Here is a 57,671-nt window from a genome sequence, read left to right on the forward strand (position 1 = left end):
TATTTTTTTGGATATCTCGATCGAATAAACAGGGCCGGAAAAATATTTTTGCCCGCTCCACCATTGCCCGTAAAGCCCATCCTGCTCTCCGCCGGAGATAGCGCGGAAGGACCAGGGAATTTCGCTTTTCACCACGCGGCATCCGGCGGAATCGTAATCGATAAGCATCGCTGTGGGTTTCCCGATTGTAATTGCGGTAACGACCGCCTCGTAATCTCCATCTCCATCGATATCGAATAAATCGAGGCGCGCCCCCTTAGCACCATTTTTGAAATTGCAGCTTGCGCTTCTGACGAAGGCACCATCCTTGAAATGTCCGATCTCAAGAAAATCCCTGTAAAGCAGAATTATTTCCTCATCCTTGTCGCCGTCGAGATCGCCGACTTCAAGCCCCCATGGCATTACATCCATGCGATCGGAGACCCAAGCGTAGGAAAGGACCCCAGCATCTGAGGACAGGGCTTTATCAATGGCAAAAAGAGGTCTAAATGACGCGACGAGGGCGATGACGCAAAGAAATATCGTAAACAACGAAATATTTTTTTTCATATTCAGTCCACCTGATTGGTATAACCGAACTTGCGAATTGAACCGGGGTCCTTCGTCCAGTTGTATTCCACTCTAACGAACAGCTGCAAAAAAACCTTTCCTCCGACCAACTCCTCTATCGCCTCGCGTGAACGGGATCCGATCTCCTTTATTCTCGTTCCGCCCTTGCCTATGACCATCCCTTTCTGCGAATCCTTCTCGACGATGATGGCGGCCTTGATGCGAAAGATGGGATCATCTTCGGTGGCATCGGTAAACTCCTCTATCTCGACGGCCGCGGAATACGGAAGCTCCTGGTGCATCTGCAGGAAGAGCTGTTCGCGTATCAATTCGGCGACCAGAAAACGAACGGAGTGATCGGTAAAAATATCGTCTGGAAAATATTTCGGGCCTTCCGGAAGTCGCCCCTTGATAGCCTCGACGAGCTCACCCATCCCTATCTTCTGCAGAGCTGATATAACCATGAGCTCCTTTGCGCCCCACGCATCGCGATATTTCAAAATCTTCGTCTCGAGTTCGGCGTGCGAGACGAGGTCGGCCTTGTTGATGACGATGAGAGCCCTCTCACTCCCTATCCTCTCGAATAACCCCTTCTCGATCCCGTCCTCATCCACATGATTGGCAGGAATGAGAAGACATACGACATCAGCGTCGTTTATGACCGAATCGACTATATCGTTCATCGCCTCATTTAGAGGCTTGTGTGAGCGATGATACCCAGGGGTATCAAAAAAGATGATCTGTGAACCGGCATCGTTTAGAAGTCCTCTTATCCTGTGCCGCGTGGTCTGCGGCTTTTCGGTCACTATCGAAAGTCTCTCTCCCAATATCGCATTGATGAGTGTGGATTTCCCGGCGTTGGGTCTGCCTACGATCGCAACATATCCAGACTTGAAACCCTTTTCCTCGTTCATAATTCTTCCTCTTCCGAAAACTCCAGCTTCTGCAGGGCTTTTCTTGCAGCCTCCTGCTCGGCGGATTTTTTATTGTGACCTTTTCCAACGCCGAATATTTCATCGTTGATGTACAGGTTTATTTCAAAAATTTTGCGGTGATCCGGCCCCGAGGTGCACATCAGACGGTACTTTGGAACCGTCTTGAAACGGGACTGGGAGACCTCCTGCAGCCTGGTCTTGTAATCCTTCACGAACCCGACCCCTCCCGCACGATCGAGAACCGAGTCGTAGAGCTTCGCTATGAGGTCGAAGGCCTTGCCGAATCCACGGTCGAGATAGACCGCACCGAGCACCGCCTCGAGTGCATCGGAAAGAAGAGAGTGCTTCTCCCTGCCGCCGGTCCCATCTTCCCCTTTTCCGAGATACAAAAATTCGCCGAGTCCGATCTCCTTGGAGATCTCGGCGAGCTGCTCTTCATTTACTATCGCGGCGCGAAGCTTCGACAGCTCTCCCTCCGGATGATCGGGGAATCTTCTCATTAAAAGTGTGCTAACGCCAAGCTCCAAAACGGCATCGCCCAGATACTCGTAACGCTCGTTATGTTCAAGGGGGGAAAGCCTCAGCTCGTTCGTATAGGATTTGTGAGTAAGCGCGCGTTTGAGATAATCCCTGTGTCTGAACTTGTAGCCGAGTTTTTTTTCAAAAACTTTGAGTCTCTTTTTTTCCTGAGTGGTCAGATCCATTTTCCGAATATCCTCATTCCATCAACCCTGTTTATTTCGCCCGTTGCGAGCTCTCCATAGGAAGCTCCTGCGGAAGGCATCGTAACGGAAATCGCATTGTCTGAAAAGGCGGAAACGAAAGGCAGCCCTGCGGGGGGGGAGGTAACGATCAAGCCAAGCTTCGCACCAAGAAAACCTTTTAAAAAGTCCCTCCTTTTTTCCGCTGCGGATTTTCTCAAAGCTGCAGCCCTGCCTCGTACTTCATCCTTTGAAAGATGCCCGTCGATATCGCAGGCCTTTGTACCCGATCTGAGGGAGAAAGGAAAGACGTGAAGCCCCGCGAAGGGAAGCGCCTCGATGCTCTCCATCGCAAGAAGATGATCCTCTTCACTTTCTCCCGGAAAACCGACAATGAGATCGCCCGTTATCGCTATGCCCGGAACCGCGCTGCGCAGAAGCTCCACCGCCTTAAAAATATCAGCGCGCCCATACCCCCTCGACATCAACTTCAGCAGCGAATCGGAAAAACTCTGTATCGAGAGATGAATATGCCTGCAAAGCTTTGCGCCCGCAGAAAAGGCATCAGCGAGCCTGTCGTTTATCATCGCAGGATGAAGAGAGCTGAGCCTGAATCTCGCAGCTATATCTGAGGAGATCAGCCTCTCTACAAGATCGTAAAGCCTCGCACCGCTTCGCGGACAGAGGTACTGCCCTATATCAATGCCGGTTATGACTATTTCAGAATGAAATCGAGAGAGAGATCTGGCGTTTTCAACAACTTCGTCCAAAGAAAGGCTGCGGCTCTTCCCACGCGCGGAAGGCACTATGCAATATGAACAGGTGCGGTCGCAGCCATCCTGAATTCTCATGAACGCCCTCGCCCTGGACTGGCGCATCCGCGAATGACTTATCTCCAAAACCGGGCGGTTGATCTCAGCTATCCTGAAAATTTCCTCAAGAAGCCTTTTTCGATCGGATGTCCCGAATATCGCGTCTATCTCGGAGATGGCGCGCATTGACTCCGCCCCCACCTCTCCCGAACAGCCCGTCGCAAAAACCGCTGCATCCGGATTTCTTCTGCGCGCGCGACGAAGCATCTGGCGGGACTGCTGATCGGCGACAGCGGTCACCGTACAGGTGTTGACGACGTATATGTCGGCCTCTTCTTCGAATTCCACGACCTCCAGCCCGGCCTCCCTGCAGGATTGAAGAAGGGCCTCGGTATCGGTCCAGTTCGCCTTGCATCCCAGCGTTGCAAATGCGACCCGCTTCACAGGATCCACCCCCCACCGATCACCTCATCGCCATCGTAGAAAACGGCAGCCTGCCCCGGAGCGACCCCCGAAACGGGCCTTTCAAAGGAGAGCTTCGCCGTTCCATCACCGGATTGAAAAAACCCTGCGCGCTCGCCGGCATGTGTGGAGCGAATTTTAACCAGAAGATCCTTTCCATTCGAAGGCTCCTCCACAACCCATGAGATATCCCTCACTGAAATCTCTTTTGTTTGCAGCTCTTCCTTGGAGCCGAGAACTATCCGATTGGAGGAAGTATCGATTTTTATCACATACTGGCGCTCGCCCACACCGAAGCCCAGACCGCGGCGCTGCCCTATCGTGTAGCGGTGAATTCCGCTGTGCCGCCCCAGAATTTTTCCGCTTGAATCAACAAAATCCCCCGCCCCGGCGCTTCCACCTGAGGGATGAGACTCCACAAAACTCGCGTAATCATCATCCGGAATAAAGCATATCTCCTGACTCTCCGGTTTCTCTCTGGTTATCAGCCCGTGATCGGAAGCGATCGCACGAATCTCCGTCTTTTTCATTTCACCGATAGGAAATAATATCTTTGAAAGCTGTTCCTGTTTGAGCGTGAAAAGAAAATACGACTGATCCTTGACGAGATCCACTCCGCGAAGGAGGTGAAAGAATCCCCCTTCGCTGACTACCCTTGCGTAATGTCCGGTGGCGACGGCCTTAGCACCTATTCGATCCGCCTCCTCCAAAAGAGCGCCGAATTTCATGTGTTCATTGCAGAGTATGCACGGAGATGGAGTTCTCCCTGCGAGATATTCTTTCACAAAAGACGAAACGACCCTCTCTTCGAAAAGTTTTCGGAAATCCACTATATAGTGTTTGATCCCTATCTGTTCGCATATCCTTGCTGCATCCAGACGATCGCTCGATGAACAACAACTGGCTGACCCAGCCTTGCTGCAGGTCATCAGGTTCATCGAAACGCCCACGACCTCGTGACCGCCTATTTTCAAAAGCAGCGCTGCTACGGAGGAATCTACTCCACCGCTCATTGCGGCAAGGACCTTCACTGCGTCTTTCTCTCCACATCGATCAGCCTTCGTTCAAGCTCATCCACGCTCTTTCTAAGCCCCTGTATTGCATCGCCGAACGGGTCAGGGAGTGTGGCATGCTGAAGGTCGAAGTGATAATCCCCCTCTTTCTTGATAATGGGATCCCTCCTGCGGATCACCTTGCCCGGTATGCCTACGACGGTGGAAAATGGCGGAACGTCATTGATCACAACTGAAGAGCTTCCTATTCTGCTGTCATTTCCGATCGTAACTGGGCCGAGCACGATCGCCCCGGCGCCCACTATGACCCGGTCGTGGAGAGTCGGATGGCGCTTCCCCTTGCTCCAGCTCGTACCACCGAGAGTCACACCCTGATAAAGGGTGCAATCGTCGCCTACCTCCACCGTCTCCCCGATTACGATCCCCATCCCGTGATCTATGAAGAAGCGCTTTCCGATCTTGGCACCTGGATGTATCTCTATTCCGGTTATCCATCTGGCAAAGTGCGAAATACATCTGCCAAAAAGTTTCAGATGATTATTCCACATCGCATGCGCTATGCGATATAGAACCAGAGCATGCAGCCCCGGATAACAGAGCACGATCTCAATCCTGGATCTGGCGGCTGGATCCCGGTCGAAGACCATGGCAAAATCGGATTTTATCGCCTGCATAAATTTTATCATTCTCAAAACCCTTCCTGAAAATATGCCCCGCAATGACTCTTGAAGGTCACCCCGGGGCCAGACTGCACTGATGCCTGTGCAGAAGCCAGCATCAGAAATAGTTACATTATGGTCGAAAAAGATGAAATCCAAAATCACAAAAATCTTCAGCCGAAATTCCTGATCGAAACGAAACATCGCTCTCTCAACCAAAAACAGCTTCCCTCGGTCGGGGCGACGAGATTTGAACTCGTGACCCCTTGCACCCCAAGCAAGTACTCTATCCAGGCTGAGCTACGCCCCGACCAAAAGAAGCTTCAATTCAGTTTTTAAAAAACGATATCTCATCTTCGATTCGCAAGCCACTAGTTACGAGTCACGGACTCTAACGGATCTCCGACAAAAATTCAAACCCGGCCGTGATCCTCCCCGCGAACTATCCCGAGAAGAAGCTCAAGATCCTTCCTGATCTTCTTGAGCGTCTTGCCATGGGCCGGGTTCAGTTTTGAAGTCGCCGCTTCCTGCTCCGCACCCTCGCTGCCGGATGAGGAAAAAACTTCAAGCTGCCTGGGCTCACCATCAACCCTCTCGGGGGCCTGCTCTTTGGTCTCGATCCGCGGAGTCTCTTTGAGCCTCTTACGGGCACCGTTTATCGTATATCTTTCATCATAGAGAAGCTCCTTGATCTTGACGAGCATCTCGACATCGCGGCGCTTGTAAAGCCTCTGACCCGATTTCGACTTCGACGGCTTGATCTCGGTAAACTCCGACTCCCAATATCTCAAGACGTACGGCTCGACATTCAGGAGCTTGCTGACTTCGCCTATTCTGAAATAAAGCTTGTTGGGAATGTTGGGCATGCGTTAAAGCCCCCTTCCCTCCGGAATCATCCGGAGACTGGTTAATTAAAGAGATCAGCCCGCCAAATCACCCAGCCGCCGGCTCCTCGCTGTTGAGCGCCGATTTTAAAACCTGGCTCGGCCTGAAGGTGAGAACCTTCCTGGCAGATATCTCTATCTCTTCGCCAGTCTGCGGATTGCGCCCTATTCTGGGTCTCTTCTGGCGGACGACGAAATTGCCGAATCCGGAGATCTTTATCTTCTCACCCTTTTCGAGAGTCTCCTTCATCGTATCGAACACGAGTTCCACGATTTCGGCCGATTCCTTCTTTGAAAAACCAACCTTTTCGTAAATCTGTTCTATTATCTCAGCCTTCGTCATGCCGTCCTCCCTTCTTCCGGCTGTCGCCCTGGCGAAAATCGCCAGACCGGCTCCGGAATAAAGTTATACTATCATGTCCTGAGCGTCGCGCCCAGCTTAGTCTTTAAAGTTTCAACGATTTTTTCCATCGCCATGCCGACCTCTTCGTCGGTAAGCGTCCTGTCATGAGTTGCAAATCGCATGCTAACCGCCAGACTCTTCTGACCCTCCGGGATTCCCTTCCCCTTGTACAAATCGAATATGGAAACTTTGGTTATCAGAGTTTCTCCGCTATCCTGTATGCTCTTTTCCACTTCGACCGCAGGGATTCGGTCGGGAAGCAGCATCGAGATATCACGTTCCACGAAGGGAAACTTTGAGAGCTCGGCAAACCGCGCCGGCTCTCCGAGAGACATCTCCGCCACAAGTCTAAAATTGATCTCGAACAGGTAAACGCCCCGCTGCAGATCCCACTTGGCGGCGACCTCGGGATGAAGTTCTCCCACGAAGCCAACTCTTTTCCCTCTGCACAGTATGTGGGCAAAACGCCCCGGGTGGAGAAAGGAATATCCCTCTCCCCTCTGAAATATCGTATCGGAATGAATTCCAAGGGCGGCCATAACATTTTCAACGACCCCTTTGGCGTCGTAGAAATCGACATTTTCCTTGGCGCGCTCCCAAGCCCCCAGGTTCCTAGCGCCCGATAAAAGACCGGCAAAACACCTCGTCTCCCTGAAGCCGCCGGCTGAATCCGTCTTCGAAAAAACATTCTGAAAGGCGTATATCCGGGAATCATGCCGATGACGGCTTGCATTTAGCTTGTACACATCAAGCAGCCCCGGAAGCAGCATGGTCCTCATGACGCTTTGATCCGCCGAAATAGGATTGGCAAGCGCAACATGGGTCCCACCGGCCTCCGCAAAAGGCGTCAGCGACTCTGCCGATGTGAAGGCATAGAGAACCGTTTCTGTAAGGCCGGAACCCGCGAGCGCCGACCTGACAGCCGCTTCCTGCTCGAAATATTTCGGACGCGTTATCGATTTCATCGCGACTTCCGGCATCCGGCTGGAAATATTATCGTAGCCGTGCAGCCTCGCGACTTCCTCTATCAGATCCACCTCTCGTTCGATATCCGGGCGAAAGGTAGGAACTGAAACATTCAGTTTGCCCGGAGATGCGGGAGAGACTTTCATCCCGATGCTCTTGATCAATTTCGATATGGCAGCAGGCTTCAGATCTATTCCTAAAATCCTTTTGACCTCGGCGGATGATATCGAAATCTTTCTCGGTAAAATTTTCTTCGGAAAGAGATCGATATGATCCGCGCTTGGAGTGCCGCCCGCACTTTCAACTACCAGTTTCGTCAGAAGGTTGAGGGCGTCGAGCAGCCCCAGCGGATCCACGCCGCGCTCAAATCTTCTGGATGATTCAGATGCGAGACCAAGACGCCTTGAGCTTCTACGCACCCCTTTAGGTTCAAAGAAGGCGCTCTCGAGCAGAAGGGAGTGCGTGTCCTCCCGAACCTCGGAGTTTTCCCCTCCCATTATTCCCGCGAGGGCCACGGGTCCTTCGCCGTCGCATATCATCAGATCCTCACGAGAGAGAATCCTCTCCACACCATCGAGAGCCTTGAACTTCATGCCTTCATCGGCCTGTTTGACGACTATCTTGTTTCCGCGGACCCGGGATAAATCGAAGGCGTGCAGAGGCTGCCCCGTAAGAAGCATGACGTAATTCGTCGCATCGACAACGTTGTTGATCGAACGGACGCCGCATTCGGCGAGGCGCTTGACCATCCAGTCGGGAGATGACCCTATCCTTATCCCTTCAATTATCTTGGCGCAATACCTAGGACACCTCTGGCTGCTCCTCACTGAAACTTTTATGCGCCCCGCCATTTTCCCCTTCCCTTTTACGGAAGCGAAGGAGGGCGGCTTCAGCGGCAAACCGAAGGCGGCGGAAATTTCACGCGCAATTCCAATGATGGAAAGACAGTCGCCGCGATTGGGGGTGACGCCTATTTCGAAGATGCACTCCCCTCCAACGCGCTCGATGGATTCCACCTCGAGGCCTGAGATCGTAAGGGCGAGCGCCAGCTTTTCGGGCTTCGCCTTCACATTCACGTATTGCCTGACCCATCCGAGAGGTAATCTCATCTGAACTGCTCCAAAAATCTCAAATCGTTTTCGTAAAAGAGACGAATGTCGTTGATCGCGTACTTGAGCATCGCTATGCGGTCGACGCCCAATCCGAAAGCAAAGCCGCTGTATTTCTTTGAATCTATCTTCACCGCCTTGAAGACCGCGGGGTCAACCATCCCGCATCCCAATATTTCTAGCCACCCATTCTGTTTGCAGACCCTGCACCCCTTCCCGCCGCAGATGACGCACTGTATGTCTATCTCTGCCGAAGGTTCCGTAAAGGGGAAATAGCTGGGACGAAACCTGACGCCGACGCCCTGCCCAAAAATTCTGTGGCAAAATTCTGAAAGCACGCCCTTCAGGTCGCGCATCGTTATGTGACTGTCGACCATCAGCCCCTCGACCTGAAAGAACATCGGCGAATGGGTTACGTCATTGTCGCGCCTGTAAACCGCACCCGGGAAAATCCCCGCTATCGGCGGCTTGTGATTTTCCATCACATGGATCTGAACCGGGGAGGTGTGGGTGCGAAGCAGCCTTCCACCTTCCACGTAAAAGGTGTCCTGCATATCACGCGCAGGGTGATCGGCTTTGACGTTTAAGGCCTCGAAGTTGTAGTACTCCGTCTCGATCTCGGGACCAGCGTAGATGGAAAAACCCATCCCTGTAAAAACCGTGATGACTTCCCGCATCACACCCATCAGAGGGTGTTCGTGCCCCATCGGTGTACGCCTGCCCGCGAGGGTGATATCGATTTTATCGGAGGCTATCCTGCTATCCCGTAGCTGCTGCTGAAACCCTGAGATAAGAGAAGATATCTTCTCGTCTATTTCCGATTTGAGGATATTGACCTCCTTGCCGATCGCAGGGCGATCTTCGGATGAAAGCGAACCCATCGATTTGAGAACCGATGTAATAAGCCCCTTCTTGCCGAGATATTTGATTCGGCAAAACTCTGCCGCAGCTGCGTCCTTGACGGCCGACAGCTCGGAGCCAGCCTCCGCCCTTATCTCGCCTATTGTCCGAAGCAATTCTTCTTTCATCCCAGACTCTCTCGCAAACAGGTTAAGGAAGAACCAATAGCGCCTCTGGCAATGAGGTCTAGTTCGCCTTCGACCACTCGACCATGGCGGCAAAATCCTGCGGATAGCGCACAGCTATCTCAGAGAGAACTTTTCTGTCCAGCAGGGAGCTTTTTTTCTTAAGACCACCCATGAACTTGCTGAACGAAGTCCCGTTGGCCTTTGCAGCCGCCGAAATTCTGGTCTGCCACAGCGCCCTGAAATCCCTCTTCTTGAGTTTGCGGCCTACATATGCGTGCTGAAGCGCCTTGTCGACGGCCTCCATCGCCGTTCTTACAAGACGGTGCCTGGCTGCATAATAGCCCTTCGCCTTTTTAAGCACCTTGTTGCGGCGACGTCTCGCTTTGAAACCTCTTCTTACCCTTGGCATATCAATCCACCTTTCTTGAAGATCAGCTCGCGCAGAGCAGCTTCCTTATGTTCTTAGTATCCGACTTGGACACATGCGCCTTCGAGCGCAGGCGGCGCTTCTGTTTTCTCGTCTTGCCTGTCAGAATATGACGGAGCTTAGCACGCTTCCTTTTCACCTTGCCTGACTTTTTAGCTTTGAAGCGCTTCGCTGCGCCCTTCCTCGTTTTAAGTTTCGGCATCTTTCACTCCTTTTTACCCCCGGCGAAACGCTTCGCGCGGAGAAGTTTGATTCATTTTGAACCGCCTGAAATTTTTTCGGTGCCGGTTACCCTGTGGACCTCCACCTCAAGCTCCCTCGAGCGCCTCTCAACCGAAGGTTCGTTCAGCTGATCCGGCTCCTTCTTCTCATCCTGACGTTTGGCCGAGGATAGCATGATCATGAGCTGCTTGCCCTCCAACTTTGGATGCGATTCGGCCTCTCCAAGATCCTTAACCTCTTCGATTATCCTCCTCATCCGCTCATGACCGAGATCCAAGTGGGCCATCTCCCTTCCCCTGAACCTAATCGTGACCTTCACCTTGTTGCCTTCCTCCAGAAAACGCTTTATGTGTTTGAGCTTCGTCTGGAAATCATGTTCATCAGTCGAAGGCCTCAGTTTTATCTCCTTTATATGAACGACGACCTGCTTCTTCCGCTGCTCGTGTTTCTTCTTCGCCTGTTCATATTTGAACTTGCCATAGTCCATTATCTTGCAGACCGGCGGGCGGGCCATCGGGGAAATCTCCACCAGGTCGAGGCCCGCATCCTCGGCCCTCCTCAGCGCTTCCCTGGTTATGAAAACACCGAGCTGGCCTCCATCCTCATCTATAAGCCTCACCTCCGGCACCCTGATCCTGAAGTTGATGCGATGTTCATCCTTACGCGGCCTGCGTTCCTCAAACGGCATGACTTTCTTAATGGCTACACCTCCTTGTAAAAATTGTGGAAAAAAATCACCCGTTCCTGCGATTGGTGATTTCATTCAGTATCTTCATTTTAAATTCCTCTACCGACATGGTTCCAAGATCCCCTTCCCCCCTCGAGCGCACCGCCACCGTCGAGGAGTCAGACTCCTTGGCGCCGACGACGAGCATATATGGAACCTTGTTCATCTGGGCATCGCGTATTTTGTAGCCCAGCTTTTCGTTTCTAGAATCGACTTCCACGCGAACTTCGGCGGCTCTCAGATCGTCGGCGACCGACTGTGAATACTTCACAAAATCATCTCCGACTGGAAGAAGCCTGACCTGCACCGGCGCAAGCCACGTCGGGAAAGCCCCTGCGTAGTGTTCTATGAGAACCCCGAAAAACCTCTCTATGCTACCGAGCAGCGCCCGGTGCACGACGTAGGGACGATGCTTCGCGCCATCGACGCCGATGTAATTCATATCGAAGCGTTCGGGAAGGTTGAAATCAAATTGTATCGTGGTCATTTGCCATTCGCGCCCTATGGCGTCTTTGATCTTCAGATCTATCTTGGGACCGTAGAATGCACCGCCCCCTTCATCCATCTCATAGGCGATGTTTTCTTTTTCCACCGCACTCTTGAGAGCTGCAAGCGCCTGATCCCATCTTTCAGGATCACCAACCGCGTCTGCGGGGCGCGTAGCGAGATAAGCCTTTATATCCTTGAACCCAAAGATATCCCACATAAACAAAGAGAACTTCAAGACCTCGGAGATCTCGCTCTCTATCTGTTCGGGAGTGCAGACTATATGCGCATCATCCTGTGTGAAACCCCTCACACGCAAAAGGCCGTGGAGCACCCCGCTCTTCTCATAGCGATATACAGTGCCGAGTTCGGCCCACCTCATCGGCAGATCCCTGTATGAGCGAACGTGCTTTTTGTAGATCATGATGTGGAAGGGGCAGTTCATCGGCTTGATGTAGTAATCGAACTCATCGACACTCATCGGGGAATACATCCCCTCTTTATAAAAATCGAGATGCCCCGAAGTTTCCCAAAGAGCAGCGCGCCCCATGTGCGGCGTATAGAGAATTTCGTAACCGTGTTTATAGTGCTCGGACTTCCAGAAGGCCTCGATCGCGTCGCGTATCCTAGCACCCTTGGGATGCCACAGTATCAGCCCCGGACCGTAGTCATCGAGGCTGGAAAAAAGGTCGAGCTCCTTGCCGAGCTTTCTGTGATCGCGCTTGGCGGCCTCTTCCAAAAGCTTCAGGTATTTTTCAAGTTCTTCCTTGGAAGCAAACGCGGTGCCGTAGATCCTCTGAAGTTGGGCGTTCTTTTCATCCCCACGCCAGTATGCACCCGCTACTTTGAGAAGTTTGAAGACACGAACCTGACCCGTGTGTTCCACATGAGGGCCTCGGCAGAGATCGACGAAATCTCCATGCCTGTAAGCCGTTATAGTTTCCTCTTCAGGTAGTTCATCTATTAATTCAATCTTGTATCTATTATCGGCAAAAAGTTTTTTTGCATCCTCGCGCGAAAGCTCTTCGCGAACAAAAGGCCTCGCCTCGCCGACAATCTTATTCATCACCTTTTCGATCTCTTTGATATCCTCTTCGGTGAATGCATGCTTGAACTCGAAATCGTAATAAAAACCATCCTCGACTGAAGGGCCGATAGTAGGTTTGGCATCCGGAAAAAGGCGAAGCACCGCGTCGGCCATTATGTGCGCAGCCGAGTGACGAAGCATATCCAGATCTATTTGGGGCTTCTCCCTCTTGGAAGACATCGAAATACCTCTTGAAAAAATCCGCCGTTGCCGGCGGAACAGCGCTAAAATCGAGGATGTCCCTGGTGGGCGTAACAGGACTCGAACCTGTGACCCCTACCATGTCAAGGTAGTGCTCTAGCCAACTGAGCTATACGCCCATCAGAAGCACCCTGATTTGTTATTCTTTCCGGGGTCCATCCCCCGGAAAGCCGCGCCTTATTGTCAAAACCCTCAAAAATAATCAAGAATTTTGATATTGAAGGGGGCAAAAAAAGTCAAGGGAATTGATTTTAAAGAAAAAACAATCCACCCCATAAAGGGGTGGATTGATTAACCCACGTAACCCCATGTTTTAAAAACGAATCAACCCTTTGATACCAGTGCGTCAATAGCACCCTTCGGAACATTGCCTATTAGCTGCCCTACGTTCTCACCGTTTTTGAATAAAAGCAGAGTCGGGATACTCCTGATGGCATATCTACCGGCTACATTGGGGCTGCTATCGATGTCTATCTTACAAACCTTGAGCGATCCGATTCTCTCCGAAGCGACCGCCTCGATAGTAGGCGCAAGGGCGCGGCAAGGACCACACCATGAAGCCCAGAAATCTACGAGCACGGGCTTGTCAGACTCGATTACCTCCTGTTGAAAATTACCATCTGTAACCTCAATAACGTGTCCGGCCATATAACCTCCCTGTCAGTTGATATCGGCGAAAGGCCTTCGTATAGGATGAAGAAAAAAATGGCAAGAATTTTGGCTATTGATGTTGGCTATTAGCCTCAATCAAAACATGAACCTCTTCCTGTTTATGCTCAGAAGAATGCCGATGGATGCAAGGATCGCTATCATCGATGAACCGCCGTAGCTCATGAGGGGAAGGGTAACACCGGTCAGGGGCATCAACCCCAAGACCCCACCGAGGTTGATCGCCAGTTGCCAAAATAGAAGCGAGACTACCCCGATAGCTGTGAAGGCGCCAAACCTGTCTCGGGCATGGGCGCCTATATCAACTCCTATCATCAGCAGGGATGCGTAGAGGATCAAAAGCACCAACGAACCGGCGAACCCCCACTCCTCAGCAAAAACTGGAAAAATGAAATCAGTATGTCTTTCAGGTAGATATCTTAATTTATTAATATTACCCTTTAAATATCCCTTCCCGAATATCTGCCCGGAACCGACCGCTATTTTTGACTGCATCAGGTGATAGCCGCTCCCCCTCAAATCCGCCTCGGGGTTCATAAAGGTAAAGATCCTGTCGCGCTGATACTCCTTGAGGCCGAAGTTAAAAACGGCCCAGCCCGCCAATGCAGCTATCAATACGCATATGACGAGGGTTTTAGTTTTCACCTTCGCAAATAGCGCCATGGACACGAATATGCACAGGATAAAAATGGAGGAGCCCATATCCCCCTGAAGAACGATTAACGCAACGACGAGGCTCATCATCAAACCCGGCTGCCAGAGCTCGCGCAGATTGTATCCTTCGGGATTGGGATTGTTCGCAAAAAAGCGGGCAGCTACCAGAATGTAGGCGATCTTTGCAAATTCAGCGGGCTGAATCGAGAAAGATCCTATCTTTATCCATCCGTGCGTCCCCCTCACCGCATCACCGGTAAAGAGCGAGAGCAAAAGCATCGCACAGGCAACTCCGAAGAAGAGGAAAGCGAATCTATAAAAAAACCGGTAGTCCATCATCGCGATGAATATCACCGTCGCAATGCCTATGAGCGTCCAGGCAAGCTGCGACCAGAAGAGGGCCATCGAAACCCCTTCTCCCCAGAAGTAGATGGCGCTGTAAAGATTGACAATGCCGATCAGGACGATCGCCGAAGAGACCCATATGAGGGGCCAGCTCAATGTGGAGGTCTTTTTATACATCAAAAAACCTGTCTTTTCTCCGGACTCTTCTCATTTTTCTTATCCGGTTTTTCCTGTCCGCCGTGTTCGATATCGTAGTATCTCTCGAATAGAGCACCCACAATCGGAGCCGCAGCCGAGGCTCCGAAACCGCCGTGTTCGACGATGACCGCTGCCGCTATCTCCGGTTTGTCAGTCGGAGCGAATCCTATGAACCAACCATGGTCGCGGCACTTCTCTCCGCTGCATTTAGCGGCAGCTTCCATGCTCATGGTTTGCGCTGTACCGGTCTTTCCGCCTATTGAAATCTTGAGTCTCGAAAGTCGGTGCCCCGTTCCCCCTTCTGAAACAACTCCTGTCATCGCATCCTTGACTATTTTCAAAATCGACGGATCGACATCCACGCGCTGTTCATCCTTTGGGGCTTCCCATCTATAGGGCTCTCCCCCCGAGGCGTCGAATGCAGCGTCAACGAGATGAAGTTGGGGAATTTTTCCTCCACCCGCCACTATCGATGTAAAGTAGGCATTTTGAATCGGCGTTACTACATCATAACCCTGACCGATGGAGATCGATATGGTCTCACCCTGCTGCCAGGGAATTCCGAATCTCTTCAGTTTCCATTCGGAAGTTGGAATAAGCCCGGAGGACTCCCCTTCAAGCGGAACTCCGGTCTTTCTGCCAAAGTTGAACATCTTTGCGTATTTCGCAAGGTTGTCGACCCCTGCGCGGAGCCCGGCCACATAGAAATAGACGTCACAGGATGAAACTATCGCCCTATGGACGCTTATGGGACCGTGCCCCCCCTTCGCCCAGCACTTATAAGGCCTACCTCCGAAAAGGAAGGCCCCTCTGCATGTTATATTCTCCTCGGGCTTCACGACCTTTTCACTGAGAGCCGCAATAGCCGTTAGAATTTTATAAGTCGAGGCCGGTGGATATCCGCCTTGTATGGCGCGGTTGAGAAGATATTTATCCGGATGAGAGGATATCTCCTGCCAGTACTGCCCTCCGATGGCAGAAGCCAGTTTATTGAGGTCATAAGAGGGGGAGCTGTACATGGCGAGGATACCGCCCGTTCTCACATCAATCGCAACAGCTCCACCCTTTCTATCGCCGTACATATCGCGCAGAACTTCCTGAAGATCCTTGTCTATCGTAAGTCTGAGATTCGTGCCGGGGATGGCAGGGCGCTTCTCGAGCCCCGATGCGATACCCTGATAATCGACCTCACGACCGACAGCGTTTACGATCCTCTGTTCGTATCCGTCTTCGCCGCGAAGAAGTAAATCCCACCTCTCCTCTATCCCCCTTATGCCGGCGAGATCCCCCGACTTGTATTTTTGAGGATGAAGTTTGGAGAGCTTTTCCAACCTGTCCTTATCTATCTCCCTGACATATCCCAGGACGTGAGTTGCAATATTGGAGTCGGGATAGCTTCTCTGATAACCCACGATGACGTCAACCCCCCTCAAGTCATACGGATCGTCTCCGTCATACCATGGATTCTTTCTTGAGCGTATGAGGGCGACGTCGTCCGGCGTCGCATCACGCTTAACTACCAATGGCTGATATTTAGGCTGCGAATGGCGTTTCGCCCAGATGTTATCGAGCTCCTCTCGAGGTATATTGAGCAACGCACTCAACGACGCGAACATATGCTCCGGATCGGCGACATACTGAGGGATGACGACGACGTCGAATGAGGGCCTGTTATCGACAAGAACCTGCCCCCGCCTGTCGAATATCATCCCACGTGCAGCCGGAATCGTAATCTCCTTGATACTGTTTTGTGTGGAAAAGAAATGGTAATAGGCCCCTTTTATCACTTGGAGATAATAGAGCCGCACGATTACGATAGCTATCAACGCGACTACGAAGATAGTTCCGTATTTGAATCTTCCTTCTATATCTACGGCATATTCCTGGGTCAGCTTCATTTAAGCACCAACCCTTTCGGCTTGGTGATCTTCTCCCAAGAGAGCTCCCAGTACCACCTGAGAAATGGAATCATCACCAAGGCAAGCGCCGCATCCAAGACGGCCTGCGCCGGCATGGAAGTTATCATCACTGACGGATAATCGGCCGTTCCTGTCAGGGCCATGAGAAGAAGCATGGATACCAACTTATCCTCAATGCTTATGATTCCCATCCAAAAAACCAGCGCCATCCCACCCTGAAACGATATCTTGGATATAAGAAGGCGTATTCCCCCGTAAATTACGAGATAGGATATCGTCGACACAGCGAATGGGGCTCCACTTACTATGTCCGACATGATGCCAAAAAATATTATGAGTGAAACGGCCCTGAGAGGTTCCTGATAGAAAGAGAGTGCGGCAACCGCCACCAGGACGAAATCGAATCTGATCGTTTCGACAGGAAGCCCCGCAAGCCAAGTGCTCTCAAGCACGAGAGCCAACAGTCCGTAGAAGGCCATGAGGATAAAATACGTCATCTAAAAACCTCACTGAACGGAATCCGGAGAGGAGAGGTTCTGGGTAACGAGCAGAACCAACACTTCCTGAAGCTCCGCCATATTCTCGAACGGAACGACGTTGGCCTCTAGGAATATTCCATATCTCTCTTTTTTGACGTCGGTGACGCTGCCGACTGGAATTCCCGATGGGAAAACCCTGTCAAAACCCGACGTGACCACAACATCTCCGTCCGCCACATCGCTTATCCTGCGCAGGTATTCTATCCTAGTCAGGTAGTAGCTCGGGCGAAGAGCAGTTTTGACAGCCATTCCAACAACGACCCCTCTTGCCCTGGACCTCTGGACAAGGACATCGACTGCGCTGTTAGGATCGGTTACGAGCAGAACGCGAGAGGCTTTGGATCCAACCGTCGCGACTCTGCCGACAAGCCCTTTGGGACCTACCACCGGCATAAGCGGTCTTACACCATGATCGTGTCCCTTGTTTATGGTGATATTCTTGAATTCTGCCCTTGGATCGTTGGCGATGACCTTTGCGGTAAGCGATTTATGGGAAAAGCTCTTCTCATATGAAAGAAGTTCATGAAGCCTCTCATTCTCTTTCTCAACCTCGGAGAGCTTTATGATCTCCCCCTCCAACAATGCGACCTTCATGCGCAGAGCTTCATTTTCCTTTTCCGCTCCGACGAGTGCAAAATAATGATTCCATACGGAGGAGATGGCACAGCCTATCGAAGTTAGGATTTTTTGGGGTGGGGTGACTACATTCCAGAGAATCTGCTGATACCACGGCGCCCGCCTGTAACCACCCGCCGTGAGGGAAAGAAACGCTATTAGGAGCAGAAACGGGACGAGAAAAGAAAGAAGCCTGGCTTTTCTCCTGAATAAGGCCATGGTCAGGTAACTGTTATCCCTCTGAAGAGATCCAGCCTGTCGAGCGCACGACCTGAGCCGAGCACTACGCAGCTAAGCGGATCGTCGGCGACTATCACCGGCAGCCCTGTCTCTTCACGAAGCAATATATCGAGATTTCTCAGAAGGGCGCCACCTCCGGTAAGAACTATGCCGCGGTCGACTATGTCGGCGGAGAGCTCCGGCGGAGTCCTCTCGAGGGTGATCTTCACCGCATCTACTATGGCATTTACAGGCTCGACGATAGCCTCCCTGATCTCCTCTGAATTGACTTCGAGAGTTTTCGGAACACCTGCGACGAGATCGCGCCCCTTGATCTCCATTGTACGCGCATCACCATCCGGATATGCGGTGCCTATCGCTATTTTAACGGCCTCAGCAGTTCTTTCGCCGATGAGCATATTGTACTTTCTCTTTATGTACTGGATTATCGACTCATCCATCTTATCGCCCGCTATGCGGATCGATTTGGAAAAAACTATTCCACCGAGGGAGATCACGGCGACTTCGGTAGTGCCGCCTCCGACGTCGACGACCATGTTACCGGAGGGCTCGGTGATTGGAAGACCGGCCCCCACCGCAGCAGACATCGGCTCTTCGATGAGGTACACCTCGCGCGCCCCCGCGGACTCCGCGGATTCACGCACCGCCCTCTTCTCAACTTCAGTGACTCCAAAGGGAATACATACGATTATGCGCGGACGTATGAGAGTCTTGCGATTGTGCGCCTTGCGAATGAAGTAACGAAGCATCGCCTCAGTCACTTCAAAATCGGCAATGACGCCATCCTTCATGGGGCGGATCGCTTCGACGCTTCCGGCGGTTCTGCCGAGCATCTCCTTGGCCTCCTTGCCTACGGCAAGAACGCGTTTTATACCGCGGGTATCGCGCTGAACGGCCACCACCGAAGGTTCTGCCGCCACTATCCCCTTGCCCTTCACATATATCAGAGTGTTTGCGGTTCCGAGGTCGATCGCCAAGTCGTTGGAGAAAAACCCAAGTATCGGGTCAAGAATCATATTTTCAAACCCCCTGGTGATAAAGTTGCGTCCGTCTAACAAAGCCCCCTGTAAAGATCAACAAAATTGTTGATTTATAAGGGGCCATCCGCTAGCTTGCCGCGCCATGCTAGACATAATCAGAAAACATTCGAGGTCCTGGGCGATAAAACTGCCGATCATCGCCATAATCATCGTCTTCGCGCTATTTTTCGGCTACAGCGCCATGCGGAACAGCGGGAGATCCGGATCGGACAAACCGGTCGGGACCGTGAACGGGCGCCCCCTTATGGCCTCCCAGTTCAGATACTTCTCTGAAAGCAACATCGGTCAGATAAAGCAGTCCTTGCAGGGCGGCGAAATCCCCGATTTTCTGATGGATATGGCAAAACAAAACACCATGCGCCAGCTCGTTTCCCGCGAAGTGGCGCTCTCCGAGGCCGATGCCCTTGGGGTAGTCATCACGGATTCCCAGCTGGCAAATGAGATAAGGAGCTCTCAAGCTGCTTTTCAAGGCGGAGAATTCGATCCGGCCTTTTATACGGAACGCTTTCTTCCACACTTCAAATCGAGATATGGCCTCTCCTACGAGGATTTCGTGAGGGATGATATGAGAATCTCCTCCTTCGCAAGCATCTTCAAGGGGGTTGGCGAAAAGATAGAACCAGCCAGGTCGCCATCCGACCAGTGGACGTTTTCAGTGGTCGAGCTGCCAGCCGAAGATGGAAATCTCGCATCAGAGCTGCTGGCGCCGTCGGCCAACTGGAAGGATATCCTCTCCAAGAAGGAGCTCTCTGAAAACAAGGTCGGTCCAATATCGGTCGCCCAGAGGGGGAGGATCGCAGGCGGAAATCTCACCGCAAGCGAATACGGTGAGATATTCTCGCTGGAAAAGAAAAACTCCACGACCGGTAAGAGCTACACCAGCGGGGATAAAACCTATGTGATCCGCCTCGTCGAAAAAAAGGTCGGCAAGGAAGATGACAAGGCGGATGCCCCTGACAAACTCGACTTTTTTAGGACTTGGATGTCAAAGCTTCTGGCAAGCGCGAAAGTCGAGTCCTATCTGGAATAAAGCGAGGAATGATCCTTTCCCGCTTCGCCCTGTGCAATAATCGTTCGAGGTAAAATTTTTCAATGAACTCCAGCCTTTCAATTTGCGTCGAAGCCCTCGCCAAGGCGGGCGGCGATCTATACGAAGTAGGCGGACCCGTCCGTGATGCGCTCTTGGGGCGCGATGTCAAAGACCATGACCTGCTTTGCCGCAAACTCACAGCTAGAGAGATTTCCAAAACTCTTTCCAGACTTGGGAAGGTTTCAGCCGTCGGCAAGTCATTCGGCATCGTGAAGTTTTCTGCGCGGGGAAGTGAAAATGAAATCATAGACATCGCCCTCCCCAGAAAAGAAATCTCCACCGGGGCAGGACATAGAGATTTTGAAGTCAACTTCGACCCCGATCTTCCTGTCGAAATAGATCTGGCAAGGCGTGACTTCACTATAAATGCGATGGCCAAGTCTCTATCTGACGGAAAAATAATAGACCCATTCAACGGCAGAGATGACCTTGAAAAACGGTTGATACGGATGGTCTTCCCCAGGGCGTTCGAGGAGGATCCCCTTCGGCTGATACGGGCCGTGCAGTTCGCCGCAAGGTTTGGCTTCAAAATAGAGCATGAAACACTCGAGGCGATGAAAAAATCTTCATCGCTGATCGAAACGGTCTCAGGCGAACGAATAAGCATGGAGCTCGTAAAACTCATGAGTGCGGAAAGACCCTCATACGGATTCGATCTCATGAATGAATGTGGAATCCTGAAGCACGTGCTCCCGGAACTCTACGCGCTGAAAGGAATCAAGCAGGACAAACAGCCGGGCGACGACGTCTACAAACACACCATGCGCGCGCTGGACGCCGCGCGCAGCGATTCCCATATAGAAAATACGGGTTCGCTCGAACTCCTTTTCGCCGCCCTCCTCCACGACATCGGAAAAGCAAAAACGGCATCCTTCAACCAAGAGGCAAATCGAGTCGTATTCTTCGGACACCAGATAGTCTCGGCACGCATGGCCAAAAGATGGATGAACAGGATGAAGCTGGCAAGCTCGGGAGTTGACGAATCCGCAGTCCTGCGCCTGATCGAACACCACATGTTCGAGACAAAGGCATATTTCACCGACCGGGCAATACGCAGGTTCATCTCGAAGATCGGTCCTGATTTGATCTTCAGGCTACTGGACATGCGCCTCTCCGACAACCGCGGCGGAAAGCATCCAAACGGGATCAAAGGGGTCCTCAGGCTTCGCAAGAGGATACGCGAGGAGATGGAAAAAAAGCCCCCGTTCGGACCGCAGGACCTCGCCATCAACGGCCACGACATAATGTCGATGGGAATACCTGAAGGAAAGATGGTCGGCACAATTCTCTCCGCGCTGGTGGAAATCGTGCTGGATAACCCCGAAGAAAACACCCGCGACAAGCTCCTTGCGCTCACGAAAGAAATGGTGGAAAATCCCGAAAAGCTAAACGGGGGGGACGGGCGAGATGAAAGAAAAAAAACTGAATCCTGAAAAATCCGCAAAGCTCGAGGCCAAGGGTGACAAGCTCCTTGCCAAGGGCAAATTCAAAAAGGCGCTAAAAAAATTCAAGGAAGCGATGGAGTTTAACCCCAACCGGGTCGAACTCTACGACAAACTGGTCCAAACGCGCGACGGGCTCGATGAAGACTGGAAGATGGACGACTTCGTAGAATCGGTCAACTGGATGATGAAAAAACAGGAGATCGAAACCCCTCAGATCAAGCACGTCTATGCACAGCTCTCTCCGGAATGGAATGAGGCGCGCATGGTCGCAATAAGCCTTCTCGAGGCTACTGAAGATGAGATCCCGAGGATAATTGAAAAGATGGTCTCGCTCGGCGAAATCGGCACGCGCGCCGCAGCGAGCGTACTGACGGATTTTCGAAAGATAGCAAAGTCAAACTCCGAAGAAAGCACCGAAGAAAAGCAGCAAACTCCGGAATGAAAAATGATCGAACAATCGTGGTCGCGATAACCGGGGGAATAGGCTCCGGAAAATCCTCCGTCCTCTCGATGATGGCGGATCTCGGCGCCAGAGTCATCGATGCGGACAAACTCGCCCGCGAGGCACTTTCGAAAGGGGCGCCAGCATATCTCAAGATGGTTGAAAGATATGGGCCATCAATCCTCGATCAAAATAAGGAAATTGATAGATCCGCTTTGGCATCCATCGCATTTGACTCCGATGATGACCGCACCTTCATCGAGAAAGCGATTCATCCCTTCGTGAAAAATGAGATAAATCGCCTCGCCTCCGAATTTTCAAAGACGGGCACAAGGGTCGTGGCGGCCGAGATCCCCCTTCTCTTCGAGGTCGGATGGGAGAAGGAATTCGGCGCGGTCATCACCGTGGTCACGAATGAGGATGAGGGACTACGCAGGTTCTGTAAAAAGAGAAATATGCCATTAGAAGAGGCCAAAAAACGGTCAAAAGCTCAGATTCCCATCGAAATTAAGGCAAAAAAATCAAACTTCGTCATAAACAATGATGGAACGCCGGAAGAAACCCGTTCCCAGCTCGCCTCGATATTCAAAAAATTGGTATAGTTTTTATATATACCCCACCTCCTATTTTCAACTTACATCCCAAGTTCCCACAACTGTGGAAATCAGGAAAATGATTTCCTGTTTCAAAATCCACCCGAGGATCTGCTCACTATATAAAACATGGCCTACAAAAAAGGCCCCGTCATTTGACGGAGCCTTTTTGAAAATAATTTCAATTCAGCATCACACCTCTTCAACTTCGCTCTCATGACCGAAGGCATCCTTACGCGAAAGCCTTATCTTGCCGCTTTCGGCATCGATCTCGAGAACCTTGACCACGACCTCGTCTCCGACCTTGAGGACATCGGATACCTGTTTGATCCTGGAATTGTCGATCTGGGATATGTGAAGCAGGCCGTCGACCTTCGGAAAAATTTCGACGAAGGCACCGAAATCGGCTATGCGAACGACCTTACCTCTGTAGTACTTGCCAGCATCGGGGGATGCGGTGGCACGCTTGATAAGCTTCAAAGCGAGATTGCCGGATGCCTGGTCCGTCGCACCGACCACGACCGTTCCGTCGTCCTCGATGTCGATCGTGACGCCGGTCTCTTCGACTATCTTGCGGACGTTCTTTCCGCCAGGGCCGATGAGGTCTCCGATCCTGTCGACCGCTACCTTTATTATCGTAAGCTGAGGCGCATACGGCGAAAGGGCCTTGCGCGGAAGCGCGAGGGTTTCTTCCATCTTCGAAAGTATGTGCAACCTCGCATCGCGAGCCTGACGAAGCGCCTTATTGAGGATCTCTTTATCGATACCGCTTACCTTTATATCCATCTGAATGGCGGTAACTCCCTCGGCGGTTCCAGTGACCTTGAAGTCCATGTCGCCGAGATGATCCTCGTCGCCGAGGATATCCGTGAGTACCGCGGTAGTGTTTCCTTCCTGAATGAGCCCCATCGCAACGCCGGCAACCGGCGCCTTGATAGGAACTCCGGCATCCATCAGCGCAAGCGTCCCGCCACAGACGGTGGCCATCGAAGATGAACCATTGGACTCAAGGACTTCGGAGACTATTCGTATCGTGTACGGAAACACGCTTTCGTCCGGCAGAACCTTCCTAAGCGATCTCTCAGCAAGTGCGCCGTGACCTATCTCTCGCCTGCCCGCACCGCGCAAAAACTTCACTTCGCCAACCGAAAACGGCGGGAAGTTATAATGAAGCATGAACTTCTTGTAGTAATCCTCAGTAATATTTTCTATCAGCTGCTGATCCTTTTTTGTTCCAAGGGTTATCGTCGCAAGTGCCTGCGTCTCACCTCTCGTGAAGATCGCCGAACCGTGAGCCCTTGGCAGATAGCCTACATCGCATGATATCGGACGGACATCGGTCAACCCTCTGCCATCGATCCTCTTGCCATCCTTCACTATCATATTCCTTACCAAGTCGCGTTTGATCTCGCCGAACATCTCTTTGACTTCGTCCGTGAGCTTTCCATCGTCATCCGGCGGAACGAGTTCGGCAACGATCGCGGCCTTTAATTCATCCAACGCCGCGTACCTCTCCTGTTTTGTCGGGATCGTAACTGCTTTGAGCAGCCTATCGCTCAGGGCGGCCTCGAGCTTTTTTCTGATATCGGACAGATCGGGCAAAACAGGATCCTCCCACTTCTGTTTACCAACCTCTTTTTGAAGATCGAGCTGCACATCGATTGCAGGCTGCATCTCCGCATGAGCGAAGAGCAGCGCATCAACGAGATCACCTTCGGAGACCACGTTTGCGCCACCTTCAACCATCACGATCGCATCGCGGCTTCCGGCGACTATCATGTCGATATCGCTCTCCTGCCTCTGCGCGTAGGTCGGATTGATGATGAACTTTCCATCTATTCTTCCAACCCGGACGCCGGCAATCGGACCTTTGAACGGGTAAGGAGAAAGAGTCAGCGCCGCGGAAGCGCCGATGATGCCGAGGATGTCAGGATCTAGCTCGGGATCGGCGGAGAGCACGGTCGCTATCACCTGCGTCTCATTATAATATCCTTCCGGGAAAAGCGGCCTGACCGGACGATCTATGAGGCGGCTGATGAGGGTCTCCCTTTCGGTCGGCCTTCCCTCCCTCTTAAAAAATCCCCCCGGAAATTTGCCCGCCGCGAAGGTCTTCTCGACGTAATCCACCGAGAGCGGAAGGAAGGAGCGATTTTCGGAAGGCTCCTTTCTAGCCTGCGCGGTGACAAGCACCAAGTTGTCACCATATCTGACGGTTACAGAGCCTTCGGCCTGTTTGGCTATGCGCCCCGTTTCGATAGTCAGGGCCTTACCGCCCAACTGTATTTCGACTTTCTTAACCATAACTTTCTCCTTTTGAATCGCCGATAACAGTTCCCATCAGTTAACATCGCCCTGCGATGCACCCAGTCCACAAACCGCTGGAATGGAGCTTCGCAAGCCGGTGTTAACAGACGTTAACCGTTATCGGATATGTTGATAACAAATCGTAATCTCCGGAAATAATCATTCGGCGAGACTCAGGAGGGTGATAACTGATAACTTAAAAAAAAGCTCGCCTCTTATCCAGGCGAGCTGTTGTTAAAATTATCAGCACCCTCCTCGTTCAAAAGCCGACCCTTACTTCCTTATGCCGAGCCTAGCGATGAGATCCCTGTAGCGGCTGTCATCGACCTTCTTGAGATAGCTCAAAAGCTTACGTCGGCGCCCAACCATCATCAGCAGACCGCGGCGGCTGGCATGATCTTTCTTATGAGCGTCGAAGTGCCCGGCAAGCTTGTCAATCCTCTTCGTGAGGATGGCGACCTGCACCTCAGGCGAACCGGTGTCACCTTCGTGCGTGCGGTAGCTGTCGATCAACTCTTTTTTCGTCTGTTGCGTCATTGTCATAGTGGAGGGCTCCCCTATCATGTGCTCTTGGCGCTGTAAAGCTATTTTTAAAGAATTTTTAAAGAAAATGAATAATTTCAAGGAACCTCTGAAAAGCTAGCTGTAACAATAACTTCGACCATGGAGAATTGAGCATCGACCAAAAGATCAAGAAGCTAGAATCTAGAAGTGAGAAGCGAGATTTCTACAGGCGAGATTTTTCTAGCTTCTAGCCTCTCGCTTCTAGCTTCTGTTTTTCCCCGGTCACGGCTGTTACTGGATCCCCGATTACACCACTCGGGGATGACAACCTTTTCGCCATTCGGGGATGACAAGCGCATAGCTTTTAGAGACCCCCTGAATTTGCTGATTTTTCGGAGGTTACTCAACATCAAATCGCTATCAGGACCCTTTTCCAAAGCCCCGCATCCAATTTTAAGTCATCCAATGTAACCGCTTGAGAAATATCAAATTTTCCGCTTTTAAGGCGCCTTATTCTTGAGGCATGGCCGCAGGAGCCAATACGCTCCCCAAGATCCCTGCAAAGACTCCTGACGTAGGTGCCGGCCATACATTCAAGCTTCATATGAATATCATCGTCACAACTATTTATTATAGATATACTTTTTATTTCAACTGCGCGAGGCTCCAGCTCTATCTTTTCCCCAGCATATGCGGCATGATATGCACGCTGTCCGGCCACCTGAATCGCAGAGTAAATGGGTGGAACCTGCATTATCTTCCCTATAAAATCGGGGATAGAGGCCTTGAGGCGTTCCAACGCATCAGATGAAACCGCCGAGGTGGAAAGCACCTCGCCCTGATCATCATCGGTGGAGGTCTTGACTCCGAGCTTCAACACGAATTCATATACCCTTTCCCCGCCTGAAAGGCTCGAGGCAAGTTTGGTCGCCCCATTTATCACCAAGGGAAGGACGCCGGTCGCGGCGGGATCGAGCGTGCCAAGATGTCCTACCTTCCTGGCCCCTGTGATACGCCTCACTATCGCGACTATATCATGCGAAGTAAAACCGGCGGGTTTATCGACTACCAATACTCCATCGATCATGGCTAAAACCTATTCTCCAAGCTCTTTCTTTACGATCTCCTCGAGCGAACGCTTGGCCTCGCCAAGTGGAAGCTTTATCCTGGCGCCCGCCGCCCTGGCATGACCGCCACCTCCGAAAAATCTGGCGACCTTCGCCACATCGACGATATCCTTGGATCTCAAACTCACCTTAGTCAGCTCAGGTTCCACCTCACGGAAGAGCGCGGAAACTTCAACTCCCGCGATTGAACGCGGGTAGGTCGCGAACTCCTCCGAATGTTCCATCGATGCCCCGCTATCTAACAGCATCTTCTGCGAAATTTCCATGCTGCAGTATTTCCCGTTCATCCCTACGGAGATCGTCGAAAGCGACAGCGCAAGAAGGCGAATTGTTTCGATCGGGCGGGACTCTTCGAGATTTTTCGCTGAAGCCCAGGGATCGGCGCCGAGTTTCACCAGCCTGGAAGCCATCTCGAGCGAATGGGCCGAAGTATTGGAATATTTGAAAAAACCGGTATCAACTACGAGAGTCGTGTATATACACTGCGCTATATCCGGCGTAATCTCGAATCCTGCCTCCTCGAGAAGGTGCATGACGACCTCGCCCGTCGAGGCAGCCGCCTTGTCGATGAGCAGCAGATCGGCCTCGGCCTTCTCGAGCAGATGGTGGTCTATGCAGATGAAGATGTCAGCATCCTTCAAGGCCGCAAACTCTTCAGATATCCGGCTGCGCTGGGCACAATCGAGCATTATCGCCATATCGAAGTGACGGTCCGCAGGAAATTCCCTCCGAATCTTTTCGGCTTCCGGTAAAAAGACAAGGTTGAAGGGAACTCCGTCCTTGCTGTACATAAGGACGTCCTTCCCCATCCTGCGGAGCGCTATACCCAGAGCGAGGATGGACCCTATTCCGTCACCGTCCGGATTGAGATGGGAAGCTATGATGAACGAACGGGCTTTTTTTATCTCATTCGCCAGCGCTCCATAACCTAGATCCTTTGACATTTCAGCGCCCTCCGGAAAGCGCATCTATTTTTTCGCAAAGCTCGATGGATTCATCGAAGAAGAATTTCAGATCGGGAACGAACTTCAAGGCAAGCGCACTGCCGATTTCCCTCTTTAAAAATCCCTTTGCGCTCTCGAGGCCGGAAGCTGCGCTCAACTTCAATTCGTCGTTCGTGTCGTACATATGGAAATAGACGTAAGCAATTCGCAGGTCCTTGGTCATCCTGACCCTGGTGATGCGCACATTCACAAGCCTCGGGTCGGCAATACGCATGACGAGGGACTCATTGATCATCATGTATATCTCATCGGCTATTCTGTCGCCTCTGCTATACGGTAAATTCTTTGACATCGCTTTAAACCTCTACCTCCCACAAGCGCCTGAAAAAAAACCTCACTGCAAAATAGTATTTTTACAGAACGGCTGCGGTTTTTTCTATGATATAGGCCTCGATCACATCGCCTATCTTTATGTCGTTGAAGTTTTCGAGTCCGATTCCACATTCGTAACCTTCGGCAACCTCTTTTGCATCATCCTTGAACCTCTTCAGAGATGAAAGCTTACCTTCGAATACGACGACCTGGTCGCGAACCAGCCTGCCGAAAGCATTACGCTGTATTTTACCCTGAATGACATAACATCCGGCGATAGCGCCGACCTTGGATATCCTGAATACGTTTCTGACCTCGGCAGCGCCGATTTCGACCACCTTCTCGTCAGGAGAAAGAAGGCCTGCCATGGCCTTTTTTACATCATCGATCATCTCATAGATTATTCTGTAGGTCCTTATCTCGACGCCGTCGGCAGCAGCTGCAGACCTGGCTTTTCCGTCCGGCTGAACGTTGAAACCAAGTATGACAGCCTCGGAAGCCGCAGCGAGCATGACATCGCTCTCTACAATTCCACCAACTGCGGAATGCAGGACTTTTAATTTCACTTTGTCGGTGGAGAGTTTTTCCAGAGCGTCCTTAACCGCCTCAGCGGAACCATGGACATCCGACTTGATTATCACTCCAAGTTCCTTGCTCTCGCCCTCGGAAAGTCGCGCCGACAGATCTTCCAAAGAGATATGTATGTCGCTAGATAGACCCCTCTTGCGCATCTTCTCCCTTCTCTGGTCCACCACCATTTTTGCGCTGCGATCGTCGGCAACGCCTACCATATCATCGCCCGCGGTGGGAGTGCCGGAAAGACCCAGGATCTCTACCGGCTGCGAGATATGTGCCTCCTTGACCGGCTTGCCTTCATGGTCGAACATAGCCCTGACTTTTCCATCTACGCTTCCGCAAACGATATAGGATCCGACCTTGAGCGTACCTTCCTGGATAAGTACGGTAGCCACAGGCCCCCTGCCCTTATCAAGTCTGGCTTCTATGACGACTCCCTTGGCGCGGATGGTGGGATCGGCTTTGAGGTCGAGCATCTCCGCCTGAAGAAGGACCATCTCCAAAAGCCTGTCGATCCCTTCGCCGGTTTTTGCGGAGGTATGTACGCATATGACATCCCCGCCCCACTCTTCAGGGACAAGTCCGTGTTCCGTAAGCGCTTGGCGAATCCTGTCGGGCTGAGCCTCATGCTTGTCCATCTTGTTGATCGCCACGATGATCGGAACACCGGCCGCCTTGGAGTGATCTATAGCCTCGATTGTCTGAGGCATTATTCCATCGTCGGCAGCGATCACCAGAATAACTATATCCGTCAATTGGGCGCCGCGGGCTCGCATCATCGTGAAAGCTTCATGGCCAGGGGTGTCCAAAAATGTAATATTCCCCTTACTGTGTTTCACCTCGTATGCGCCTATGTGCTGGGTGATTCCGCCAGCCTCACGATCTGCTACGCTGCTCTTCCTTATGTAGTCCAACACTGAGGTTTTGCCATGATCGACGTGACCCATGACAGTAACTACAGGCGCCCTCGGTACAAAATTTCCTGCCGAAGCGCGAGCTTCGGGTTCGGCGAGTATTTCCTCTTCCCTGAACGCGGTGTTTTCAACCGTGAACCCGTTTTCCTCTGCGATCAGCTGTGCCGTATCAACATCTATGTGCTGGTTGATCGTAGCCATGACTCCAAGGGAGATCAGCCTTTTGATGATATCCGCAGCTTTCACGCCAAGGGTCTGGGATAACGCCGAGACGCTTATCTCGCCCTCTATCCGAATGATCTTCTTGATCGCCTTTCTTTCAGTGATCTGAGTTTTCTTGAAATCCTTGCGTACGGTTTTTTTCTTTCGCCCGGAGATAGCTGGTTGAAAAACCCTATCCCCCACAGCGGCAGCCGAAGGCTCCATGTCATCTTCGGTATATTTTTTGAGACCTCCCGCGCGCTGTATGGCCTCCATCTCCAGCTCGTCACGGCTTTTCTTTCTGCGAGTCCTTTTGAATTTATCACGCCAATCTTCCTTGAGGCTGATGATCTCGACCGTCCCATCGGCAGCGACTGTCGTTTGCTGAGGAGTCGGAGCCGGGCGCTCCAGAACTATGTGTCCCACAACGCCTATCTTCTTTTCGGCCTCGCTCGGGGCTTTCAGTTTTAAACCTTCATCTGCAGCAACGGATTCACCACCTTCATCTCTTGGCTCTGCTTTTTCGGAGGGAATTTCCTGTGGAGTTGCCTCCTGAACTATCTGTTCCGGCTTCGGCTCGGCAGCCGGCTGCTTTTCGGCAGTCTCTTGCGGTGCAGCTTCGGGTTGAAGGACTTGTTGAGTTGCGGACTCGACCGCAGATTCCTCCTGTGCAGGCTGCACAGGGACTTCCGGCTCGACGACCTTCTTGGCCCTTCGCCTGATTATCGTCGTGGTAACCCTTTTCTCAACGACTTTCGTTGCCGATTCACTATTCTCGTTTTTAAGCTCTTCAGACATGCCTGGTTCCTTCTTTTACTCTGGTTGTTTTAATCTCTCTAAAAAATCAGCTCGCCGAATCTTCCCCTTCGGAGGCCGACTCGGAAGAATCAGCAATATCCTCAGCTGCTGCTGCGGCCATGGCGGCTTCCTCCGCCAACCTGGCTTCCTCCTCAGCGGCCTTGCGAGCCTTCTCCTCTGCCTCCTCCACCTTCAGCATTTCGGATATCATGGCCTCGGTGCTCTTTCCCTCCGCCAAAGCAACTCGCGCCATCTCATGCAGACGTTTCGCGTTATCCTCGCTGATACCGGGAACCTGTTTGAACTCCTCGAAGTCGGAATTGCCTATGTCTTCAAAGCTCCTGAAGGTATGCGAATAGAGGAGCATGGCCATGCTCGCATCGATGTCCAGGACGTCGCACAGAACCTTGCGCGCACGTTCGGCGACCTTCTCGATCTTGGTCTCGCTGAAGACATCGATATTCCATCCGGTCAGCTGGGCAGCAAGGCGCACGTTCTGACCCCGCCTGCCTATAGCCAGCGAAAGCTGGTCATCCGGAACGACGACTTCCATAACATGCTCGCGTTCTCTGATGATTACCTTCACAACCTCTGCGGGAGCAAGGGCGTTGCAGACAAAGCGCGCAGGATCATTTTCCCATTCGACGATATCTATCTTTTCACCTTTCAGCTCGCTGACGACGTTCTGGACTCTCGCCCCCTTGATCCCTACGCATGCGCCGACGGGATCGACATCCTGATCCTTCGAGTAGACTGCTATTTTGGAACGAACGCCGGGCTCTCTCGCCGCACAACGTATCTCGACTATTCCTTCAGCTATTTCCGGAACCTCCATCGTAAAAAGCCCGGTCAAAAGCCCCAAGTGCTTTCTGGAAAGGACTACCGCCGGGCCGCGCCCTTCCCTGTCGATCCTCAGGAAGTACCCCTGCAGGCGCTCTCCGGCACGATAGCTCTCGCTCGGGACCTGTTCGACCTTTGGCAGTACAGCCTCGGTGCGCCCGAGGTCTATGACGATATCGCCTTTTTCAAAGCGGCGTACTACTCCGGTGATGAGCTCGCCGAGCCTGTCCTTGAATTCATCATAGACAACTTGGCGCTCAGCGTCGCGAACCTTCTGGATGACAACCTGCTTGGCGGTCTGCGCGGCAATCCTTCCGAAGACGGAGGGGTCCATCTTGACGCCTATGCTGTCTCCGATCTCGGCCTCCGGATCTAGCTCCCTCGCCTTTGAAAGATCCATCTCGACGTTCTCATCGGCGACCGTTTCAACGGCCGTCTTGAACTGAAAGAGCTCTATTTCGCCGAAATCTTCGTTGAAGTGGGCCTCGAGGTCCCCGAGGTAGCCCCACTTTTTTCGGGCTGCGCTGAGAAACGCCTCCTCAATGGCCGTTATGAGCATCTCGCGCGGTATGCCCTTGTCTTTACTTACCTGATCGAGCACCTTACCTAGATTCTGAAACATTCCCGAACTCATACTATCCTCCGGCATTGCATTTCCATTTTGTTCCCTTCTTTTGTGATTTAAAGGGGTCCTCATCTATCCGGGCCTTGCCAAGCTCGGCGATGGGTACATTATAATTTTTCCCGTCTATCGTCACCACGACGTCATCACCGCTGAGACCGACGAGTTCTCCTTTGAAATTGCTCCTGCCACCTACTGGATTCCTGGTCTTCATCCTAACGATCGAACCGGCATATCTTTCGAAATCCTCTCGCTTCCTCAAGGGACGGTTTATTCCGGGGGAAGAGATTTCCAGGACATATTTTTCGGGTATAAGCTCTTCTACCTCTATCAGATCCTCGACGGCATGTGAGGCTGCCGAACAATCGTCAATCGTAACTCCCCCCGGCCTATCTATATAGATGCGCAGAATCCTCCGCCCCCCCTCCACAGCAAACTCCCTATCCACCAGCTCATATCCGAGATTTGCCAGTACGGGGGAGACCAGGTCCTCGATCTTAGTGAGTATTACGGCACTATCCATTCCCTTAGCGTCTCTTTTCCGTGTTAGACCAAAAAAAATGGGCTCCCGCAGGGCCCAAAGAAGAAAACTCGATGAGGTTTGATACGGGCGGGACTATATATACAAAGCTGAAAGAGGCGCAAGGAAAAAGTTAATTATTTTCATAGGGAAAGCTTCGGAGAGAAGGTCTCGAATATGATGAAACTCCTGTAAAAAATCACAAAATGCCGGGGGTCGGCATGGGAAGCGTCACAAAATCCGAAAGGTTATCATCGCTGTCAGCCCCGCCTACCCGGGAAAGGCTGGAACCAGCCGGAACCCTCGGGGCAGGTTCTCCCTCGAGACAGGGAAGCCCGCTATCAACGAACCGGGAGGTTACATCACCGTAGCCGAGCGCATCCACAACCCTTCCCGAAGCATCGACGAGTATCGCGCAGTCCGGACCATTTTGTGGGTCGAAATTCTCCACATGATTCGCCCCCTCCACAAAGCTCTCCCTGCTCGATCCGGTCTTCGCGTCGGCGATCAGAAAAATCCCGTCATCGGGGATGATGGATTTAGCGGGAAGCCTGATGGTATCCTTTACGGCGCCATCGTCCCCATTTGCAAGGTAGATGGCATATCCGGATATCTCTTTGTTGGGCTCGCCAAACAGCTCTATGAAGACATTTCCATTTGTATCGACCCCTGGCACATCGTACAAAATCTCATTTATCACCAGATATGATGGCCTCTCCGGCGGGGCGGGCTTGTAGCTTCCACCCCCGCTGGGACTCGTTTCTCCGGGGTAGTGCGACCCATCCCAACCTTCCCCTCCCTCCGAAACGATAAATCTGCTCACGAATGGAGAGTGTATGCGCACGGGGTTCTGGGAAAGCGGCACAAGCTTCTCGCTGAAGACGAGCCTTGTAACCACGATCGCATATTCACCGGGATGGTAAGGGTCGAGACTTTCGAACGACACCACCTTGCCGTCATCGCTGACATGGAAACGCCCAGCCCTGCCTATCAAATCCCCCTCTATCGCACTTTCAGATATATCCTCATCGGATTCTTCCCCCTGCGCCTCGACCACCACGACAGATTTGGAGTCTATGCTGTCCGGATACACAGGCTCGGAAAATTCGATCTCTATCCTCTCATAGGGCGACGCAAAGGACATCCGTTCCGGAAAAACTGAGACGACCCTGGGCTGCGAATCGGAGAGCATGGAGATATCGGGAACCGAAACGCCGCCGCATCCTGAAAATAAAAATATCAAAAGTATGACAGCTCCAGTATAGATTGATCTTTTCATACCTTCTCCCTTCCCGATTTAAACCCTCGATATTCAATCGATCTGTTTTCCGAACCAGCCGCCCGTCATCGCATCGAGCGCCGCCGTAGCCTCCCGCATAGCCACCTCCTTCATGAAAAGCTCCCGTTTCAGCGTCCCCCTGTCGGCATTTTCGGAACGGAGTTCTTTCTTTATGAAGTCTATTTCACCAGCAAAGCGCTCGCGGTCGTAGTAGCTTTTACTCACCTCTGAGAGAAGGGTCTGTCTCTCCCTCGCGAGATTTCTTGCCTCCGCCGAGATCGCTAATGAATCGCGGCTGAAGAGAGCCTCCCCCAAATGCCAGGTAGCCCTGACCTCCACGTTCTGACCCAGATCGTTGTTGTAGCCGTATTTGCCCTCGTCGGGGCCGACCATAACGCCGGCGCTTCCGACATAAACATTATCATTGACGTCGACGGCGACTACGTCCCTCGCGCGGCGCTGATACCCGACCTCCAGCTTCGGAAGCAGCGCCTGAAGCTTCACCCTCTTGCGCCATGAGGATATCTCCTCAGGCTCGAGGCGGGCGTGCGCGATCGCCCTCGCCTGCACCTCGGATATGGAGGGAATTGGGGGTTCGCCCGTTGTACTTTCGTACGTGGATTTGGCTGGCGCAATGGCAAGAATGAGGAGGGCGATCGCACAAATTTTCATAACCGAAGGACAAAGCAATCGCTGTGCCATAAAAACTTTTTATTTTTCGCCGCCCAGCATGAATGAAGGTGCAGCAAAATCATCCAACCTGCTCGTTATCAGTCAGGAGGTCATGCGCCTCCACTCCGGGCATCAGCTGGCAAAGCCCTTCTGATCGCAATCCGAAGGGGATTCAAAACGGGCCTGGATATTGCAAAGCCACGCGCACGATGAAGAGAATAGCAGCAATATTCGCATCATTTATTTTTTCAGCTGCCGCATGCGGGCCGGCGCTGGGGCCCGAGGATTTCTTCGAAGACCGGAACAAAAGGGACGAGTCAGAGGAATCACACCACGAAAGCAGAATGGAGATAATCTTTTTCGACGTCGGACAGGGGGAGGCCGCACTGATAAAAACTCCGTCCGGCAGGGGGATATTGATAGACGCAGGCCCAGCGGGCGCAGGAAAGGATAAAATACTCCCCTACCTTATATCTTCGGGGCCGAGAAGGATAGAACACATATTCATCTCACACTATCACGCCGACCATATTGGATCTCTTTCAGAATTGTTAGGACAAGGCTCGATACATCTTGCGGGAAAAATCATGGATCGCGGAAACTACCCATTGGATGACGACCTGGAGGAATTCGCACCATATTGCGAGGCCTTCGATCAGCTTAGAAGCAGCACCTCGGCCGGAGAAAAATTCTCGATAGACGAAGTGGAAATTGAGGTGGCGGCATCCGGCGGAATGCTTTCGGATGGCAGGATAATCGAAACGGGAAATCCGCCGGACGAAAACGCGCTAAGTCTCGCTTTAATCGTTCGTTTCGGGGAATTTTCAGCCTACTTCGGCGGAGACCTTACCGCTGGCGGAGGAGATCCCCCGAACAGATCCCCCGACGTGGAAGGTCCACTCGCCGAGGTAATCGGCGAGATCGATCTGATCAAGGTATCGCATCACGGCAGCAAAAGCAGCACCTCAGCAAAATTTCTAGACGCCACATCCCCGTCCGCAGCCATAATATCGGTCGGCGACGGGAACGGATTCGGACATCCGGACCAATCCGTCATAAGCGCGATGCTGGACCGCGGGATCGAGGTTCATCAAACCGAGCGCGGCGCAACGCTGGATCCCGGGGTAAATATCTCCAACGGCGACATCCTGATAACGGCATCCAAGGATGGCAGCTTCGAAATCTTCCATTTCTGAAGGAAATTCGTTTTTTATCAAAAAATTCTTGAGATGAGATCAAAGCTAACCTATGACTTTTATGCCGCACACAAAAACCGGAGGAACTCATATGTTCATCAATCAAGGACGCCACTCAGGCTGGATCGAGGTAATATGCGGCCCGATGTTCTCGGGGAAGACAGAGGAACTGATAAGACGGCTCAAACTCTCCATGATCGCCAAACAGAAAGTTCAGATATTCAAACCGACGACCGATGACAGATATAGCGAAGAGCATATAGTTTCCCACAACGAACAGAAATTTCTTTGCACCCCTGTTACCTCCCCCGAAATGATACTCGACAGGGTGCGAGAGCATACGCACGTCGTAGGAATAGACGAAGCACAGTTCTTCGACATCGGAATCGTCGAACTCTGCCAGACGCTGGCCAACAGGGGGAGAAGAGTTATCATAGCAGGTCTCGACCAGGATTATCTCGGCGTCCCCTTCGGGCCGATGCCGGAGCTGATGGCGATCGCCGAATCGGTGCTGAAGCTCAAGTCGATATGCATGGTCTGCGGCGGACTCGCCTCAAGAACTCAGCGCCTGGTACAAAATTCGAATCAGGTTCTAGTCGGGGCAAAGGAACACTACGAGGCCAGATGCAGGGCCTGCTTCGACCCTGAGCTCGCCTCCGCAGAGGACGCCCCAAAAACCGCGGTTTCAAACACCGCGAATTCCACTCCAAGTCACACCTCAGGTTAATTCTCATCCTTCAACGACGGGGGAAAGATGAAAAATTGGTTAAGGGGAATATTCGATCTTGAAAGCAACCAGACCGACTTGAGGACTGAGCTGATAGCCGGACTCACTACATTTCTCACGATGGCTTACATCTGCTTCGTCAACCCGAACATACTCAAAGCGGCGGGGATGCCATTTGGCGCGGTCATGACTGCGACCTGCCTCTCAGCAGCCGTCGGCTCCATACTGATGGGGATATATGCAAATCTTCCGATAGCCCTGGCACCGGCTATGGGAACGAATGCCTACTTCGCATTCTATGTATGCGGAGTGATGGGAATAAACTGGCAGACGGCCTTGGGCGCCGTATTTCTCTCCGGCGTTGGCTTTTTACTCCTTACGCTGACAAATCTTCGGGTCAAGATAATGGATGCGATACCGGATTCCATGAAACATGCGGTAGCCGCCGGCATAGGAATATTCATAGCCTTCGTCGGACTCCAGCAGGCCGGAGTGATAGTCAAGAATGAACAGGTGCTGGTCGGCCTCGGCAACGTTTCCAGCAAGGAAGTCCTGGTGACGCTGGCCGGGTTTATCATCACCGGTTTTTTTCTCGCTCGAAAAATAAAAGGTGCACTGATGTGGGGAATCCTTACAACTACTGCACTGGCGATAGCGGTCGGGGTGTCGAAAATGCCGGAGGCGATTCTGTCGATGCCGCCATCGATGTCGGAGACATTCGGAGCGATGGATATAAAAGCGGCATTCAAAATAGGACTTTTTCAGATAATCTTCGCCTTCCTGTTCGTGGATCTCTTCGACACGCTGGCGACGCTGATCGCGGTCTCTGATCAGGGCGGCCTGATGAAAACCGGAAGCGATGGCCGTCTCCATCTCCCGCGCGTCGGCAGAGCTCTTACATCCGATGCCATAGCGACGATAGCAGGAGCGGTCTTTGGAACCTCCACAACGACGAGCTACATCGAAAGCACTGCAGGAATAGCGGCCGGAGGAAAAACCGGTCTCACTTCCGTCGTAGTGGGGGTCTTATTTCTTCTCATGTTATTCATATCCCCAGTAATCGGGATCGTGCCGGCACAGGCCACGACTCCGGCTCTCGTCATAGTATGCATCTTCATGATGAAAAGCCTGTCCAAGATCGACTGGAACGATTACACTGAAGCGATACCCGCCGTAGTTACCTGCCTCGCGATTCCGCTGACATTTTCCATATCCAACGGGCTCGCCTTGGGATTCCTGCTCTACCCAGTCCTCAAGCTCATCACCGGCAGGTGGAGGGAAGTAAACTGGATGGTCTATCTGCTTGGCGCACTATTCATGTTCAAATTCATATTTCTCGGAAGCTCGGGAGAATAGCTTACGAAACTTTTTAGAAATTAGCGAATTTGCCATCCCCGAGCGACGAAAAGGTCGTCATCTTAATCTTAATCCTAATCTTAACCTTAATAACGATATTTTCGAATATAAGCTAATCTTACAAAATGCTGATCAAAGATCAGCGATCAGGATTCGACCCCCTCCCGCAACGACCGTGACTTGTGACTCGTAACTGGTGAACGGTCGGAACGGGATTCCCGTCTGCCCCGCGCGGTAGCGGTGGTTTGCCCCGCGTTAGCGGCGGCTTACAGCATGCGGGAATGACGGCGTGATTGTCATCCCCGAGTGCTTTAATCGGGGATCCCGTAACAGCCGTGACTGGGAAAAACAGAAGCTAGAAGCGAAAGGCTAGAAGCTAGAAAAACCTCGCCTGTAAAAATCTCGCTTCTCACTTCTAGATTCTAGTTTCTTGATTTTTCCGCTTTCCGATTAGATATCTTTGCAAGTCATAAATACTGTGTTAATTTGCGGCTTCGAAAAGGGGAAACGATGAACGTCTATCTTCTCGCAGTAATAGCATATCTGGCTTTGATGATCGCGATAAGTGCCTACAAGAGCAGATCTATCAAGGGTCAGGATGATTTCATGGTTAGTAACAGGAACGTCTCGACATTCATGCTGGTAACGACGCTCATCGCAACATGGACCGGGGCCGGCAGCCTGATAGGAGGCGCAGGGCTCGCCTACAGACAGGGGTTTTCCGAGCTCTGGATGTCAGTAGGGGCGTGGTTCGGCATACTGCTGGTATATTGGTTCGCAGGGAGGGTAAGGCACATATCACAGTTCACCCTCCCCGACATACTTGAAAAGAGATATAACGGATTCGCCAGGGCAATCGGATCCCTCGCCATTATTATCGCCTACCTAACCATAGTGGGCTATCAGTTAAAGGGCGGTGCCTTCGTACTGGAGCTCACCACCGGAATACCGTGGCAAAGCGGGGTCACCGTAATAGCGGTCTTTGTAATACTTCTTACGGCGCTGGCCGGAATGAAATCCATCGTCACTATAGATCTCATAAACGGCATACTTATAATAGCCGCAATAGTCGTGGCGGTTCCCATACTCTTCTTCGACCTCGGAGGATTCGAGGCAGTCGTAGCCGCCCTTCCGCCAGAACACTTCTCCATCATGGGCGGGCATAACATCATCTGGGCGATGGCTGTATTTTTTCCGGTATTTCTGCTGCTGATAGGCGAACCCTCGATGTACCAGAAGTTCGCCTCAGCAAAAGATGAAAAAAGCGCACGCAGATCGGTAATAGGATGGATCATCGGAATCATTATCGTCGATACCCTCATCTGCACGCTCGCAATCCTGGGACGTGTAAAATTCCCTCACCTGGGAGCAGACGGCAACGCTGAAAGGGTGATACTCGATATCGCCCGATTCGGCCTACCGACGTGGGCGGGATTCCTGCTCCTGGCTGGCGCCCTCGCCATAGTCTTTTCGACAGCTAATTCCTTCCTGATGGCACCGGCGACAAACGCGACACGCGACATAATACAGAGGTTCATCGCTAAAGGAATGAGCGAAAAAACGGTCGTCATCGTAAACAGGATAGTGCTCATAGTTTTCGGCCTTCTCTCCTACCTTCTCATAACCAGATTCAGCAATGTTCTCACCATGGCGCTAACGGCCTACACAATGATAGGGGCGGCAATAACTCCGGCGGTATTCGCCGCATTCTTCTGGAAGAGGGTCACCACCGCCGGAGGAGTATCGGCGATAGTCGGCGGAATGACGGGAACGATAGCGGCAAAAATCCTCTCGGATAAACCGTCGGTACAAGCTTACTTTGAAGGTGCATTCGGCATCCCTGGCGGAGAGCTCGGAGAATACATAATGATTCCAGCCTTCGCAATTTCAGTCACGCTGCTCATCGCCGTTTCGCTTCTGGGCAAGAAACCTCCAGAGGAAAAATGGGCGGTTTTCTTTGAAAAAAATAACGGAGGGAAATAGACATGGCTGCGAAGAATAAGGACTTGAGGTCCGCACTGACAGATGCCCACGCCTACTTCTACATACTGAAAGGCGACGAAATCGAGCGCCTCAAGATGTGGGACATAACCGAAGACTCCATAGTCATCGACCTCCCCCTGAACTCGCCCCTGCGCAAGACGGTGCTCGGCTTCATCCCAACCCTTATGGGCACAGCTATCTACGAAGTTGAGGGAGAGGTCTCGATGGAACCACTCCCCGACCAGATGGAAAAAACGGTCCGGGTGATCGTCAAACCCAGCGACGTCAAAAAAATCAATCGCCGCCTCTTCCCAAGATACAACTTCACTCCGCCCATAGGGATAATCGTAAGCTCTGAACAGGAAATTGACGGAACGGAGGGGAAGATAGTCAACATAAGCGCCGGCGGAGCCAGAATAGAGATGCCAGAACAGCTTAGGCCGGAGATGGACTACATCTTCGAATTCGATATCGAGCTTGACGATGAGATGCATTCATTCATCATATCAGGGAAAATAGTATACGAGATCCCGATGGCTTCGGGATACTCCTACGGAGTGCGATTCGGGGCATCGGAAGATGACAGATGCAGCCCAACCGACGAAGTCCCAATAAGATCTATAGACAGAACCGTCGATCTGATGGCTCTGGTAAACAAGCTGACTGTTCGAGGAAACTAGCGAACACGCGAAGCTGAAAGTGAGGCATTAAAAACAAAAGGCCCCGTATCCCTACGGGGCCTTTCTCTTTTCCTTTTTACCGCGCCAACTATTTGTTGGAGAGGTTGTACTTCTTCACATACGCCCAAAGTTTCTTCGTCATGAGTGACGGAGCGATCGGGGTCGTGCCAAATACGTTCTCAAGCGTGTGCTCTGAGCCCTTGAAGCAGATGCTGTAGCCGCCGAACGCGCCCTTCTTGGATGCGCTCTTCGTGCTCTTTTTCGTCGTTCTCTTCGGGGCCTTCTTCGTGTTCTTGCTTACCATATTTCCTCCTTAAGGAATGTTGTGGATTGCAGACTTGCGGCATTCTATACCATAAGCACATTCGGGAAAGAAGCAAAAAGTGCAGATTCTCACTTTTTTCCCCTCGTAAAAACAGACTTTTTACAATGCAAATTTGACTTATGTAACCTCTGAAAAATCAGCAAATTCAGGGTACCCTCTAAAAACTATGCGCTTGTCATCCCCGAGTGACAAGAAGGTCGTCATCCCCGAATGGTTCTATCGGGGATCCCGCAAGAACCGTGACTGGTGACTGGTGAACGGTCGGAACCCCGCGGTAGCGGCGGCTTACAGCGTGCGGGAATGACATTCATGGTGTCATCCCCGAATCTTCGTCTTAACCTTAATAACGATATTTTCGAATATAATCCAGCCTTACAAAGGGCGGATCAAAGATCAGCGACAATGGACCATTGACCATTGAACAGCTGCGATCGGTGGTTTTGGTCGATGGTCAATCGTCCATGGTCGAAGTTATTGTTACAGCTAGCTTTTCAGAGGTTCCTTATTTGAATGCTCCGACATAAGGAAGAGATCTGTAGAGCCCCTCGGAATCCAGGCCGTATCCGATGACATATCTGTTGGGAACCTCGAAACCGATGTAGCTGACCACATCCTTCAGACCAGCCCCGGTTTCCTTGTAGAGCAGAGAGGCGATTTTAAGCTTGGCTACCCTCTTACTTTCCATATGGGCAATCAGGTGTCTCAGCGTTCTTCCGGTATCGACTATATCCTCAACCAAAAGCACCGATTTGCCGAAGACGGGCTGCGTCATGTCGAACTCCATACGCACGGCACCCGTGCTCACATCCCCAGAATAGCTCGACACCCTTAGAAAGTCGCAGGTAAGAGGCATCCTAATCCTCCTTACCAGATCGGCCATGAAGATAAAGGAGCCCTTTAGGACGCCAACCACTACGAGGTCATCGCCGGCGAAATCCCGGTCCACAGCAGCAGCGATCTCCCCTATGCGACGCTTTATCTCTTCCTCCGAAACGAGGATATCCACTTTTCGTTCTTGCATCCAAGCCTCCAGATCATCCCAGGTATGAACAGACCTCTTTCGCCGCCTCATGCATATCAGGCGCATCGTAGATAGCCCTCCCCACTATGGCGTGGAAATGCTCCCCGGCGGCCTCGATGGCGGCGTCCACCCTGCCACCTTGGGTCAGAAATCCCGGCGAATAGAAGACGGGGTTGGAACGCTCCCTGATCAACATCTCGCGTATCTTACGTATCGACTCCGGATTGTTCCCGGGAACTACATAGTCGTTGATACCCAGGTTTGCAGCACACTCGTACATCTCGACTATCGCATCATCGGCGATATATCCGCCCTCGCTGCGCAGGTATTTCTTGTGCGTCATCAAACCACCGACGATAACCTCCAGCTCCTCATTTCTCGCAAAATCTATCCAGGCGCGCTCCGTCTCAGGGCCAGCCTGAGGGAAAAGAATGACAGCGTCTATTCCAGCCCGCTTGCAGACCTTGGCGAACGAACTCCCGGTATGAGGGATATCGGTCGCTGCCTTCTGATGATCGTAGATGATCGGCTTGTCGGTATATTTCCTCGCGATTTCGACGGCCTTCGGCAGCCCGATGGAGAGGGCCAGAACGAAGCCCAGCTTGTAGGCACCTATCTCCTTCAGACCTGCGGTCGCCTTCAAAAGCTCTTCGTATTTTTCGACCCCTACATCGCACGCCGGAATTATGCTATGCTTCTCATGGATCAACATTGCAGCCTCCTCTTTATTTAGATTTTTGGTGCAGCCCTCATCAAACTTTACAACAGCCTGACCGGCGCCACCCCGTATTCACGAAATTCAGATTCTATAGCATGCGCAATCTCTTCCCCCGGCTTCAGCGCCTCGTACGCCTGCGGAAGAAAACTCGTGGCCTCGCTGAGACAGAGATATCTCACTCCCATATCGGCTATCGCCTGCTCGACGCTCTTGCCGTCGTCGGTCTTCTCCATCCTGTTGGTGAGGCTTATCGCCGCGACTACTTCTATCTTCGCCTCGGCAAGCCCCTCGAGGGAAGCGATGAGGGAACCACCCGTAGTCGTGACATCCTCCAAGACTACCGTCCTGCCCCTGGGGGCTCCGACGAAAAAACGATCTTCGGGAACACCGTGTTCCTTAGGCTTTGCCCTTCCCATCGGAAGGGGGAAACGGCCAGGCTTGAAATCTGACGACCCCTTCGCCCAGATGTAACTGGCAAGAACACCCAGCTTGGTTGCACCCTCGGGAACCCCGTAAAAGGAGTCGGGAGAAAGCCCGGCATCCCTCACGAAGGATATGAGATAAGAAATGAGCTGATCCATCAGGAAAGCATCCGATGAAATCGTCCTCCAGTTTACATACCAATGCGATTTGCGCCCTGATTTGAGAGTGACTGCCTTCTCGAAGAAACCGACCACCTTGTTTTGTATTATGAACCTGTTGAACTCGTCGCGGTTGAAGCTTCCCATATAACTCCCGATGAGAGGTTAGTAAAATTTTCACTCCCCTGACCTTTGTGCCCGGGACCGGAATCGAACCGGTACAGGGATCGCTCCCCGAGGGATTTTAAGTCCCTTGCGTCTGCCAGTTCCGCCACCCGGGCTTCGGCCCAAAAGGGGGCCTGAAAACCATCACGGAATTTGAGGGATTTATTGCATAGCGGATCCTTTTGCAACGCATATGTTGAAAATGGCTTTCCCAGGATAGATTCATTTGCTAATTATCCCTAACGAGCGACCGATGAGAACGCCGGAAAAAGAGAGCTTCGCGGGATATACAGTCACGAAGCGGGATATAGCCCGTGGCTGCTCCAGTATGATCCACGAGGGGCTCTCTCACGACGGGAAAATAAGGGTCGCGATAAAAATACTGCGCCCTTCTAAAATTTCAAAAAACAGAATAGAGCGGTTCAAGGCCGAGTATAAAACTCTCACAAAACTGAACCATCCGAACATAGCCAAAGTCCTTGAAGCGGGATTCAAGGAGGGCACCCCCTTCATAATTTCAGAGTTTATTGAGGGAAAGCAGATCCTCTCCGCGCTGGCCGGATATGAGATCGGCCGAATGATTCCGATATTTATAGAGCTGCTAAAGGGGCTGGATTTCATCCATCGAAGCGGAATGCTCCATCTGGATATCAAATCGCAGAACGTATTTGTAAACGCCAACGCAAAGGGAAATAGGTTAAAGATACTGGATTTCGGCCTGGCGATGCCGGAAAAAGAATATCGTGGAGAATTCGTCGGAAGCCCTTCGACGATGGCCCCCGAAATAGCCTTGGGGCTGTCGGAAAAAGTCGGAAAGCGCTCGGACCTGTATTCCGCGGCAGTACTCATGTACCAGTGTTTGTCCAAGGGGAGGCATCCCTTCGACAGAACTCTTCAAAAATCGCGAGCTGAACTCATGAAGATGGTGGAAGCGGAAAAGGAAAAGCTCCCCGCGCCGCTGGATAGAGAGATCCCGGGATGGCTGGAGCTGCTCCTTTCCAGGATGCTCATCTTCGAACCTGAGGAACGGTTCTATGAAAACGCCGCCGGAGTCATACACGCCATCTCTTCAGGAAGGACGTCGGAAGCATCGCGCACATCAAGGGGTTCGCCCGAGTATCTAGTACCCGATCCGACGAAACTGGTAGGGCTTTCAGAAATTTCAAAAATCCTGACCTCCGAAATCGAAAAGAGCACAAGCGGAGATCTGCCGGAAAAGCCGCTGCATATCATATCCGGCGGCCACGGGATGGGAAAAAGCCACATAGTACATTTTCTCAAAACATTCGGAGACACGATCTCCGACAGAATATCGATCCACCGAATCTCCTTCCCCTCAGACGATGAGACGCTCAGCGAAAAGATTGCTGAGCTGCGCATATCGATATCGGACAATAAGTCCCCAATTCTCTTGCTCATCGACAACCTGGATGCTGCCGAAGGCAAAACACCGATAGAAGCTGAGGTCGAAAGGTTGATCTCCGGAATTTTTGCCTTCGCTGCAGCGCGTACCGAAAATCCGGAAATATATTCAGAAATAATCCCCACGATCGTGGCAGCGACAGTTACGGAAATACAGAAGGTCGGATTTCTGAAAGAGATATTGGCTTCAGCGCTAAAACTCCACGAGCTAAAACCATTCACAGCCTCTGATATAACGGAATACCTGGCGGCGACCCCGGCATTTTTCAGGCGACAGATCCCATCCGAAGCGACGCAGCACATACTTAAAATAACGGGCGGCATTCCGCTCGAGGTTAAAGAGCTTCTCTCCAAAAACTTTGAAGGCTTGTTCTCTTTCGATGCCGCAGGAGAAATAATCCTCGATCCCAAGATAATCGCCCCATCCACCTTTAGGCATGGGGCATCTACCGCCTTTGAAAGGCTCTTGCATAAGATCAAAATTCTGGACCGCGACGAAATCAAGTTGCTTGAGTCGATAGCCTGCTGCACGGCCGCACCGTATCTCGAGGCTCCAAAATTCCCGCTTTTAAAAAGGGTGACCGGATTGAAAGATATCGAAGAAATTTCTGAAAGGCTGATGCGCGCCGGCATACTGGAGATGGATCGAAAGGATAGGATTAAATTCTGTGACGAACATATGCCGGGGATGATCCTGATGAGGATGAACCCTGCGGATAGAAAAAAACTACACTCCGAGCTGGTCAAACATGTCAGCTTAAGGTGGAAAAATTTTCACACGGCTCACGGCGAGGATGATAAAAAAGCGATCAAAGCCGCAATCACCCTCGGCAAAAAAATGTTGAAGAACCACGGCGACTGCTCCGCAGCCATCAAGCTTTACACATCAGCTTTGAAAAGAGGATCGGAGGCTCATTGGAAACTCCGCTCGTACATTTCATCCCTAATTGCGGCTGCGGCACTAAACACCGGAGACCTGACAAGAGCTGGCGAAGCCATTTATTCCGGCAGCAGAATGATACCGGAGGGTGAATATCCTGCATACCGAAGGAGGTTCGCGCTCCTCGATATCGCCATGGCCCTGAGAGCCGGCACCCTCAATCACGCGCAGCGCCTCATAGAATCATCTCGCCTTATTGCGGCAAAATCCCGCCTGGAGGACTACGACCTGGCTTTGAAAAATTACAATGGAAATCTTCTCTATGAGATGGCAATCAGAGATCCGTCCAAAGATGCGAAAAAACTGCTTGAGGCCAGAAAGATATTTGAAGGTTCGAAGTCCATGGAATTCCGACTAGCCCCCCATTCAAGAAAAAAAGTCATGAACAACCTCTTATATTCCGTGCTGACTGCGCAGGGCTTGTACGAAGAGGCCGCTCGAACTCTTGAATTTGAGATTTCCGGAAATAAACCCGACATATTTCATCTGATACCCGCGTATATGGCAATAGCAGAGGGGTTGCGAATCTCAGGAAAAACCGGACGCGCCCTTCTTTGGGCCAAAAGGGCGTTGAAGCTGGCCGGCAACGGGAATTCCGGACCGATGCTGGCCTATTCGCATGCAGTTCTTGCCAACATATTTTATGACATGGACGATTTTCAAAGATGTCTCGCCCACTGCTCCAGCGAACTTGCATCGATAGCATGCCGGTCGGCGCACACGACACCAAACTCCATGGCCAGGATATGGTCGATGATGGGACGCTGTCATGGCGAAAGCGGAAATCACAGGAAGGCGATAGTCTATTTCGAGGCGGCCCTGGCATCAGCATCGGAGGGATATTTCGCGATGTCGGCATATCTGGGAATGGGCGAAGCCTACCTGTCGCTGGGAAAAAAGAAAACTGCGATGGAATACATAGGTTGCGCCGAAGCGATGCTAAAGACAATGCCCGTCGATGAGATTTCCAAATCGCACCGGAAACGGGCGAAGCAGGTCAAAAAACTCATCAGGGATCAAATGTGATTTCCCTCAGCATGGGCCACATTTCGAAGGCCGATGTCAGGCGGGATTTGATGCGCGACATGTTGACCGAAGAACAGTCTCTCGCGATGGCGGCCACAAAGCTCGTCCTCTCTCCATCGGCACAGTCGAGCCAAAGATCGCCCATGTGCTTCCTGGCCGTTTCCTTCGCCGATGAAAGACCAAACCCGCTGCCACACTTCTTCCCCGAGCTGAATCCCCTCTCGAAAATTCGCTCGCGAATCTCATCGGAGATTCCAACTCCGTCATCCGAAACCGAAAATCTGATTTCATCAGCACAGGAAGATGCGCAGATTTCCACCAGCCCTCCCCCTTCCGCAGCGGCCTCGATCGCATTTGTAACGAGATTATAAATCAGCGCCGAAATTTCCCCTCGGCGCAGAATTGCAAAAATGGAATCGGGGCCTATATAGTTAAGATGAACCTTTCTCCTCTCCGCGACAGGAGAAAGTTCCTGAATCACCTCGGAAACTATACCGGCAAAGTCGCAGCGAACCGGAACTTCATCCTGATCGAAAACTATACAGTTTCTTATCTTGAGAAGGATATCCTCTATCTTCGAATAGGCGCGCTGCGCTATCGCTCCTATGTCCTCATCCGGAAGAATCTCAGCGCAGCGGTCAGGACCGACGGCGATGTATTCCCTTATGAAGGAAAGCGGGCCTGAGGCATCATGGGCGAACTGCCGCATCTTCGCCAAGATATCGTTAAGCGCTCCGCCGGACTCGCAGCTCCAGGCCGAAAGTGAAGAATCGAAGGTTTTACTCACTGCATCGCGAAAACTTCCCGCCTTGATTTTCAGCTTCAGGCCGGTATCCCTGTGCCTAATTTCATAGATTCTCTGCTTCATAACTTGTACGCTCCCGACCGTCGCCATCCCCATTGGAAAGGACAAACCGGGGAGGAAGTGCAACCATCATGCCACATGCTGTGTAAGTATAAGTAATTGAAAAATCTAGCTAATTTGAAGAGAGAAAAAGGCGCGGCGGATTCGCATGGGAACTCTCCTCCCCCCTTTTCGGACAAAAAAGGGAAGAAGGGGTTTGAGATCGTAATCCTTATGCGGCCGCGCTGCCGTTCCAACAATAACTTCGACCATGGACAATTGACCATCGACTGACATCTCTAGCTTCTGTTTTTCCGCCAGTCACCAGTCACGGCTGTTACGGGATCCCCGATTAAAGCACTCGGGGATGACGACCACACTGTCATTCCCGCATGCTGTAAGCCGCCGCTACCGCGGGGTTCCGACCGTTCACCAGTAACGAGTCACGGTCGTTGCGGGGATGACAAGCGTATAGCTTTTAGAGGTGCCCTGAATTTGCTTATTTTTCAGAGGTTGCTTAAATGAAATAATTGATAAGAGAGGTTTCAAAAGTCCAAAATAAATGTTAGATTTCACCCTCGAAAAAGCGGCATGGCCATCTTTGGGTCAGCGCCAAGGCAGGATCGAAAACGCAGTTGTCGTTGCAAGAGTGGAATGAAGGACGGGAGAATCCTCGCCATGTCTGAAGCGAACGCGTTTGGCGGTTACATAGTAACCCGGCCTGAGATTGCGCACGGGGGATCGGGACTCGTTCATGAAGGATCCGCCCCCGATGGCAAACGCCGAGTCGCAATCAAGGTCCTGGACAAGGAACTCATAGAAAGAAATATACAGCGCGCATTAGCGCGAAAGCATCCTTCACTCGGAAATCGCCCTCTGGAGATAACTCAAGAGACCAGGCGGGCATACGAGATCAACGTAGAACGTTTCAAGATAGAATACAGAACGCTTCTCCAACTCGAGCATCCCAATATAGCGAGGGTCTTTGAAATAGGATTCAAGGAGGGCCACTTTTTCATAGTCTCGGAATTCGTCGACGGAAAACCACTCGCGCAGTACGTAAAGGGGTGGGAACCCTCCGAGATGATTCCACTGTTCGTGCAATTCCTAGAAGGACTCGACTTCATACACAGAAGCGGGCTCATACATCTCGATATCAAATCCGACAACATTCTCGTCGAAGAGGTGGAAGGATCCCCGAGGGTGAAGATAATCGACTTCGGCCTCGCTATGACCCCTTCCGAATATAGAGGAAGCTTCATAGGAACCATTTCTACGATGGCGCCGGAGGTGGCTCTCGGCCTACGCGAAAAGGTGAACTCCAAGTCAGACCTGTATTCGGCAGGGGTGGTCATGTACAACTGCATCACCTGGGGAGCTCATCCGTTCGAAAGGAGCGCAAGGGGATCGCGCGACGCCATACGGAAAATGATCGACGGCGAGGAGTACATATCGCCGGATCCTCCATCGGCGGCACACAAGCAAAAAGGAAGATTCGTCCCTGACTTTCTGGACAAGATAATCCTGAAGCTTCTTTCATTCGAGCCTGAAAATAGGTTCTATCCAAACGCGCGTGCGGTAATAAACGCACTTCGGACTCATATGCCTGAAGCCTTCGGTGCGAAGGGTTCCTCAGAGGCCTCATATCTCCGCCCACCCGGACTTTCTCGCATAGGCCGCGAAAAGATATGTGACGAAATAGAACCCGATATCGATAGGGTGATTTCATCGGAGATCCCTAAGAATTCGCTCTATCACCTGACCGGCCCGGACGGGATCGGCAAATCACATCTCATCTCCTGTCTCAAAAGCACAGCGGAGATGGACGTCGAGAGAATAGCGCTGCATTCAATGACATTTCCGATGTCTGATGATCACATGCTCGAGTCGATAGCTCGCCTCGAGCGAGACATGGCGGAAAATTCCAAGCCTATCATCCTCTTCATGGATGATCTCCATGAACTCATACAAGGATCGGAAGCGGCCGACAGAGCTCTTAAAACGTTAAAGGGATTGGCATCGCTGTTTGTGGAACGCAGAAAAAATCAGAAACTCTATTCCGATCTAGCTCCCGTTCTGATGGTCGCGACATCAAAATCCGGCAGTGCGGTCGCGGATGGTTTGATGCCGGAACAGCTTGAATCGGTAAAATTCGAGATCCCGCCATTTAAAGCCGCCGATCTGAAGAGATATCTCAAGGCCACGCCGGCGCTCTCCGAAAGGGAAATCTCCTCTGCAACAATAGATCTCCTGATAGAACAGACTGCGGGAATACCGCAGGAGATAGTCGAGAGGCTGGAGGAGCTCGACAGCAAAAGTGCGCTTTTCGACGCATGCGGGGAGGTTGTTATTACCTCGCAGGAAATATCGCTCCGTCCGGAAAAACCCGCCAGCGGGTCAACGCGGGAGAGACTGCTTGCAAAATTTCACTCCCTCGAACCGGCTGAACGCGAAGCGGCGGAGATTGCCGCCTGTCTGGCATTCAAGCCCTTTCTTCCCCCTCCATCCGCCTCACTTATCATGAAGCTCTTAGACAGGACCACCTCCGCACAGACCATAAGGATGCTTTGCGACAAGGGAATACTGAGGCCTGCCAAGTCGAAAGCGGGAAGCGTTAAAGATCCTTACACCTTTGTCGATGAAGCCTACATGCCGGGGCTCATCCATTCTGAAATGGAAACCAAACGCCGCGAGATGCTCCACGACGCGATATTTCTTGAACTCGAGAAGCGCGGGAAAAAAAGCGAAGAATTCCAAAATGAACTCCTCCTTCATCTTGCCTTTTCCAGCGACACCCGGAGGGCGGCATCTTCGGCGATCAAGCTCGGCAGGCGGATGCTAAACCACGAGGGCAAAGCCGCACTTGCGGTTGAACTCTTAGAGCTCGCGCTCCAAAAGATAGATGCGGAAAACTGGAAATTCCGATCGTATGTTCTGTCCCTCATATCGGGGGCTCATCTGAATCAGGATAGGTACACTGAGGCGGAACTCACAATAAGAGAGGCGCAGAAAATCACGCGAGAAAAATGCGGTTTTTGGCACGACCAAGTGACGTCCCTCGCGATAATAAAAACTCTGCGTGGCGGCGACCTCACTTCCGCAGGCAAGCTCATCGAAAAAGAAAAGAATTCATGTTCCGAATGCGACACGCTCTTTCGCAAGGCCTTCTTCATGAATTTCGAGGGACAGCTTTTCTACCACAGGGCATATCGCGAACCACAACGTTCGAGGGAGTTGCTCGAAGAGTCAAAAAAACTTTTTGAAAAGAGCGCTGAGCTCGAGCAGCTCCTCCCTAAAAACCGCGTCGAGCTAATATCGAACAATCTGTTATACTCGGTTCTGATGTCGCTCGGAAATTATCGGGCGGCTGCTGCTAATCTTGAAAAACAGATCGAAGAAAAAAAGCTCGGCATATATTCGCTAAACTCGGCATACGTTACGCTCGCTGAAATATACAGGCTCTCCGGAAACTTCGATAAGGCTCTTCTCTGGGCGAGAAAGGCCCTGAGGCTCGCTGAAAGCAAGCTCGCCGGCTTTCCGCTGCTGCAGGTTCATGCGACGCTGGCCAACATATTCTATGATCAGGGCGACTACCCGCGCTGCATGGAGGAATGCAACAAACAGATATCGGCCAGCGCATGCCTGGGCGGTGAAAACTACGCCCTCTTTGCGGCACGCGTATGGTCACTGATGGGAAGATGCTGCAACGAGATGGGGGACTACAATAAGGCGATACTATATTTTGAAGCGGCGCTCGCCGGCGACCGCCGCGACTTCTTCACCATGTCGGCCATGGAAGGGCTTGGCGAAGCCCACTTCGGCAATGGAAATTTCGAAGAGATGGAAAAATGCTTCGAGGAGGCCGATCGCATGCTTTCTGGAATGCCGGAGGACGTCTCATCGAATTCGCACCGCTATCGAATCCTGCTTCTGCGCGCGCGCGCAAAACTCTCATCGGGGGAGACAGACGATCTCGAATCCCTCCTCTCCGGCCTCAAGAAATACTCTCACGGCGACAAGGCGCATGAAGAGGAAATTTCCGAGATCGAAGAACGCATGGCAGAAATACTACGGTAAATAGTGAACGGTGAACGGAAACCCACATCTTCATTGCGAGCGTCAAGCGAAGCAATCCCGTTCCAACCGTTCACCAGTCACGAGTCACCAGTCACGGCAGTTCCTTACTTTTTCGCGCCCTGTTCATATAGTCATCGGCCTCTGCGTCGCGACCGAGGGCTCGGTTCACCCGCGCGAGGGCATCCAAATCTTTGGAGATCCCCGCAGAATATTCGACCAGCTTGTCTTCAGCAAGAGCACGATCATACCCTTGCAGGGCGGCCTCAAAATCCCCCTCTTTTTCAGCGAGCCTCCCCAGCGAATAGTGAGATGTCGCGGAAAGGCGGTGAAGTTTTTTAGGAATCGATATCGCCAGCGATTGGGAGAGTTTGTCGCGAGCAGAGGCAAGCTCTCCCGATTCGATATCGATAAGGGCCTCGTTACTTAGAACGGTCGCGACCCCCTCGCCGTCCTTAGCGTCGCGATATCTCTTCATCGCTTCTAAAAATGAGCTACGAGCAGATACTAAATCATCTTTTGCCATCTGCGCACTGCCGATATTATTCAAGTTCGCCCCTGCCCCCTTCAAATTTCCTATCCTGTCGTTGATCTCCAATGCCTCGCGAAATTTCGTGCAGGCATCGTCGTAACTGCCTGCGACAAGATACAGCTGGCCAAGATTGTTCAGGCTTTCGGCGACCCCTTCCTCATGATCTATCCTCTCGGATATCGAGAGAGCGCGACCGTAGAACCTGGCGGCATCATCGTAGCGCCCCTGATAGTAAAACTCGTTTCCGCGAAGGTTGAGGCGCTTAACATCGACCTTTATCGTATCGACCGTGGAAGCTCTCTTTCCGCCGCCACACCCTGCCATTGCTATCGTCAGCAGCGCAGCAATTATCATTATCAGCTTCACATAACCTCCTTTTTTTCCGGGAACGCGTACCGTTTGTCTCCCCAATTGGATAAGGTTGAGGTTACAGAAGCTAGAGTCTAGAAGTCAGAAGCGAGATTTCTAATCTCCGCTTTTTCTAGCTTCTAGCCTCTGTTTTTCCCAGTCACGGCTGTTGCGGGATCCCCGATTACAGCACTCGGGGATGACACCATGAACGTCATTCCCGCGGTCTTAAGCCGCCGCTACCGCGGGGTTCCAACCGCTCACCAGTCACGAGTCACAAGTCACGGCTTTTACGGCCGGGCTTCAAACTTGAGCGTCGAGTCCTGTTTTATCTGCTGCTTGATATTTCCGCGCAGCAGAAAACTTTTCTGCAGGGCCAGCGTTACCTTGTTAACCTCTTCAAGCCCGCGACGCGCCTCGACTATCGCGTCCCTGATCTCAGGACTCGCTTTATCGACCTCGCCAAGAATATGATTCAGATGCCCCATCGCCGAACTCAATTTATCGTAAAGATCGCGGCGCTCGAGGAGAAGTTTCATGCTGGAGTCATTTTTCGTCATCGCATCAACTATTCCCTTCGTGGCCGTGCTTACGTTGGCAAGGGAAAGCATGAGATCCCCTTTGGGATCGCCGAGGGCCGCTATCAGCGAAGTCGCCTGTTCTATCAGGTCATCAAGGCCTGCTGCCTCCGCCCCTTCGGTCGGAATAAGACTGCCGGGCGCAAGTGCTGGAGCGGCTGGATCGCCGGGGATCAGAGCCATCACAGCAGAGCCTACGATTGGACGCAGAACTCTGACACTACTACCTTCCCTGACTCTGTCGGCATACTGATCGAAAAGCTGAATCTGCATCTCTACACGATTATTCGAATCTAGCACAACGCGCCCTATCCGACCGGCCTCCAGATCGTTGATGACGACGAGCGAGCCTGGCTTCAAACCAGAAGCGCTTTGAAGATTTGCCGTGTAACGAACATACCCCTGAAACCAGCGCTGCCCGCGTGCGACGAGCATCAGGAGCACGACTACCATCAGTGCGGCGATGATGACGAAAAGGCCGACTATCTTTTGAAGATGTTTGAATTTAAAAATCATAATTTCTCCTCATTCCGGGGACGCGTACCCGCTTCGCGTGAACATACCCCCGCTGATAGTCACGGCAGCTAGTGGATCCCCGTCAACATCATGCGGGGACGACAATCACAGCGCCATTCCCGCAGTTGTAGGCGGGAATCCCGTTCCGACCGTTCACCAGTTACGAGTCACAAGTCACGGTTTTATCTCCACCACCCTATCCACCAGCGGTTCAAGAAAAGTGAGATCGCCCGAAGCGATGAGACATAGCGCTCCGGCATCCCTCTTTTTTCTCAAAATCTCGGAAAAAAGTTTTTTGTAGCGCCCGTCCGAGACCTGATTCGGCTCGTCGCAGAAAAATGCGCCCTTGGCGCAAATTTCGGCGCGAAGCAGTGAGACGCGGCGCTTTATGCCATATGAGAGGGCCGCAGGAATCATCATCGAATACTCGCCGAGCCCGCCTCGCACGATGGCATCAGCTGCAAACTTGGCAGCGGCAGATTTATCTCCCATGGAATATTCCACCGGCAGCTGTAAATTCCGCTCGACGCTCATATTTGAAATTAAAGCTGCATCCTGAAAATCGAAGCCTGTCTTTCCCCTTAGAGAGTTCATCTCACGGTTGCCCAGCGACCAAAAATCATCCCCATCGACCCGAATTACACCGCAAATAGGCCGTAGAAGGAGTGAAATAATTTTCAGGAGAGTGCTTTTCCCGCATCCTGAAGATCCCACGATGCCAACGATCTCTCCCGACTGAAAGCGGTCGGAAAAATCCTCTATCAGAAGACGCCCGCCATCGTACCTAAATGAAACATTTTCAAGGGAAATCTCCAAATCAAGACTCCTTCAGATGTAGAAAAAAAGTGTTATCAATATATTGGACAAAAAGCAGAGGTATATCGATGTAACTACGGCCTTGGTAGTCACCTGCGGAATCTCGGTAAAGGAATATCTGACTGTGAAACCAGCGTAACAACATATCGTGGCTACGATCACGCCAAAGACTGCGCATTTGACTCCGCTGACGGCGACGTCCCAGAATCCTATGGCCGCGGAGAGATTGGCGATATAAGTCCCAAAAGGTATATCGACCATGAACCTAGCGAAAAAGTATCCTCCGAAAAGTGCAATTGTGTTGAAATAAAAGGATAGCGCAGCGATAGCGACCGCAACCCCTATAATCCTAGGAAGAGCGATGAAACGCAGCGGGTTTATTCCCATAGATTCTATCGCTTCGACCTCGTGATTTACCGTCATATAACCTATTTCAGTTGAAATTGCGGTGCCGGATCGTCCGATGACGATAAAGGCTGTAAGCAGCGGACCGAGCTCCCGGACAACGACTATAACCAGGATAGTGCCAATCGCCGACTCCCCCCCCAATCCGGGAAGTATGGAAAAAGTTTCAAGGATGACGACTCCACCGATTATAAGAGCTATGGCAGTGATTATTTTCAAAGCCTCCACACCGGTAAAGAGAATCTGCCGCATGATGATGTCTAAAACCATCGCGGGTGCAACTCTCCTCTCGCACCATGCGCTTTTTAGGATTAATACAAAAAAAGCCCCTAGCTCCGAAATTTTGGAGAGAGTGGCGATTGATACAGCGCCTGTTCTGTCGAGAAAAGACATGCGCCGCTTATATCATAGAAGCGAGAAAGTGCAATAAGGAGTAAGGTTGAGGTCAACGGTTAAAGGTGAAAGGTCAAAGGAAATCAGGCGTAGGGCGTAAGGCTCAAGGCGTGAGGGAAAAGCAGAAGTGAGAAGTCAGAAGCGAGGAGCTAGATTTATGCGGGCGAGGTTTTTCTAGCTTCTAGCATCTCACCTCTAGCTTCTGTTTTTACGCCCGTCACCGGTCACGAGTCATGGAAGTTAAATCGGCATCGCTTTGAAGCCCTTCCCCATGACCTCGCTGACCTCCGCTATGGTCATAAACGCATGGGGGTCGGCGGATTGGACATAGAACTTCACCCGGGCGAGCTGACGAATTGAGACGATACAGTAGATGACCTTCTGCTTTCTACCCATATACGCACCCTCGCCATCGAGGAAGGTCACGCCGCGATTCAGCTTCTTCATGATTAGATCGGCGATCCTGTGAGGCTCATCGCTTATTATAAATACCGCCCTTCTTCTATCGAAGCCGAGCATGATTTTATCGAGTGCCATCGAGGAGCAAAATTGAACGACAACCGAATAGAGCGCAACGTGCAGACCATAAATCAGTCCAAGCGAAAGCAAAACAATGGCGTTAAAAACAAAGGCTATCGTGCCTATGCTCATCGACCATCGTTTTCTGATTACCGCCGCTACGATATCGATTCCGCCATGAGAGCTATTGGTCCTAAAGACCAGTCCGGTGCCACCTCCGGATAGCGCCCCCCCTATCACTGCCGACAGAAGGGGCTCCGGCGCCCATCCCATCTTGCTCATCCACACCGTGGAATAAAGACCCAGTGAAAGGGTTATCGTTCCGAAAAGACTTCCTATTATGAAAGAACGGCTGAGGTAGATTATCCCGAAAATAAAGACGGGGATGTTCAGAACAAGAACATAAGTTCCCACTTCATACCCTGTGAGATATGATGCAAACTGTGAAAGCCCGCTGACGCCACCGGAAAGAAATTTGTGCGGTATCAAAAAAACGCTAACCCCTACGGAGGTAATCGCCGAACCAATGATGATGATCAGAATATTTTTAAGGATTCCAACAAATCCTATCTTATCTGCCCCGAATATTTTTTTCATCGCGAGCTCCTTTTCACCAGTCACCAGTCACCAGCCACCAGTTACACCTCCCTACCTGCTTCTATTCCCGTAATTGAATGCCTTGGCTATCGACGGAAGAACTATCATAGTCGCAGCAAGACACGCAGCTGATGCTATCGCCATTATCTTCCCGAGACTCGCAATGCCGCGATGCGATGCGATCACCATCGCTCCGAAACCTATTGCATTCGTAAGAGCTGTAAGAACCACCGCCTTGGCAGTCGAACTAGTCATGGCGGAAAGAGATTTCTCCAATCTCAGCCTGTGCACCATATGCACACCGAAATCGACGCCTATTCCGATCAAAATCGGAATCGCAAAAAAGTTTGCCATGTTGAATGGTATGCCGAAAAATCCCATTCCGCCGAGAAGCCACAGCAACCCTATCGCAAGAGGAGATACTGCCATGACAGCGGATTTTACGGACCTGAAATCTATAAGGACCAGAACGAATATCACGACAAAAGCGAGTATTGCAGAACGCAAAAATGTTTCGCGCATCATCTTGGCAGATTCATAAACACTTATCGGGGTTCCAAAAACCTCCGGATGCACACTCCTTATATCAGAAACAAAATGTTCCAAAGCGACGGGGTCCCAGATATCCTCCTTAGGATAGATAAACATGGAATACCTTCCCTTGGGGCTGACAAAGCGCCTTAGGATATCCGCCGGAAGATCCTTCTCCGATATAGTAGTAGGATCCATACCACTGGCAAGGATCTCTATGCTGTTGTGCAAATCCTTGAAGAAATTTTCCTGAAGCGCAGCAACTCTTTTGACTTCTTCCGACGAGGCGGATGATATTGCGGCGGCGAGGTCAGAAGCCTTCGCACCGAATTTGTCCAACTCCTCGACAGCATCGGCCCTGCCTGCCTTAAAGGCCTCATTCTGTAGAAGCATCAGGTTATCTGAAAGATCAGTCAGCGACGACGAAAGAGCTGCCGCATCGAGTTCGCCGGAAAGCGGACTGAAAAGCAGATTTGCAAAGGCCGGGGCTATACCTTCAATTATCTGAATTTTTGCAAGCTGGTGTTCAGGGACTATCCGCTCAACATCATCAACCTTTCTCACGCTTGGCCGCATCTCGAATTCTTTTGCCAGCTCGTGCGACTTCTGAGCGCTCTCCGTCACCGCCCTGGCAAACCAGGTTGTCTCCGAAGACTTCTCCATTATGATATGTTCATACTTTACTGATTCCAGACCATCTGCCTGTAAGTTAAGCAGGTTGTTATCGAATCCGGTCTTAGGCGCAAAAACGACCGCTACCACGCTGAGGATGAGAGCCGCAATCCCAAGCACCCATGTTTTGCGATAAGCAAAAGAAAGATATGGCATCGCGAATGGTTTCACCTTCTTGAGATCCATCGGCGCGCGTCTTCTGTCGCGTATAATGATCATGGCCGGCAGAACGATCAACATACTGGTGAGGCAGAGCAGTATTCCGCTTGCGGCTATGAATCCTAGCTGGGCGAGCGCAGTGAAATCCGTCCACATGATGGTTAAAAATGCCGCGGATGTGGTAAGAGCGCTGGTAAGATCTGCCCTTCCTGAAGTCGCAAGCGCTTTAGCGATGGAGGAATCTATCTCCCCGCTTTCGGACAGATACTCCTGATATCTGGCAACTATATGTATCGCATATTCGATCGAGGCGCCAATCAGGATAAGAGTGAAGACTATCGATAGAATATTGAGCGTTCCATAGACGACCGATACAAGGCCGAAGGTCCAGGATATCCCCATTATAAGCGATGT

Annotated in this window: 53 protein-coding genes and 3 tRNA genes (2 of these 56 running past the window's edge); 12 read left to right on the plus strand and 44 right to left on the minus strand. The window is 51.7% G+C overall.

The genetic code is table 11. From position 1 onward, the window contains the following. The 22 genes from GX659_06325 to GX659_06430 form a co-directional block, all read right to left on the minus strand. Positions 1-549, minus strand: the beginning of a protein-coding gene (locus GX659_06325) for a VCBS repeat-containing protein (GenBank protein NLD28401.1). It extends 558 nt beyond the left edge of the window; 549 of the gene's 1,107 nt are visible here — the first part of the coding sequence; it begins with the start codon at positions 547-549; its stop codon lies beyond the left edge, outside the window. 2 nt (positions 550-551) lie between these two features. Next, positions 552-1,463 (minus strand): GTPase Era, encoded by a 912-nt coding sequence (locus tag GX659_06330; GenBank protein ID NLD28402.1) that lies wholly within the window; start codon positions 1,461-1,463, stop codon positions 552-554. After that, positions 1,460-2,188: a ribonuclease III gene (gene rnc, locus GX659_06335; GenBank protein ID NLD28403.1), complete on the minus strand. Its 729-nt coding sequence runs from the start codon at positions 2,186-2,188 to the stop codon at positions 1,460-1,462. Before rnc ends, GX659_06330 begins: the two co-directional genes overlap by 4 nt. Further along, the gene (gene mtaB, locus GX659_06340; protein ID NLD28404.1) at positions 2,179-3,441 is read right to left on the minus strand and encodes a tRNA (N(6)-L-threonylcarbamoyladenosine(37)-C(2))-methylthiotransferase MtaB; all 1,263 of its coding nucleotides are present in this window, start codon (positions 3,439-3,441) and stop codon (positions 2,179-2,181) included. The genes rnc and mtaB overlap by 10 nt, the downstream gene beginning before the upstream one ends. Then, positions 3,438-4,490 carry a tRNA 2-thiouridine(34) synthase MnmA gene (gene mnmA / locus GX659_06345; protein ID NLD28405.1) on the minus strand — a complete coding sequence of 351 codons (1,053 nt, stop codon included), beginning with the start codon at positions 4,488-4,490 and terminating at the stop codon, positions 3,438-3,440. Before mnmA ends, mtaB begins: the two co-directional genes overlap by 4 nt. Continuing rightward, the gene (cysE, locus tag GX659_06350) at positions 4,487-5,335 is read right to left on the minus strand and encodes a serine O-acetyltransferase (GenBank protein NLD28406.1); all 849 of its coding nucleotides are present in this window, start codon (positions 5,333-5,335) and stop codon (positions 4,487-4,489) included. The genes mnmA and cysE overlap by 4 nt, the downstream gene beginning before the upstream one ends. A 31-nt stretch (positions 5,336-5,366) precedes the next feature. Beyond that, a tRNA-Pro gene (locus GX659_06355) sits at positions 5,367-5,441 on the minus strand. 103 nt (positions 5,442-5,544) lie between these two features. Continuing rightward, positions 5,545-5,997 carry a MerR family transcriptional regulator gene (locus GX659_06360; protein NLD28407.1) on the minus strand — a complete coding sequence of 151 codons (453 nt, stop codon included), beginning with the start codon at positions 5,995-5,997 and terminating at the stop codon, positions 5,545-5,547. 67 nt (positions 5,998-6,064) lie between these two features. Further along, positions 6,065-6,358: an integration host factor subunit alpha gene (locus GX659_06365; GenBank protein NLD28408.1), complete on the minus strand. Its 294-nt coding sequence runs from the start codon at positions 6,356-6,358 to the stop codon at positions 6,065-6,067. A gap of 71 nt (positions 6,359-6,429) precedes the next feature. After that, positions 6,430-8,493 (minus strand): phenylalanine--tRNA ligase subunit beta, encoded by a 2,064-nt coding sequence (locus GX659_06370; protein ID NLD28409.1) that lies wholly within the window; start codon positions 8,491-8,493, stop codon positions 6,430-6,432. Then, positions 8,490-9,521: a phenylalanine--tRNA ligase subunit alpha gene (gene pheS / locus GX659_06375; GenBank protein NLD28410.1), complete on the minus strand. Its 1,032-nt coding sequence runs from the start codon at positions 9,519-9,521 to the stop codon at positions 8,490-8,492. The genes GX659_06370 and pheS overlap by 4 nt, the downstream gene beginning before the upstream one ends. A gap of 58 nt (positions 9,522-9,579) precedes the next feature. After that, on the minus strand, positions 9,580-9,930 hold the full coding sequence (gene rplT / locus GX659_06380) for a 50S ribosomal protein L20 (protein ID NLD28411.1): 351 nt from the start codon (positions 9,928-9,930) through the stop codon (positions 9,580-9,582). Positions 9,931-9,952: 22 nt separating this feature from the next. Next, a complete protein-coding gene (gene rpmI, locus GX659_06385; GenBank protein NLD28412.1) occupies positions 9,953-10,150 on the minus strand; it encodes a 50S ribosomal protein L35 in 198 nt (65 codons plus the stop codon). A gap of 51 nt (positions 10,151-10,201) precedes the next feature. Then, positions 10,202-10,858 (minus strand): translation initiation factor IF-3, encoded by a 657-nt coding sequence (gene infC / locus GX659_06390; protein NLD28413.1) that lies wholly within the window; start codon positions 10,856-10,858, stop codon positions 10,202-10,204. A 46-nt stretch (positions 10,859-10,904) separates the two neighbouring features. Further along, positions 10,905-12,650 (minus strand): threonine--tRNA ligase, encoded by a 1,746-nt coding sequence (gene thrS / locus GX659_06395; protein NLD28414.1) that lies wholly within the window; start codon positions 12,648-12,650, stop codon positions 10,905-10,907. A gap of 63 nt (positions 12,651-12,713) precedes the next feature. After that, positions 12,714-12,790 (minus strand) — tRNA-Val (locus tag GX659_06400). Between the two features lie 205 nt (positions 12,791-12,995). Continuing rightward, positions 12,996-13,319 (minus strand): thioredoxin, encoded by a 324-nt coding sequence (trxA, locus tag GX659_06405; protein ID NLD28415.1) that lies wholly within the window; start codon positions 13,317-13,319, stop codon positions 12,996-12,998. Between the two features lie 99 nt (positions 13,320-13,418). Next, positions 13,419-14,519 carry a rod shape-determining protein RodA gene (gene rodA / locus GX659_06410; GenBank protein ID NLD28416.1) on the minus strand — a complete coding sequence of 367 codons (1,101 nt, stop codon included), beginning with the start codon at positions 14,517-14,519 and terminating at the stop codon, positions 13,419-13,421. Continuing rightward, the gene (gene mrdA / locus GX659_06415) at positions 14,516-16,435 is read right to left on the minus strand and encodes a penicillin-binding protein 2 (GenBank protein ID NLD28417.1); all 1,920 of its coding nucleotides are present in this window, start codon (positions 16,433-16,435) and stop codon (positions 14,516-14,518) included. The genes rodA and mrdA overlap by 4 nt, the downstream gene beginning before the upstream one ends. Beyond that, positions 16,432-16,953 carry a hypothetical protein gene (locus GX659_06420; protein NLD28418.1) on the minus strand — a complete coding sequence of 174 codons (522 nt, stop codon included), beginning with the start codon at positions 16,951-16,953 and terminating at the stop codon, positions 16,432-16,434. Before GX659_06420 ends, mrdA begins: the two co-directional genes overlap by 4 nt. A gap of 9 nt (positions 16,954-16,962) precedes the next feature. Continuing rightward, positions 16,963-17,829, minus strand: coding sequence for a rod shape-determining protein MreC (mreC, locus tag GX659_06425; GenBank protein ID NLD28419.1), 867 nt, complete (start codon positions 17,827-17,829; stop codon positions 16,963-16,965). A gap of 2 nt (positions 17,830-17,831) precedes the next feature. Then, positions 17,832-18,866 (minus strand): rod shape-determining protein, encoded by a 1,035-nt coding sequence (locus GX659_06430; GenBank protein NLD28420.1) that lies wholly within the window; start codon positions 18,864-18,866, stop codon positions 17,832-17,834. A gap of 106 nt (positions 18,867-18,972) precedes the next feature. Between GX659_06430 and GX659_06435 the strand changes: the two genes are divergently transcribed. The 4 genes from GX659_06435 to GX659_06450 all read left to right on the plus strand — a co-directional run bounded on the left by GX659_06435 (position 18,973) and on the right by GX659_06450 (position 22,469). Beyond that, a complete protein-coding gene (locus GX659_06435) occupies positions 18,973-19,920 on the plus strand; it encodes a hypothetical protein (protein NLD28421.1) in 948 nt (315 codons plus the stop codon). 62 nt (positions 19,921-19,982) lie between these two features. Beyond that, positions 19,983-21,413, plus strand: a complete 1,431-nt coding sequence (locus tag GX659_06440; protein NLD28422.1) for an HD domain-containing protein — start codon at positions 19,983-19,985, stop codon at positions 21,411-21,413. Then, the gene (locus tag GX659_06445; protein ID NLD28423.1) at positions 21,388-21,867 is read left to right on the plus strand and encodes a hypothetical protein; all 480 of its coding nucleotides are present in this window, start codon (positions 21,388-21,390) and stop codon (positions 21,865-21,867) included. The genes GX659_06440 and GX659_06445 overlap by 26 nt, the downstream gene beginning before the upstream one ends. Then, positions 21,864-22,469, plus strand: coding sequence for a dephospho-CoA kinase (locus GX659_06450; protein NLD28424.1), 606 nt, complete (start codon positions 21,864-21,866; stop codon positions 22,467-22,469). Before GX659_06445 ends, GX659_06450 begins: the two co-directional genes overlap by 4 nt. Before the next feature lie 183 nt (positions 22,470-22,652). Here GX659_06450 and pnp read toward each other — a convergent pair whose 3' ends face one another. The 10 genes from pnp to GX659_06500 form a co-directional block, all read right to left on the minus strand. Continuing rightward, positions 22,653-24,761 carry a polyribonucleotide nucleotidyltransferase gene (pnp, locus tag GX659_06455; GenBank protein NLD28425.1) on the minus strand — a complete coding sequence of 703 codons (2,109 nt, stop codon included), beginning with the start codon at positions 24,759-24,761 and terminating at the stop codon, positions 22,653-22,655. A 276-nt stretch (positions 24,762-25,037) separates the two neighbouring features. Further along, positions 25,038-25,307: a 30S ribosomal protein S15 gene (gene rpsO, locus GX659_06460; GenBank protein NLD28426.1), complete on the minus strand. Its 270-nt coding sequence runs from the start codon at positions 25,305-25,307 to the stop codon at positions 25,038-25,040. Between the two features lie 370 nt (positions 25,308-25,677). Next, a complete protein-coding gene (truB, locus tag GX659_06465; GenBank protein ID NLD28427.1) occupies positions 25,678-26,355 on the minus strand; it encodes a tRNA pseudouridine(55) synthase TruB in 678 nt (225 codons plus the stop codon). Between the two features lie 9 nt (positions 26,356-26,364). Next, positions 26,365-27,339, minus strand: a complete 975-nt coding sequence (locus GX659_06470; GenBank protein NLD28428.1) for a bifunctional oligoribonuclease/PAP phosphatase NrnA — start codon at positions 27,337-27,339, stop codon at positions 26,365-26,367. A gap of 1 nt (position 27,340) precedes the next feature. Further along, the gene (rbfA, locus tag GX659_06475) at positions 27,341-27,691 is read right to left on the minus strand and encodes a 30S ribosome-binding factor RbfA (protein ID NLD28429.1); all 351 of its coding nucleotides are present in this window, start codon (positions 27,689-27,691) and stop codon (positions 27,341-27,343) included. 61 nt (positions 27,692-27,752) lie between these two features. Then, entirely contained in the window at positions 27,753-30,200 is a 2,448-nt protein-coding gene (infB, locus tag GX659_06480) for a translation initiation factor IF-2 (protein ID NLD28430.1), read from the minus strand. 46 nt (positions 30,201-30,246) lie between these two features. After that, on the minus strand, positions 30,247-31,662 hold the full coding sequence (nusA, locus tag GX659_06485; GenBank protein NLD28431.1) for a transcription termination/antitermination protein NusA: 1,416 nt from the start codon (positions 31,660-31,662) through the stop codon (positions 30,247-30,249). A gap of 13 nt (positions 31,663-31,675) precedes the next feature. Continuing rightward, complete coding sequence (locus GX659_06490; GenBank protein NLD28432.1) at positions 31,676-32,185, minus strand: ribosome maturation factor RimP; 510 nt, start codon at positions 32,183-32,185, stop codon at positions 31,676-31,678. A 196-nt stretch (positions 32,186-32,381) separates the two neighbouring features. Beyond that, complete coding sequence (locus GX659_06495; GenBank protein NLD28433.1) at positions 32,382-33,461, minus strand: lamin tail domain-containing protein; 1,080 nt, start codon at positions 33,459-33,461, stop codon at positions 32,382-32,384. A 33-nt stretch (positions 33,462-33,494) separates the two neighbouring features. Then, positions 33,495-34,133 carry a hypothetical protein gene (locus tag GX659_06500; GenBank protein ID NLD28434.1) on the minus strand — a complete coding sequence of 213 codons (639 nt, stop codon included), beginning with the start codon at positions 34,131-34,133 and terminating at the stop codon, positions 33,495-33,497. A gap of 209 nt (positions 34,134-34,342) precedes the next feature. Between GX659_06500 and GX659_06505 the strand changes: the two genes are divergently transcribed. From GX659_06505 to GX659_06525, 5 genes are all read left to right on the plus strand, one after another. Beyond that, positions 34,343-35,329, plus strand: coding sequence for an MBL fold metallo-hydrolase (locus GX659_06505; protein NLD28435.1), 987 nt, complete (start codon positions 34,343-34,345; stop codon positions 35,327-35,329). Positions 35,330-35,420: 91 nt separating this feature from the next. Then, positions 35,421-36,056, plus strand: a complete 636-nt coding sequence (locus GX659_06510; protein ID NLD28436.1) for a thymidine kinase — start codon at positions 35,421-35,423, stop codon at positions 36,054-36,056. Positions 36,057-36,083: 27 nt separating this feature from the next. Continuing rightward, a complete protein-coding gene (locus GX659_06515) occupies positions 36,084-37,412 on the plus strand; it encodes an NCS2 family permease (GenBank protein ID NLD28437.1) in 1,329 nt (442 codons plus the stop codon). Between the two features lie 510 nt (positions 37,413-37,922). Beyond that, positions 37,923-39,395, plus strand: a complete 1,473-nt coding sequence (locus GX659_06520) for a sodium:solute symporter family protein (protein NLD28438.1) — start codon at positions 37,923-37,925, stop codon at positions 39,393-39,395. A 2-nt stretch (positions 39,396-39,397) separates the two neighbouring features. After that, positions 39,398-40,075, plus strand: a complete 678-nt coding sequence (locus GX659_06525; GenBank protein ID NLD28439.1) for a hypothetical protein — start codon at positions 39,398-39,400, stop codon at positions 40,073-40,075. 88 nt (positions 40,076-40,163) lie between these two features. Here GX659_06525 and GX659_06530 read toward each other — a convergent pair whose 3' ends face one another. From GX659_06530 to GX659_06550, 5 genes are all read right to left on the minus strand, one after another. Continuing rightward, positions 40,164-40,379, minus strand: a complete 216-nt coding sequence (locus GX659_06530) for a hypothetical protein (protein NLD28440.1) — start codon at positions 40,377-40,379, stop codon at positions 40,164-40,166. A gap of 523 nt (positions 40,380-40,902) precedes the next feature. Next, positions 40,903-41,421: a hypoxanthine phosphoribosyltransferase gene (gene hpt, locus GX659_06535; GenBank protein NLD28441.1), complete on the minus strand. Its 519-nt coding sequence runs from the start codon at positions 41,419-41,421 to the stop codon at positions 40,903-40,905. A gap of 13 nt (positions 41,422-41,434) precedes the next feature. Next, positions 41,435-42,133 (minus strand): hypothetical protein, encoded by a 699-nt coding sequence (locus GX659_06540; protein ID NLD28442.1) that lies wholly within the window; start codon positions 42,131-42,133, stop codon positions 41,435-41,437. A gap of 47 nt (positions 42,134-42,180) precedes the next feature. Then, entirely contained in the window at positions 42,181-42,867 is a 687-nt protein-coding gene (locus GX659_06545; GenBank protein NLD28443.1) for a hypothetical protein, read from the minus strand. A 48-nt stretch (positions 42,868-42,915) separates the two neighbouring features. After that, positions 42,916-43,001 (minus strand) — tRNA-Leu (locus tag GX659_06550). 137 nt (positions 43,002-43,138) lie between these two features. Between GX659_06550 and GX659_06555 the strand changes: the two genes are divergently transcribed. Further along, positions 43,139-46,273: a protein kinase gene (locus GX659_06555; protein ID NLD28444.1), complete on the plus strand. Its 3,135-nt coding sequence runs from the start codon at positions 43,139-43,141 to the stop codon at positions 46,271-46,273. Here GX659_06555 and GX659_06560 read toward each other — a convergent pair. Beyond that, positions 46,257-47,141, minus strand: coding sequence for a HAMP domain-containing histidine kinase (locus tag GX659_06560; protein NLD28445.1), 885 nt, complete (start codon positions 47,139-47,141; stop codon positions 46,257-46,259). The two genes, GX659_06555 and GX659_06560, sit on opposite strands and share 17 nt — an antisense overlap. A 114-nt stretch (positions 47,142-47,255) precedes the next feature. On the opposite strand from GX659_06560, the gene GX659_06565 reads away from it, so the two are divergent. Together GX659_06565 and GX659_06570 are read left to right on the plus strand one after the other, a co-directional pair. After that, positions 47,256-47,411: a hypothetical protein gene (locus GX659_06565; GenBank protein ID NLD28446.1), complete on the plus strand. Its 156-nt coding sequence runs from the start codon at positions 47,256-47,258 to the stop codon at positions 47,409-47,411. 384 nt (positions 47,412-47,795) lie between these two features. Further along, complete coding sequence (locus tag GX659_06570; GenBank protein NLD28447.1) at positions 47,796-51,194, plus strand: protein kinase; 3,399 nt, start codon at positions 47,796-47,798, stop codon at positions 51,192-51,194. Between the two features lie 91 nt (positions 51,195-51,285). Here GX659_06570 and GX659_06575 read toward each other — a convergent pair whose 3' ends face one another. The 6 genes from GX659_06575 to GX659_06600 all read right to left on the minus strand — a co-directional run. After that, a complete protein-coding gene (locus GX659_06575; protein ID NLD28448.1) occupies positions 51,286-52,089 on the minus strand; it encodes a tetratricopeptide repeat protein in 804 nt (267 codons plus the stop codon). A gap of 272 nt (positions 52,090-52,361) precedes the next feature. Further along, a complete protein-coding gene (locus tag GX659_06580; GenBank protein ID NLD28449.1) occupies positions 52,362-53,165 on the minus strand; it encodes an MCE family protein in 804 nt (267 codons plus the stop codon). Between the two features lie 174 nt (positions 53,166-53,339). Next, entirely contained in the window at positions 53,340-53,981 is a 642-nt protein-coding gene (locus GX659_06585) for an ATP-binding cassette domain-containing protein (protein ID NLD28450.1), read from the minus strand. A 12-nt stretch (positions 53,982-53,993) separates the two neighbouring features. Then, positions 53,994-54,656: an ABC transporter permease gene (locus tag GX659_06590; protein NLD28451.1), complete on the minus strand. Its 663-nt coding sequence runs from the start codon at positions 54,654-54,656 to the stop codon at positions 53,994-53,996. A 363-nt stretch (positions 54,657-55,019) separates the two neighbouring features. Further along, positions 55,020-55,895 carry a YitT family protein gene (locus GX659_06595; GenBank protein NLD28452.1) on the minus strand — a complete coding sequence of 292 codons (876 nt, stop codon included), beginning with the start codon at positions 55,893-55,895 and terminating at the stop codon, positions 55,020-55,022. 51 nt (positions 55,896-55,946) lie between these two features. Next, positions 55,947-57,671 carry the 3' portion of an MMPL family transporter gene (locus GX659_06600; GenBank protein ID NLD28453.1) on the minus strand. 942 nt of this gene lie beyond the right edge of the window, so the window shows 1,725 of its 2,667 coding nt (coding positions 943-2,667); its start codon lies beyond the right edge, outside the window; its stop codon occupies positions 55,947-55,949.

The sequence above is a fragment of the Myxococcales bacterium genome (genome assembly GCA_012513515.1).
Taxonomy (GTDB): Bacteria; UBA10199; UBA10199; order 2-02-FULL-44-16; family JAAZCA01; genus JAAZCA01.

Excerpts from the sequence above, each read along its gene's own strand:
- GX659_06495 (NLD28433.1), bottom strand. The coding sequence starts at position 33,461 with ATGAAAAGATCAATCTATACTGGAGCTGTCATACTTTTGATATTTTTA.
- rnc (NLD28403.1), bottom strand. The coding sequence starts at position 2,188 with ATGGATCTGACCACTCAGGAAAAAAAGAGACTCAAAGTTTTTGAAAAA.
- GX659_06330 (NLD28402.1), bottom strand. The coding sequence starts at position 1,463 with ATGAACGAGGAAAAGGGTTTCAAGTCTGGATATGTTGCGATCGTAGGC.
- GX659_06420 (NLD28418.1), bottom strand. The coding sequence starts at position 16,953 with ATGACGTATTTTATCCTCATGGCCTTCTACGGACTGTTGGCTCTCGTG.
- GX659_06360 (NLD28407.1), bottom strand. The coding sequence starts at position 5,997 with ATGCCCAACATTCCCAACAAGCTTTATTTCAGAATAGGCGAAGTCAGC.
- rpsO (NLD28426.1), bottom strand. The coding sequence starts at position 25,307 with ATGACAATGACGCAACAGACGAAAAAAGAGTTGATCGACAGCTACCGC.
- GX659_06510 (NLD28436.1), top strand. The coding sequence starts at position 35,421 with ATGTTCATCAATCAAGGACGCCACTCAGGCTGGATCGAGGTAATATGC.
- infC (NLD28413.1), bottom strand. The coding sequence starts at position 10,858 with ATGCCGTTTGAGGAACGCAGGCCGCGTAAGGATGAACATCGCATCAAC.
- GX659_06435 (NLD28421.1), top strand. The coding sequence starts at position 18,973 with ATGCTAGACATAATCAGAAAACATTCGAGGTCCTGGGCGATAAAACTG.
- pnp (NLD28425.1), bottom strand. The coding sequence starts at position 24,761 with ATGGTTAAGAAAGTCGAAATACAGTTGGGCGGTAAGGCCCTGACTATC.
- GX659_06440 (NLD28422.1), top strand. The coding sequence starts at position 19,983 with ATGAACTCCAGCCTTTCAATTTGCGTCGAAGCCCTCGCCAAGGCGGGC.
- GX659_06595 (NLD28452.1), bottom strand. The coding sequence starts at position 55,895 with ATGAAAAAAATATTCGGGGCAGATAAGATAGGATTTGTTGGAATCCTT.
- GX659_06580 (NLD28449.1), bottom strand. The coding sequence starts at position 53,165 with ATGATTTTTAAATTCAAACATCTTCAAAAGATAGTCGGCCTTTTCGTC.
- GX659_06545 (NLD28443.1), bottom strand. The coding sequence starts at position 42,867 with ATGGGAAGCTTCAACCGCGACGAGTTCAACAGGTTCATAATACAAAAC.
- GX659_06365 (NLD28408.1), bottom strand. The coding sequence starts at position 6,358 with ATGACGAAGGCTGAGATAATAGAACAGATTTACGAAAAGGTTGGTTTT.
- GX659_06525 (NLD28439.1), top strand. The coding sequence starts at position 39,398 with ATGGCTGCGAAGAATAAGGACTTGAGGTCCGCACTGACAGATGCCCAC.
- GX659_06515 (NLD28437.1), top strand. The coding sequence starts at position 36,084 with ATGAAAAATTGGTTAAGGGGAATATTCGATCTTGAAAGCAACCAGACC.
- GX659_06470 (NLD28428.1), bottom strand. The coding sequence starts at position 27,339 with ATGTCAAAGGATCTAGGTTATGGAGCGCTGGCGAATGAGATAAAAAAA.
- GX659_06505 (NLD28435.1), top strand. The coding sequence starts at position 34,343 with ATGAAGAGAATAGCAGCAATATTCGCATCATTTATTTTTTCAGCTGCC.
- GX659_06540 (NLD28442.1), bottom strand. The coding sequence starts at position 42,133 with ATGTTGATCCATGAGAAGCATAGCATAATTCCGGCGTGCGATGTAGGG.
- GX659_06490 (NLD28432.1), bottom strand. The coding sequence starts at position 32,185 with ATGGATAGTGCCGTAATACTCACTAAGATCGAGGACCTGGTCTCCCCC.
- GX659_06500 (NLD28434.1), bottom strand. The coding sequence starts at position 34,133 with ATGAAAATTTGTGCGATCGCCCTCCTCATTCTTGCCATTGCGCCAGCC.
- rplT (NLD28411.1), bottom strand. The coding sequence starts at position 9,930 with ATGCCAAGGGTAAGAAGAGGTTTCAAAGCGAGACGTCGCCGCAACAAG.
- mrdA (NLD28417.1), bottom strand. The coding sequence starts at position 16,435 with ATGAAGCTGACCCAGGAATATGCCGTAGATATAGAAGGAAGATTCAAA.
- truB (NLD28427.1), bottom strand. The coding sequence starts at position 26,355 with ATGATCGATGGAGTATTGGTAGTCGATAAACCCGCCGGTTTTACTTCG.
- GX659_06370 (NLD28409.1), bottom strand. The coding sequence starts at position 8,493 with ATGAGATTACCTCTCGGATGGGTCAGGCAATACGTGAATGTGAAGGCG.
- pheS (NLD28410.1), bottom strand. The coding sequence starts at position 9,521 with ATGAAAGAAGAATTGCTTCGGACAATAGGCGAGATAAGGGCGGAGGCT.
- nusA (NLD28431.1), bottom strand. The coding sequence starts at position 31,662 with ATGTTTCAGAATCTAGGTAAGGTGCTCGATCAGGTAAGTAAAGACAAG.
- cysE (NLD28406.1), bottom strand. The coding sequence starts at position 5,335 with ATGTTTCGTTTCGATCAGGAATTTCGGCTGAAGATTTTTGTGATTTTG.
- GX659_06530 (NLD28440.1), bottom strand. The coding sequence starts at position 40,379 with ATGGTAAGCAAGAACACGAAGAAGGCCCCGAAGAGAACGACGAAAAAG.
- GX659_06450 (NLD28424.1), top strand. The coding sequence starts at position 21,864 with ATGAAAAATGATCGAACAATCGTGGTCGCGATAACCGGGGGAATAGGC.
- GX659_06445 (NLD28423.1), top strand. The coding sequence starts at position 21,388 with ATGAAAGAAAAAAAACTGAATCCTGAAAAATCCGCAAAGCTCGAGGCC.
- GX659_06570 (NLD28447.1), top strand. The coding sequence starts at position 47,796 with ATGTCTGAAGCGAACGCGTTTGGCGGTTACATAGTAACCCGGCCTGAG.
- mreC (NLD28419.1), bottom strand. The coding sequence starts at position 17,829 with ATGGCCTTATTCAGGAGAAAAGCCAGGCTTCTTTCTTTTCTCGTCCCG.
- infB (NLD28430.1), bottom strand. The coding sequence starts at position 30,200 with ATGTCTGAAGAGCTTAAAAACGAGAATAGTGAATCGGCAACGAAAGTC.
- rbfA (NLD28429.1), bottom strand. The coding sequence starts at position 27,691 with ATGTCAAAGAATTTACCGTATAGCAGAGGCGACAGAATAGCCGATGAG.
- rpmI (NLD28412.1), bottom strand. The coding sequence starts at position 10,150 with ATGCCGAAACTTAAAACGAGGAAGGGCGCAGCGAAGCGCTTCAAAGCT.
- GX659_06590 (NLD28451.1), bottom strand. The coding sequence starts at position 54,656 with ATGGTTTTAGACATCATCATGCGGCAGATTCTCTTTACCGGTGTGGAG.
- GX659_06555 (NLD28444.1), top strand. The coding sequence starts at position 43,139 with ATGAGAACGCCGGAAAAAGAGAGCTTCGCGGGATATACAGTCACGAAG.
- GX659_06560 (NLD28445.1), bottom strand. The coding sequence starts at position 47,141 with ATGAAGCAGAGAATCTATGAAATTAGGCACAGGGATACCGGCCTGAAG.
- hpt (NLD28441.1), bottom strand. The coding sequence starts at position 41,421 with ATGCAAGAACGAAAAGTGGATATCCTCGTTTCGGAGGAAGAGATAAAG.
- GX659_06520 (NLD28438.1), top strand. The coding sequence starts at position 37,923 with ATGAACGTCTATCTTCTCGCAGTAATAGCATATCTGGCTTTGATGATC.
- GX659_06430 (NLD28420.1), bottom strand. The coding sequence starts at position 18,866 with ATGATTCTTGACCCGATACTTGGGTTTTTCTCCAACGACTTGGCGATC.
- trxA (NLD28415.1), bottom strand. The coding sequence starts at position 13,319 with ATGGCCGGACACGTTATTGAGGTTACAGATGGTAATTTTCAACAGGAG.
- thrS (NLD28414.1), bottom strand. The coding sequence starts at position 12,650 with ATGTCTTCCAAGAGGGAGAAGCCCCAAATAGATCTGGATATGCTTCGT.